This window comes from Micromonospora sp. NBS 11-29 (assembly GCF_002140155.1).
GTDB lineage: Bacteria > Actinomycetota > Actinomycetes > Mycobacteriales > Micromonosporaceae > Micromonospora.
In genome coordinates this window covers 260,161-303,836 of the sequence record NZ_NAPR01000012.1, presented here as the reverse complement: position 1 = coordinate 303,836, position 43,676 = coordinate 260,161, and the positions used below count along the sequence as shown (strand labels likewise).

Annotated in this window: 37 protein-coding genes and 2 pseudogenes; 31 read left to right on the top strand and 8 right to left on the bottom strand. The window is 71.5% G+C overall.

The window, feature by feature from the left end:
- The 4 genes and pseudogenes from B1205_RS15895 to B1205_RS29775 all read left to right on the top strand — a co-directional run.
- The coding region (locus B1205_RS15895; protein ID WP_140158078.1) for a CHAT domain-containing protein at nucleotides 1-535 on the top strand (535 nt) is incomplete at its 5' end.
- A 140-nt stretch (nucleotides 536-675) separates the two neighbouring features.
- Nucleotides 676-1,900 (top strand): annotated as a pseudogene (locus B1205_RS15890) (chitinase).
- A gap of 1,297 nt (nucleotides 1,901-3,197) precedes the next feature.
- The gene (locus B1205_RS15880) at nucleotides 3,198-4,832 is read left to right on the top strand and encodes an Ig-like domain-containing protein (protein WP_176308627.1); all 1,635 of its coding nucleotides are present in this window, start codon (nucleotides 3,198-3,200) and stop codon (nucleotides 4,830-4,832) included.
- 109 nt (nucleotides 4,833-4,941) lie between these two features.
- Nucleotides 4,942-5,100, top strand: coding sequence for a hypothetical protein (locus B1205_RS29775; protein ID WP_176308626.1), 159 nt, complete (start codon nucleotides 4,942-4,944; stop codon nucleotides 5,098-5,100).
- Between the two features lie 1,164 nt (nucleotides 5,101-6,264).
- On the opposite strand, the gene B1205_RS15875 is transcribed toward B1205_RS29775, so the two are convergent.
- The 3 genes from B1205_RS15875 to B1205_RS15865 all read right to left on the bottom strand — a co-directional run bounded on the left by B1205_RS15875 (nucleotide 6,265) and on the right by B1205_RS15865 (nucleotide 8,545).
- On the bottom strand, nucleotides 6,265-6,525 hold the full coding sequence (locus B1205_RS15875; protein WP_089156322.1) for a hypothetical protein: 261 nt from the start codon (nucleotides 6,523-6,525) through the stop codon (nucleotides 6,265-6,267).
- Between the two features lie 15 nt (nucleotides 6,526-6,540).
- Nucleotides 6,541-6,792 (bottom strand): hypothetical protein, encoded by a 252-nt coding sequence (locus B1205_RS15870; RefSeq protein ID WP_089156321.1) that lies wholly within the window; start codon nucleotides 6,790-6,792, stop codon nucleotides 6,541-6,543.
- Nucleotides 6,793-7,363: 571 nt separating this feature from the next.
- Entirely contained in the window at nucleotides 7,364-8,545 is a 1,182-nt protein-coding gene (locus B1205_RS15865) for a tetratricopeptide repeat protein (protein WP_254909999.1), read from the bottom strand.
- 845 nt (nucleotides 8,546-9,390) lie between these two features.
- Here B1205_RS15865 and B1205_RS30340 point away from each other — a divergent pair.
- Both B1205_RS30340 and B1205_RS15860 read left to right on the top strand, forming a co-directional pair.
- Nucleotides 9,391-9,600 carry a hypothetical protein gene (locus B1205_RS30340; RefSeq protein ID WP_217809827.1) on the top strand — a complete coding sequence of 70 codons (210 nt, stop codon included), beginning with the start codon at nucleotides 9,391-9,393 and terminating at the stop codon, nucleotides 9,598-9,600.
- 487 nt (nucleotides 9,601-10,087) lie between these two features.
- A pseudogene (locus tag B1205_RS15860) lies at nucleotides 10,088-11,257 on the top strand (metallophosphoesterase); the annotation flags it as partial.
- Between the two features lie 33 nt (nucleotides 11,258-11,290).
- Here B1205_RS15860 and B1205_RS15855 read toward each other — a convergent pair.
- A complete protein-coding gene (locus B1205_RS15855) occupies nucleotides 11,291-13,426 on the bottom strand; it encodes a discoidin domain-containing protein (RefSeq protein WP_089156320.1) in 2,136 nt (711 codons plus the stop codon).
- A gap of 184 nt (nucleotides 13,427-13,610) precedes the next feature.
- Here B1205_RS15855 and B1205_RS15850 point away from each other — a divergent pair, with 184 nt between their 5' ends.
- Complete coding sequence (locus B1205_RS15850) at nucleotides 13,611-14,927, top strand: family 43 glycosylhydrolase (protein ID WP_089156319.1); 1,317 nt, start codon at nucleotides 13,611-13,613, stop codon at nucleotides 14,925-14,927.
- Between the two features lie 29 nt (nucleotides 14,928-14,956).
- Here the strand turns inward: B1205_RS15850 and B1205_RS15845 are convergent, their stop codons facing one another.
- Nucleotides 14,957-15,961 carry an LLM class flavin-dependent oxidoreductase gene (locus B1205_RS15845; protein ID WP_089156318.1) on the bottom strand — a complete coding sequence of 335 codons (1,005 nt, stop codon included), beginning with the start codon at nucleotides 15,959-15,961 and terminating at the stop codon, nucleotides 14,957-14,959.
- A gap of 479 nt (nucleotides 15,962-16,440) precedes the next feature.
- On the opposite strand from B1205_RS15845, the gene B1205_RS15840 reads away from it, so the two are divergent.
- The 17 genes from B1205_RS15840 (at nucleotide 16,441) to B1205_RS15765 (ending at nucleotide 33,369) form a co-directional block, all read left to right on the top strand.
- On the top strand, nucleotides 16,441-17,259 hold the full coding sequence (locus B1205_RS15840) for a DUF1684 domain-containing protein (RefSeq protein WP_089156317.1): 819 nt from the start codon (nucleotides 16,441-16,443) through the stop codon (nucleotides 17,257-17,259).
- 33 nt (nucleotides 17,260-17,292) lie between these two features.
- The gene (locus tag B1205_RS15835; RefSeq protein WP_089156316.1) at nucleotides 17,293-17,835 is read left to right on the top strand and encodes a flavin reductase family protein; all 543 of its coding nucleotides are present in this window, start codon (nucleotides 17,293-17,295) and stop codon (nucleotides 17,833-17,835) included.
- 184 nt (nucleotides 17,836-18,019) lie between these two features.
- Nucleotides 18,020-19,663, top strand: coding sequence for an ABC transporter substrate-binding protein (locus B1205_RS15830; protein ID WP_089156315.1), 1,644 nt, complete (start codon nucleotides 18,020-18,022; stop codon nucleotides 19,661-19,663).
- 338 nt (nucleotides 19,664-20,001) lie between these two features.
- Nucleotides 20,002-20,595: an ABC transporter permease gene (locus B1205_RS31640; protein WP_254909981.1), complete on the top strand. Its 594-nt coding sequence runs from the start codon at nucleotides 20,002-20,004 to the stop codon at nucleotides 20,593-20,595.
- Between the two features lie 2 nt (nucleotides 20,596-20,597).
- The gene (locus tag B1205_RS15820; RefSeq protein ID WP_089156314.1) at nucleotides 20,598-21,479 is read left to right on the top strand and encodes an ABC transporter permease; all 882 of its coding nucleotides are present in this window, start codon (nucleotides 20,598-20,600) and stop codon (nucleotides 21,477-21,479) included.
- Complete coding sequence (locus B1205_RS15815) at nucleotides 21,476-23,116, top strand: dipeptide ABC transporter ATP-binding protein (protein ID WP_089156313.1); 1,641 nt, start codon at nucleotides 21,476-21,478, stop codon at nucleotides 23,114-23,116. The genes B1205_RS15820 and B1205_RS15815 overlap by 4 nt, the downstream gene beginning before the upstream one ends.
- Nucleotides 23,117-23,624: 508 nt before the next feature.
- Nucleotides 23,625-24,305 carry an LLM class flavin-dependent oxidoreductase gene (locus tag B1205_RS31635; RefSeq protein ID WP_254909980.1) on the top strand — a complete coding sequence of 227 codons (681 nt, stop codon included), beginning with the start codon at nucleotides 23,625-23,627 and terminating at the stop codon, nucleotides 24,303-24,305.
- A 14-nt stretch (nucleotides 24,306-24,319) separates the two neighbouring features.
- On the top strand, nucleotides 24,320-25,471 hold the full coding sequence (locus B1205_RS15805) for an NtaA/DmoA family FMN-dependent monooxygenase (RefSeq protein ID WP_254909979.1): 1,152 nt from the start codon (nucleotides 24,320-24,322) through the stop codon (nucleotides 25,469-25,471).
- Nucleotides 25,459-25,623 (top strand): hypothetical protein, encoded by a 165-nt coding sequence (locus B1205_RS33005; protein WP_254909978.1) that lies wholly within the window; start codon nucleotides 25,459-25,461, stop codon nucleotides 25,621-25,623. The genes B1205_RS15805 and B1205_RS33005 overlap by 13 nt, the downstream gene beginning before the upstream one ends.
- On the top strand, nucleotides 25,620-26,162 hold the full coding sequence (locus tag B1205_RS15800) for a GNAT family N-acetyltransferase (protein ID WP_089156312.1): 543 nt from the start codon (nucleotides 25,620-25,622) through the stop codon (nucleotides 26,160-26,162). Before B1205_RS33005 ends, B1205_RS15800 begins: the two co-directional genes overlap by 4 nt.
- The gene (locus B1205_RS15795; protein ID WP_089156311.1) at nucleotides 26,159-27,223 is read left to right on the top strand and encodes an LLM class flavin-dependent oxidoreductase; all 1,065 of its coding nucleotides are present in this window, start codon (nucleotides 26,159-26,161) and stop codon (nucleotides 27,221-27,223) included. Before B1205_RS15800 ends, B1205_RS15795 begins: the two co-directional genes overlap by 4 nt.
- Nucleotides 27,224-27,241: 18 nt before the next feature.
- Nucleotides 27,242-28,369 (top strand): LLM class flavin-dependent oxidoreductase, encoded by a 1,128-nt coding sequence (locus B1205_RS15790; protein ID WP_089156310.1) that lies wholly within the window; start codon nucleotides 27,242-27,244, stop codon nucleotides 28,367-28,369.
- A gap of 361 nt (nucleotides 28,370-28,730) precedes the next feature.
- A complete protein-coding gene (locus B1205_RS15785) occupies nucleotides 28,731-29,444 on the top strand; it encodes a cysteine hydrolase family protein (protein WP_089156309.1) in 714 nt (237 codons plus the stop codon).
- A gap of 88 nt (nucleotides 29,445-29,532) precedes the next feature.
- Nucleotides 29,533-30,057 (top strand): type 1 glutamine amidotransferase domain-containing protein, encoded by a 525-nt coding sequence (locus tag B1205_RS15780; protein WP_089156308.1) that lies wholly within the window; start codon nucleotides 29,533-29,535, stop codon nucleotides 30,055-30,057.
- A 686-nt stretch (nucleotides 30,058-30,743) separates the two neighbouring features.
- Nucleotides 30,744-31,712 carry a GMC oxidoreductase gene (locus B1205_RS30335; protein WP_254909998.1) on the top strand — a complete coding sequence of 323 codons (969 nt, stop codon included), beginning with the start codon at nucleotides 30,744-30,746 and terminating at the stop codon, nucleotides 31,710-31,712.
- 29 nt (nucleotides 31,713-31,741) lie between these two features.
- Complete coding sequence (locus tag B1205_RS15770) at nucleotides 31,742-32,461, top strand: gluconate 2-dehydrogenase subunit 3 family protein (protein WP_089156307.1); 720 nt, start codon at nucleotides 31,742-31,744, stop codon at nucleotides 32,459-32,461.
- A 182-nt stretch (nucleotides 32,462-32,643) separates the two neighbouring features.
- The gene (locus B1205_RS15765) at nucleotides 32,644-33,369 is read left to right on the top strand and encodes a FadR/GntR family transcriptional regulator (RefSeq protein WP_217809810.1); all 726 of its coding nucleotides are present in this window, start codon (nucleotides 32,644-32,646) and stop codon (nucleotides 33,367-33,369) included.
- 46 nt (nucleotides 33,370-33,415) lie between these two features.
- On the opposite strand, the gene B1205_RS15760 is transcribed toward B1205_RS15765, so the two are convergent.
- From B1205_RS15760 to B1205_RS15750, 3 genes are all read right to left on the bottom strand, one after another.
- A complete protein-coding gene (locus tag B1205_RS15760) occupies nucleotides 33,416-34,243 on the bottom strand; it encodes an N-acyl homoserine lactonase family protein (protein ID WP_089156305.1) in 828 nt (275 codons plus the stop codon).
- Nucleotides 34,240-34,776 (bottom strand): dihydroxyacetone kinase subunit DhaL, encoded by a 537-nt coding sequence (gene dhaL / locus B1205_RS15755; protein WP_254909997.1) that lies wholly within the window; start codon nucleotides 34,774-34,776, stop codon nucleotides 34,240-34,242. Before dhaL ends, B1205_RS15760 begins: the two co-directional genes overlap by 4 nt.
- A 51-nt stretch (nucleotides 34,777-34,827) precedes the next feature.
- Nucleotides 34,828-35,826, bottom strand: coding sequence for a dihydroxyacetone kinase subunit DhaK (locus B1205_RS15750; RefSeq protein ID WP_089156303.1), 999 nt, complete (start codon nucleotides 35,824-35,826; stop codon nucleotides 34,828-34,830).
- Between the two features lie 122 nt (nucleotides 35,827-35,948).
- Here B1205_RS15750 and B1205_RS15745 point away from each other — a divergent pair, with 122 nt between their 5' ends.
- From B1205_RS15745 to B1205_RS15715, 7 genes are all read left to right on the top strand, one after another.
- Nucleotides 35,949-37,550, top strand: coding sequence for a sugar ABC transporter ATP-binding protein (locus B1205_RS15745; RefSeq protein WP_089156302.1), 1,602 nt, complete (start codon nucleotides 35,949-35,951; stop codon nucleotides 37,548-37,550).
- Nucleotides 37,547-38,575 (top strand): ABC transporter permease, encoded by a 1,029-nt coding sequence (locus B1205_RS15740; RefSeq protein ID WP_089156301.1) that lies wholly within the window; start codon nucleotides 37,547-37,549, stop codon nucleotides 38,573-38,575. The genes B1205_RS15745 and B1205_RS15740 overlap by 4 nt, the downstream gene beginning before the upstream one ends.
- Nucleotides 38,572-39,600, top strand: coding sequence for an ABC transporter permease (locus B1205_RS15735; protein WP_089156300.1), 1,029 nt, complete (start codon nucleotides 38,572-38,574; stop codon nucleotides 39,598-39,600). The genes B1205_RS15740 and B1205_RS15735 overlap by 4 nt, the downstream gene beginning before the upstream one ends.
- Nucleotides 39,601-39,641: 41 nt before the next feature.
- Nucleotides 39,642-40,778, top strand: coding sequence for a sugar ABC transporter substrate-binding protein (locus B1205_RS15730; protein ID WP_089156299.1), 1,137 nt, complete (start codon nucleotides 39,642-39,644; stop codon nucleotides 40,776-40,778).
- A 50-nt stretch (nucleotides 40,779-40,828) separates the two neighbouring features.
- Entirely contained in the window at nucleotides 40,829-41,959 is a 1,131-nt protein-coding gene (locus tag B1205_RS15725; RefSeq protein ID WP_089156298.1) for a mandelate racemase/muconate lactonizing enzyme family protein, read from the top strand.
- 2 nt (nucleotides 41,960-41,961) lie between these two features.
- Complete coding sequence (gene eda, locus B1205_RS15720) at nucleotides 41,962-42,585, top strand: bifunctional 4-hydroxy-2-oxoglutarate aldolase/2-dehydro-3-deoxy-phosphogluconate aldolase (RefSeq protein ID WP_254909977.1); 624 nt, start codon at nucleotides 41,962-41,964, stop codon at nucleotides 42,583-42,585.
- A partial coding sequence (locus B1205_RS15715; RefSeq protein WP_140158077.1) for a sugar kinase occupies nucleotides 42,582-43,676 on the top strand: 1,095 nt, incomplete at its 3' end. The genes eda and B1205_RS15715, both read left to right, overlap by 4 nt.

Here is a 43,676-nt window from a genome sequence, read left to right as displayed (position 1 = left end):
CCCGCGCCTGCCGGCCGGGCGCACCGAGGTGTGCCGGCTCGCCCAGGTCCTACCCGGGGCGCGGCGGCTCACCGGGCCCGACGCCACCGCCGCGGCGTTGACCGCCGCCCTGGACGGGGCGGGGCTGGTGCACATCGCCGCCCACGGCACGTTCCGCGCGGACAACCCGCAGTTCTCCAGCCTGGAACTGGCCGACGGGCCGCTGTTCGCCCACGAGTGGGAGGCGGTCGCCCGGCCGCCCGGCTGCGTGGTGCTCTCCGCCTGCGACTCCGGCCTGACCGGGCTACGCCCCGGCGACGAGGTCATGGGGTTCACCGCGGTGCTCCTGGCGCTCGGCACCCGGTGCCTGATCGCGACCGTGTTGCCCGTGCCGGCCGAGCCCACCACGGCACTGATGCTGGACCTGCACCAGCGGATGCGGGCGGGCGCCGGCCCGGCGCGAGCCCTCGCCGACGCGCAGCGGGCGTTCGGCGCGGCGGGCGACGGTCCCGCCCGGGCCACCGCGGCGGCCTTCGTCTGCTTCGGCGCCGGCTGACGGTGGCGTCCCAGAGCCCGTCAACGAGACAGCCGCCGTGCGGGGTGCGAAAAATTCAGATCGGTCTACCTCTAGAACTTTACTGTTAACAGTCCTAATAATAGGGCCCCGGTCCCGATCCGATCCGGAAGGCCCACCCCATGCGCCGCCCTGCCATCCTTGCCCTGGCCGCCGTACTGGCCGCCGGTGCTACCACCGTCTACCTGGCGTCGTCCGCCTCCGCGGCCGCCGCCTGCTACCCCACCTGGTCGTCCGCTGCGGTGTACGTCGGCGGCGGGCAGGCGTCCNNAGAACGAGAACCCGGCCACGCACAGCGGCCAGTGGGACGTCTGGGCCAACCAGGGCGCCTGCGGCGGCACCACCCCGCCGAGCACGCCACCCCCGACCACGACGTCGCCGACCACCGCGCCACCCCCGACCACCCCGCCGCCCACGACCACCCCGCCCCCGCCGACCGGCAACGGTCCGCTGCCCAAGCACTTCCTCACCGGGTACTGGCACAACTTCGACAATCCCGCCCAGGAGATCCGGCTCCGCGACGTACCGGCCGCCTACGACCTGGTCGCGGTCGCGTTCGCCGATGCGACGAGCACACCCGGCGCGGTCTCCTTCGGCATCGATGCGGGCCTGAGCGCCTCGCTCGGCGGCTACACCAACGCCGACTTCAAGAACGACATCGCCACCCTGCACTCGCGTGGCAAGAAGGTCGTCATCTCGGTCGGCGGCGAACGCGGCACCGTCTCGGTCGCCAGTTCCGGCGCCGCCACGAACTTCGCCAACTCGATCGTCGGCCTCATCGGTACCTACGGATTCGACGGCGTCGACATCGACCTGGAGAACGGTGTCAACGCGACGTACATGAGTCAGGCGCTGCGCGACATCCGCAGGCGGACGAACCCTAACCTGATCATCACGATGGCGCCGCAGACCATCGACATGCAGAGCACCGGCGGCCAGTACTTCCAATTGGCGCTGAGCATCAAGGACATCCTGACCGTCGTCCACACGCAGTTCTACAACTCCGGTGCGATGCTCGGCTGCGACAACAGAGCCGCGTACGGCCAAGGTTCGGTCAACTTCCTCGTGGCCCTCGCCTGCATCCAACTCGAGAACGGCCTCCGACCGGATCAGGTGTCCCTCGGACTGCCGGCCGCGCCGAGCGCCGCAGGCGGCGGCTACGTCAACCCCTCGGTGGTGAACCAGGCTCTCGACTGCCTCGCCAAGGGCACGAACTGCGGCTCCTTCAAGCCGCCGCGCACCTACCCCGGAATCCGAGGCGCCATGACGTGGTCCGTCAACTGGGACGTGACCAACGGGAACGGTTTTGCCAACACCGTCCGTCCCCACCTCAACACCCTTCCCTGACCCCCCTCGCAGGAGAGTGTCATGAAACTCAGGCAGAAGTTCCTGGCCCTGGCCGCCGTCGCGGTTACCGCCACCGCGATCGCGATCGTCCCGATGTCCACGTCGAGCGCGGCCGCGTCCTGCTACCCGGCCTGGTCCGCGTCCCAGGCATACGTCGGTGGCGGCCAGGCTTCGNAGAACGAGAACCCGGCCACGCACAGCGGCCAGTGGGACGTCTGGGCCAACCAGGGTGCCTGTGGCGGCACCACCCCGACCACCCCGCCGCCCACCGGCCCGACCAACCCGCCGCCGGCCGGCAAGATGGCGGCGGCGCCGTACGTCTATCCCGGCTGGGGCAACCCGCCGGCGCCCTCGACGATCACCGGCCAGGGCGTGCGGGCGTTCACCGTCGCGTTCGTGCTGGCGAACGGCTGCAACCCGGTCTGGGACGGCGAGGGCGGCCTGACCGGCGGCGTCCACGAGGCATGGATCAACCAGGCCAAGGCGGCCGGCGCGACCATCGTCCCGTCGATCGGCGGCTGGCAGGGCAACAAGCTCGGCCCGAACTGCTCCACCCCGGAGGCCCTCGCCGGGGCGTACCAGAAGGTCATCAACACGTTCAACCTCAAGGCCATCGACATCGACATCGAGAACTACGACGAGTTCGAGAACTACACCGTCGCCGATCGCATCGTCAGAGCGCTGGGCATCATCAAGCGCAACAACCCGGGCGTCACCACGATCCTGACCTTCGGTACGACCACGAGCGGCCCCAACGCGCACGGCGTCCGGCTGATCAACCAGGCCCGGGCCTTGAACGCCAATGTGGATGTCTTCACCATCATGCCGTTCGACTTCGGCGGCGGCAGTGACATGTACACCAGCACCCGCAACGCCGCGGAGGGACTGAAGAACCAACTGAAGTCGACGTTCGGCTGGAACGACCAGACGGCGTACGCCCACATGGGCATCTCCGGTATGAACGGCCTGTCCGACCAGCAGGAGGTCACCACGCCAGCTACCTGGACGCGGATCCGTGACTACGCCAAGAGCAACGGGCTGGCCCGGTTCACCTTCTGGGCGGTGAACCGGGATCGCGGCTGTGCCGGCGGCGGGGTGGTCTCCAACTGCAGCGGCATCGCCCAGAGCGACTGGGAATTCAGCCGGATCTCCGCCGGCTTCTAGGGTCCGCGCCGGGCCGGCGGTAGGCCGGCCCGGCGCACCCGTTCCACGTCGTCGCGAGGCGCCGCGGTATTGACAGACCGCGCCGCGGCCGCCGAGGCTGTATGGAGCGATGTGTATCGATAGATGCGGGGGCATGATGCGACGCGGGATCTTCGCGCTGGCGACGGCCGCCGCGGTCGTCGTCGGCGGGGGCACGACGATGGTGCTGCGGCCGGCCTACGCCGCGGCGACGTGCACGGTGGACTACGAAATCACCCGGGAGTGGTCCAGCGGCTACTGGGCCGAGCTCACCGTCACCAACCTGGGCGCTCCCGTCACCGACTGGTGGCTGCGGTTCCGGCAGGTCAACGGTCAGACGATCACCATGGGCCACGACCGGCTGCCGGACGGATACGGGCTCGGCAGCGGCGAGTTGTACCCGATCACCACGCTCCGCCCACCGGCGGGGTCCACGCTGCCGACCGGCGCCTCGGTGACGGTGCGGTTCGGCGGCAACTACCGGGACACGGAGCCCGAGCCGACCGACTGGGTGTTGAGCGGCCAGCCGTGCAACGGCGACGGCGGCAGCCCGACCGGCTCGTCGCAGCCGACGGCCTCGGCGAGCCCGCAGCCCAGCCCGCAGCCGGGCCGGCCGTCGGTGGCGCTCACCTCACCCCTGCCCAACGACTTCTTCGCCGCGCCGGGCATCATCCCGATCCGTGCGCAGGCCACGGCGGCGGCCGGCCGGCGGATCGAGCGGGTCGAGTTCCGGGCGCGCGGCACGCTGCTCGCCGTGGACACCACCGCGCCGTACGCGTTCGACTGGCGCGGCGTCCCGCCGAACAGCGGCACCCGCGTCACCGCCACCGCCTACGACAGCGGCGGCGCCCAGGCCACCGCCGAGGTCCGCGGCATCCGGGTGCTCCCACCGCCGGCACCCGGCGCCGCACCCGCGCTGAAGGCGTTCGGCAACCGCATCCGCACGGTCACCACCGACCCGAGGCCGTACCGGCCGCACGGAATCATCCGGTCGGCCGTGTCCGACGAGTGCGTGTGGGGGCCGATCCGCTGGGACGGCCCGGTCGACGACGCGTCCGTGGGCGCGCTGCGGGCCCGCGGTGTCGACGCGGTGCGGGTCGTGCTGAGTGACGCCTGCTACGCGTACACCGGCAGCCCCACCGACCGGCAGAACCGCGTCGGCTACCTCGACGAGGCGGCCCGGTACGTCGACCGGCTCGTCCGCGCCGGCATCACACCCATCGTGTCGCTGCGCCAGAGCGACGATCTCGCCGCCCGCACCTTCTGGAGCGCGGTGGCGGAGGTGTTCGGCGACGACGACGCGGTGGTCCTCGACATCTCGCCCGACAACTTCCCGGCGGCCGGCGGCGCCGATCCCGCGGTGGTCTGGACCTGCTGGCGCGACGGCGGTCCCGCATGCCTGGGCACCGGCCTGCCGACCTTCGGCGTGCAGGAGCAGACCCGCCTGCTTCGCATCCAGGGCTCGTTCAACCTGGTCCTCGCCGCCGGGATCGACGGCGGCAACGACCTGAGCCGGTGGCGGGAATACCGCCCGGCCGACCCGGACGGCCGCAGCGTGGCCGCCGCCTGGCGGGTGAACGACCGGGCGGCCTGCGCCACGCCGGCCTGCTGGCGGTCCACCCTGCTCCCGGTCGCCGCCCAGGTGCCGCTGGTCGCCACCGACGTCAGCGCCGGCCCGACGGCGCCGACGTTCGTGCCGCGGACGGTCGCCTGGCTCGACCAGCACGGCATCGGTCACCTGCGCCGGTGACCGGGGAGGGGCGCGGGACCTCCACCGTCCGGGCGGGTGCCGCCGTCCCGGGTCGGCCGGGACCGGTGCCCCTGGCGGGCCGGGACGGCGTGGCGGTTGACTGCGCCGCATGACCGACACCTCGCCGGACCACATTCCGGCCCACGTCAAGAACTCCTACCCGACCTGCAGCGAGTACACCCGGGTGCCCCGGCTCACCCCGCCGCCGCCCGCCGTCGGCACCGACGAGACCGTCCCGACGGCGGTGCGCCTGGTGGCCGTCCGGTGACCGTGGCCGCCGCGCCGGGCCTGCTTCCCGTGTGGCGGGCATGGCTCGCCGGGAACCTGGCGGTGGAAGCCGCCACCGAGCAGGCCCGCGCGGCGGCAGGTATGGGTTTGTATGGGGTTCCCCCGCCTGCCCTGACGTCGCGCGACGCTCATCAGCCAGGCCCGTCCTGAGGGCGGGCGCCCGGTGATTCCACCTACGGTGGGAGGGAACGATGATGAGGTTGCTACCGCGAGACCGCCGAACACCATCCAGGCTGGTGGGCATCGCGATCGCGGCGATCCTGGTGGGGATGGGGGCACACGCCGGCGCGGACGAGAAGTCACCGGCCGACCGAGGGGACCTGCCGACCTGGCACGCGAGGATGGTGAAGGTGCCGCGGCCGTCGGCGCAGGGGTGCTTCACCGCGGCCTACCCGGAACTGAAGTGGCAGGAGACCAGGTGCGTGGCCCCGCCGTCGGCCCCGATGGCCCCGAACCTCGCGCAGGCTCCGCGGCGGGACGTGGGTGGCGGGATCGGGATCGTCGCGGGAAGGCCGACGGGGGCCGGTCCCATCACTCGCGCGTACGGCAGCTTCGAGAAGGTGAACCAGCAGAACCTGTTGAGCGTGACCAGCGTCCCGCCCGCTGCTCCGCCAGGGGAGCCCAGCGCGCCGACGATGCCGGGCAGCTACACGTTCCAGCTCAACACCAACCACCTTCGGGTCCAGGAATGCAACGGTTCGCCGACCGCTGGGCTGTGCCGGGGCTGGAAGCAGTTCGTGTTCGCCAACGACGGCACCAAGGGTGGCAATCCCAATCCTGATCCCAGTCCCAGCAGCCTGTACGTCGAGTACTGGCTGCTGCACTACAACCCGGACCCGACCCAGGGTCAGTCATGCCCGTCAGGGTGGACGGAGGTCCAGGACGACGCGGAGATCCACTGCTCGCGCAAGACCGATGCGATCGAACTTCCCTACCTGCCGATCCAGAGCATCGCGAGGCCGGCCCTGCGACTGGACGGCGCGATCACGAAGACGGCCGACGGGCAGGAGGCCGACACCGCTACCTTCAACGACGGGTTGGGACGGATCTACTCGTCCACGGGGGTGGGCGTCCTCCACGTTCTTCCGCCGGACCCCCAGGAGCCCGGGTCGGAGTGGACGCAGGTCGAGTTCAACGTGTTCGGCTATGGTCGCGGCTCGACGGCCAGATTCAATCCCGAGGCGAGCTTCAACGTCCGCACGACGGTCGAGGACGGCAGCCCGGCCAAGCCCAGTTGCCAGAACTTCGGCTTCAGCGGCGAGCGGAACAACCTCAACTTCGGGCCTGCTGGCCCGGTCGCGTCGACCCCGGCGCCAGCCGTCGTCATCAACGAGTCGGTCCAGGGTCCGGCGTCGGCGTCGGCCTGCCGTATCGCCGCGGTCGTCGGCGACACCCACCAGTACACGTTCGGTGGTCTGTTCTACGACTTCCAGGCCACCGGAGACTTCGTCGAGGCACAGGCCGGTTCCGCGTTCGAGGTGCAGACACGCAAGGTGTCCGGTGCCCCGAACTGGCCCAACACCTCGGTCAATCGGTCGGTCGCGCTGAGGATGGGCACCTCGAGGTTGGCGCTGTGCGACGGAACGCGTCTGGTGGTGAACGGCACCACCACCAGCCTGCCGGCCGGCCAGTCACTGCTGCTGCCCAACGGGGTGGCGATCGACCGGGTCAACAACGTTTACACCTTCAAGGACGCGGCGGGCAACAGCGTCCGCGCCACCGTCAACACCGGCTACCTCGACCTGGGTGTCGGCGTCGGACCTGGGGCAACGACGGTGCGTGGCCTACTGGGCAACCCCAACGACGATCCCCGCTATCTCGAAACCAGGGACGGCACCGTCCTGCGCGTTCCGCTCTCCCACGCCGACCTCTACGACAGGTTCGGGAGCAGTTGGCGGGTCAGCCCGTCCGCCACCCTGCTGCAACCCTGCGCCACCGTTTCCGTGGGCAACCCGACGGCGCCGTTCTACGCCGGCAACCTCAATGTGAACACCCGTCTGTGGGCGCAGGACACCTGCCGCGCCAGGCAGGTCACCACCCAGTGGCTCGACACGTGCGCCCTGGACGTCGCCGTGCTGGGCGCGTCCGNCCGCCGGCCTGCGTACCGGGAAACACCCATCCGACCTGTCCGACGCCGACGTGTTCCCCAGCGGGATGTCGCAGGGCCGGCGGGTAACCCCAGCCGGCAGGCAACGTGTGGTCTCCGGGGATGTGTCCACGACCGGGCATCCCCGGAGATTCGGTCAGGTGCGGGTGTCCGCGGTGTCGAGGGTGGCGAGCCAGGTGCGGATCTCGTCGGCCTCCGGCGTGCCGAGATCGGTGTAGATGGCCAGGGCGTGCTGGTAGTGCTCACGGGTCTGATCGCGGTGGTCGAGGGCGCGATGGGCGTTGGCAAGCCCGGCGTGGGCGCGGGCCCGCTGGTCCCGGGCGCCGATCTCGACGGCGATGGTGTGGGCGGCGGTGTGATGGGTGAGCGCGCCGGTGGCGTCGCCGGCGGCGAGCGTGGCCTCGCCGAGCCCGTTGAGCGCCCATGCCGCGCTGTGCCTGTCGCCGGTCATCTCCAGGATCGTCAGGGCCTGCTGGTGATACCGGACGGCCTCGGCGGGTTGTCCGAGGTGGCGGTGGAGGATGCCCAGCCCGTCCAGGGCCCAGGCTTCGCCGTTGCGATGACCGGCCTGACGGAACAGGGCGAGCGCCTGGGCGAGGTTCTCGGCAGCCGTCCCGTACCGGCCGGATCGCGTGTCGACCTCCGCGAGGTTGGCCAGCGACACCGCCTCGCCGGCCTGGTCCCCGCTCTGCCGGTAGAGGGTGAGCGCCTGTCGGAGGTGCCCGGCGGCCTTGCGGTAGTGGCCCAGCCGCTGTTCGACGTCGCCCAGGTTGCTCAAGGCGCGGGCTTGGCCGATCCGGTCCCCGCTGCGCAGGTGCGCGGTCCGGGCCTGCGCGAAGTGGGCGGCAGCCGCGCGGTAGTGGCCCAGCCGCTGTTCGGCGACGCCGAGGTTGGTCTGGGTCCGGGCCTGCCCGAATCCGTGCCCGGTCTGGTTGAACAGGCGCAGGGCCGCGGTGAGGTGTTCGACCGCGGATTCGTACCGGGCGACCCAGAGGTGGGCCACGCCGAGGTCGGTCAGGGCGTGAGCCTGCTCGGTGACGTCGCCGGTGTGCCGGGCTGCCTGGAGGGCATGACTGTGGACGGCGACGGCGTCGCTGCCGTGACCTCCGGCGAAGTAGCGGTACAGGAGGCGGGAGAGGCGGATCGTGTGGGTTGGCCAGCCGTGGTTGGCGGCGTGGGCCGCGACGGTGACCAGGGTGGGCCGCTCGATGTCGAGCCAGGCGAGTGCGCTGTCCGGGTCGGTCAGATCGGGGGCGGGTGTGCCGGCCGGCGGAATGTCGGGACGAAGGTGCGCCTGTGCGGGGTGGAGGGCGTTCATGGCGGCGGCGGCCGTGGCGAGATAGTGGTCGAACAGGCGGGTCAGCGCTGCCCGGCGGTCGGCGGGACGGACTTCGTCGTGGGCGCGGGTGACAGCGAAGGCGCGGACGAGGTCGTGCAACGTGTACCGGCCCGAGGCGGCCTGCTGGAGGAGGTGGTCGCGGCACAGGTGGTCCAGGTGGGCGTGGGTGGTGTCCAGGTCGGCATCGGTCAGGGCGGCGGCAGCGTAGGCGTCGCTGTCCTGTCCCGGGTGCAGCGCCAGCAGCCGCAGCAGCCGGCGCTGGTCGACGGGCAGATGATGGTAGGAGAGATCGAGGGCGAGTTCGACGCCGGTTTCCAGGCGTCGCTGGCGGTGGCGTTCGTCGAGCCGGTCGGCGTGGTCGGTGAGGGTCCAGCCGGGTGTGGCCCGTATGTGTCCGGTGGTCAGGTCGAGGGCCAGCGGGAGATGGCCACAGCGCCGTGCGATGCGCGCCGCCGCGGCGGGATCGTCGCCCGCGGGGATGTGGCTGACGACCCGGGCGAGATAGTCGACGGCCTCGTGCACGGCGAACNGATCAGGGTGAGACAGCCGGGAACCGCGGGGAGGAGCGGCCGGACCTGGTCGACATCCGCGGCGTTGTCCAACACGATCAGGGTACGGGTGCCGGTGAGCTGCCTGCGGTAGGCCGCCGTGCGGGCGGGAAGATCATGGGGGATCCGGTGGGCCGGTACGCCGAGCAGGCGTAGGAAGCCGTCCAGAACGGCGGCCGGGTCCGCGGGAGGCCGGGCGGGGTCGGGGAAGAATCCGCGTAGATTGACGAAGAGTGTCCGGTCGAAGCGGGATTCCCGGGTCAGGACGTGTCCGGCGTGGATGGCGAGCTGCGTCTTGCCGACCCCGGCCATCCCCTCGATCACCGCGACCGCCGTCGTTCCGTCGGGGTGCCGGTCGTGGCCGAGGGCGTGACGGAGCTGGCTGAGTTCGGTGGCACGGCCGATGAACCCGGTCAGGTCGGGCGGCAGCCGGTCCTGGACCCGTACCACGGCGGCAGCCTGGGCCTCCCCGCTTGTCACCCGTAACGCCTGGCGCCACTGGTGCACGTAGCCCTCGTCCGGGTGCAGGGCCTGCACGATCGCGGTGACGAGGTCGGTGTTCAGCCGTCGCCGACCGGGCTTGAAACAGTCCACGACCGTGGGTCGTCTGGTCAACTCGCTGGCCGGGCGACCGGCGGCCCGCCACGCGTTGTTGACCTGGTTGGTGATCCGTTCGTAGGACGGGTTCCCGGCCCAGACCTTCAGGCACCTCAACGCCGCGGTGAGCTCGTCGAGCGTGCGAACCCGACCCGGGTCCGGCAGCGAGGCGGACGCGTCGTCCGCTCGGGCAGCGATCATTGATCAATCTCAGACATCAATCGACGCAGGCGGATGTAGCTCATCGTATCCGAAGGAGCCCGCCCCACGGGTCGCGGACCGATCGTCCACGGGCGGCATCCGTACCCAGTTTCGGGGCGTGGTCGATCCGGCCCGGACCGTGTCATGCTGCACGGACCCCGACGTGAGGACGACGATGGCTACTGGCGATGCCGTGCAGGTGAGGTCGGGGCGGCGGTCGCTGCGACCGCTGGCGTCCGGGGCGACGCTGGTCGCGGTCCTGGCGTTGCTGTTCGGGCTGCCGTGGTGGACGTTGATGGTGGCGGCGCGGTGGCCGGTGCCGGTGGTGGCCGCCGGCACGGCGGTGTTCGTCGTCGCGTTTGTCGCGTTCCCGGCCCTGATGTATGTGGGACACGGCCGCCGGCGGCTGGACGCGGCGGCCCGTGCCGGCGACACGCTCCTCGGCCTGGTCTGGATCCTGTTCGTCTGGGCGTTGCTCGGCAACGTGGCCCGGCTCGTGCTGGGCGCGGCGGGCGTCGCGGACCCGATCCGGTCCCGGGCCGTGGCCGTGGGTGTGGTGGTCGTCTCGGTCGTCCTGGCGGTCTGGGGGTACGCCGAGGCGATGCGCGTGCCCCGGGTCCGGCGGGTGGACGTCACCGTCGACCGGCTCGGCGCGGGTCTCGACGGGGTCCGGGTGGTGCTGTTGACGGACACGCACTACGGGCCGATCGACCGGGCCCGCTGGTCGTCGCGCACCATCGAGGTGGTCAACGGCCTGGCCGCCGACATCGTCTGCCACACCGGCGACATCGCCGACGGCACGGTCGAACAGCGCCGGGCGCAGGCCGCGCCGCTGGGCGCCGTCCGGGCCGGGCTGGCCCGTGTGTACGTGACGGGTAACCACGAGTACTACGGCGAGGCGCAGGGGTGGGTCGAGCACATGCGGACCCTCGGTTGGGAGCCCCTGCACAACCGGCATCTCGTGGTGGAGCGGGACGGCGCCCGGCTCGTCGTCGCCGGGGTGGACGACGTGACGGCAGCCTCGTCCGGCGTGGCCGGTCACCGGGCGGACCACGCCGCGGCGCTCGCGGGCGCCGATCCGCAGGTGCCGGTGCTGCTGCTGGCGCACCAGCCGAAGCAGATCGGCGACGCGGTGGCGGCCGGCGTCGACCTGCAGTTGTCCGGGCACACCCACGGTGGCCAGATGTGGCCGTTCCACTATCTGGTCCGGCTGGACCAGCCGGTCGTGCAGGGCCTGAGCCGGCACGGCCGCACCCAGCTCTACACGAGCCGGGGCACCGGTTTCTGGGGCCCGCCGTTCCGCATCTTCGCGCCGAGCGAGATCACCCTGCTCACCCTGCGGGCGGGNGGGCGGTCGGGCCGCCCCGCGCCCCGCGGGTCACTTGTAGACGCGCACGTAGTCGACGAGCATCCGCGCCGGGAACGGCGTCGTCGCGTCCGGCGGGCCGGGCCAGTCACCGCCCACGGCCAGGTTGAGGATCAGGTAGAAGGGGTGGTCGAACACCCACGGGCCGCGGGTCGTCTCCACCGTCTCCTTGCTGGCGTAGAACACCTGCGTGCCGTCGACGAGGAAGCGCATGCCCCGGCTGTCCCACTCGACCGCGTAGACGTGGAAGTCGGCGGAGAGGTCGACGGTCCAGACGCGCTCCTGGCCGTAGCCGCCCCCGCCGTTGTAGGCGGGCGCGTGCAGGGTGGTGTAACTGCGGTAGGTGTCACGGCCGAGGATCTCCATGATGTCGATCTCGCCGTTGTACGGCCACGGCCGGCCGGTGAGGAAGTCGCCGCCCATCATCCAGAACGCCGGCCAGAGGCCGTTGCCCTTGGGCACCTTGATCCGCGCCTCGATCCGGCCGTACTGGACCTGGAACTTCGTGCCGGTGTTCATCCGGTGCGAGGTGTAGGCACGCCCGCCGGCGTTCTCCCGCCGGGCCTCCATGACGAGCTGGCCGGCGCCGTTCATCGCCGCGTTGGCGTTGTCGGTGTAGTACTGCGACTCGTTGTTCTGCCCGGTGCCCGGGTCGACGGTCCACTTCGTGGCGTCCGGACGGGTGCCGGACGGCCCGTCGAACTCGTCGGCGAAGACGAGGGTGGTGGCCGGGAACGTCGGGTCGGCGGGGCGGGCCGGGGGAGCGGTCGGGGCGCCTCCGGTGCCGTACACCTGGAACTCCCACAGCGAGTACCCGTAGCCGTTGCTGCGCGCGGTGCCGTACATCCGCACGTAGCGGCCGGTGCCGCTGACGGTGAGGTCCTGCCGGAAGCCCGGGTTGGTCGTGGTGCGGTAGATCGTGGTCCAGGTGGTCGCGTCCGTCGAGGTCTGGATCTGGTACGCGGTGGCGTAGGCCGGGTCCCACTGCAGGACCACCCGGTGCACGGTCGCGGTGGCCCCGAGGTCGACGTAGATCCAACCCGGGTCGACCCAGCCCGTGGTCGGGCTCGTCGCCCAGCGTGAGGCCGGGTCCAGGTCGAACGCCCGCGCCGGCGAGCACTGCCAGCAGGCGCCGTCGTCCTGGTAGGACGACGCGACCGCCGGCTTGCTGTAGGAGAGCAGCACGTCACCCCCGGACGGGGGCGGCGTCGTCGGCGGCGTCGTGCCGGCGGTGCGGACCGCGAGTTCCCAGAGCGAGTAGCCGTACGCCGTCGCCCGCGCGGTGCCGAGGACCCGCAGGTAGCGGCCGGTGCCGGTCACGGTGAGCTGTTGGCTGCCGCCGGCGCCGGTGGTGGTGGCGTGGACGGTGGTCCAGGTGGCGCCGTCGGCGGAGAGCTGGATCTGGTACGCCGTCGCGTAGGCCGCCTCCCAGGTGAGGTCGACCCGGCAGACGGCGCGCTCGACGCCGAGGTCGACGCGCAGCCACTGCGGGTCGGCGGCGGCGCTGGACCAGCGGGTGCCCGGGTTGCCGTCCACCGCCGCCGAGGCGGGCAGCGCGGCGTTCTCGGTCGACGAGGCGGTGGCCGGGCGGTTCAACGCGGCGTTGCCGGTGGTGTCGCATCCGGTGGCGGTGCTCGTGCCGTACACCTGGAACTCCCAGAGCGACACCCCGTACGCGGTGCCCCGGGCGGTGGTGGCGACCCGCACGTACCGTCCGGTGCCGGCGACCGCGAGCGTGTCGACGCCGCCGTCGCCGCCGGTGACGGCGCGCAGCGTCGTCCAGGTCGCGCCGTCGGCGGAGACCTGCACCTGGTAGGCGGTGGCGTAGGCGGCCTCCCAGGTGAGCACCACCTGGCTGACGGTGGCGGCGGCGCCCAGGTCGACGCTGAGCCACTGCGGGTCGGCGGCGGCGCTGGACCAGCGGGTGCCGGGGTCGCCGTCCACCGCCGCCGAGGCGGGGAAGGCGGCGCTCTGCGTGGACGAGGCGGTGACCGGGCGGCCCTGGGAGAGCAGCGGGTCGGCGCCCTGGGCCGGACCGGCGGCGAGGCCGGTCAGGGTGGCGACGAGCGTCGCCGCGAGGGTGGCGGCGACGAGACGGCGACGGGTACGCGACGGAGGGTCGAGGGTGCGGACCAGATGGCGGTTCATGGGCGTCTCCAGGAGCGGGCGGTGGCCGGAGAATGGGCTCGCCGGTCGGCCGTGACCAGCGATGGAGAGCGCTCCCTGGTGACCAGGTTCGGTGCGGGACAGGCGGCTGTCAAGGAAATCCGGCGGTTCCGGAACCACGCCGCCACCGCACCCGGGCATCGACATGTGTGGTTGCATGGGAGGCATGCGTCGTACTCTCGCCCATGTCCTGGCCGCGTTCGTCGCCGCGTCGTGCGTGCTCGTCGCCACGCCGGCGAGCGCGGCGACCACCGCGCCGTCCCTGGTGCTCGGCACCGACTTCCCGGACCCCGACATCCTCAAGGTCGGCGGCACCTATCACGCCTACTCGACGAACAACGGCAACGGCAACGTGCCGGTGGCCACCGCCTCGTCGCTGACCGGCCCGTGGACCCGCCGCGCCGACGCGCTGCCGACGCTCGGCGCCTGGGCCTCCGGCGGGCTCACCTGGGCGCCGGACGTGTCGCGCCGGGCCGACGGCACCTACCTGCTCTACTACACCGCCCGCAGCCGGGCCGCCGGCCGCCAGTGCATCGGCGCGGCCACCTCGACCTCGCCGCTCGGCCCGTTCGCCCCGGTCGGGTCCGGCCCGCTGGTCTGCGACGCCGCCGAGGGCGGTGACATCGACCCGTCGAGTTTCGTCGACACCGACGGCCGGCGCTACCTGCTCTACAAGGACGACGGCAACGCCATCGGGCAGCCGACGAGCCTGTGGGCGCAGGCGGTCGCCGCCGACGGCGTGACGCTCCAGGGCGGCCGGGTCGAGTTGCTGCGCAGCGGCCGCGCCGAGGAGGCGGGCGTCATCGAGGCGCCCGTGCTGACCCGGGTGGGTTCGCACTACGTGCTCTTCTACTCCCTCGGCGGATACGGCGGCGACGGCTACCAGACCAGCTACGCCACCGCCACGTCGCTGGCCGGCCCGTACACCAAGGCGTACCGGTCGCTGCTGACCACCGCCAGTCTCGACGGGGCCGTGCGCGGGCCGGGCGGCGCGGACGTGGTGCGCGAGTCCGGCGGGGACCGGCTGGTCTTCCACGGCTGGGTGAACAACTACTCCGCGCGCGGCATGTACGTCGCCGACCTCGGCTGGGCCGGGGACTACCCGGTGGTGCGGGGCAGCCGGGTGCGCTACGAGGCCGAGCGGGGCACGCTCAACCACTGCGCCGTCCGCAGCACCACGACCGCCTCCCAGGGGCAGGTGGCGGCCTACCTCGACTACGCCGACAGCTGGGTCGAGGTCAGCGTCTTCGCGCCCCGCGCCGGCGGCTACACCGCGTACGTCGGCTACTCCGCCGGCTACGGCGACGCCGAGCACACGCTGACCGTCAACGGCGGCGGCGCGCAGGTGGTCGCGTACCCGGACACCGGGTGGGAGACCTGGCGGCAGGCCCGCGCGGACGTGGTGCTGAACGCCGGGTGGAACACGCTGCGCCTGACCCAGCGCAGCCGCTGGGCGGAACTCGACTACCTGGAGCTCGCCTGACCGTCCAACCTTCTGCGGAGCGTTGCCGGTCAGTCGGCGGGGTGCCAGCCGAGCAGGGGACCCAGCCGGGTCGAGATGTCGGTGAGCAGTTGCACGTAGTCGGCGTGGCCGAAGGTGAACGGTAGGGCGAAGGCCACCTCGTCGACCTCCCGGAATGCCGCGAGCGCGGTCAGCTCCTCGGCGATGCGCTCCGACGGGCCGATCAGGTCGCGGGCGAACAGCATCCGGCCGGGTCCCTGGGGCGCGGTGGTGCGAGGGGTGCGTTGCCTGACGTACTCCTCGTATCGGCCGCGCTGCTCGGGCGTCGCGCTGTCGGTGGGGATCACGACCAGCCCCTGGGAGACGCGGGCCTCGGGCCCGTCCGGGTGGTGGGCCCGGTACGCGCGGATGTGGGAGTGCTGGATCTCGTCGAAGTCGCTGCCCTCCTCCGCCTTGACCACGCTGCTGGTGAGCAGGTTCATGCCCTGCTCTCCGGCCCACCGGGCGGAGCGCAGGCTACCCGCGCCGTACCACATCCGGCTGATCAGGCCGGGGGAGTGCGGCTGCACCCGGCGGGAGAAGGTCTCGAATCCCTCGGTGCCGTCGCCGTCGCCGGCCGGCTCCCCGCGGATGAGGTCGAGCAACCGGCGGACCCGGGTGAAGCCGAAGTCCTCGACGTCGCCGGTGTCCGGGTAGAGGGCATGTCGCACCCGGTCGTAGCGCATCGGCGGGCCGACGCTCACTCCGGGGTTGAGCCGTCCGCCGGCGAGGATGTCGACCGTGGCCAGGTCCTCCGCCAACCGCAGCGGGTTCTCCCAGCCCAACGGGGTGACGGCCGTGCCCAGCTCGATACGGCGGGTGCGTTGGGAGGCTGCGGCGAGCACGGCGACCGGTGAGGAGATGCCGTACTGGAGGTGGCGATGCCGGACCCACGCGCTGTCGAAGCCGAGCTGCTCGCCGAGCTCGATGAGGGACAGTGTCGTCTCGTGGCCCGTACGAGGGTCAGTCTCGTCGAAGAGGCCGATCGTGAGGAAGCCGAGTCTGCGCAGGGGCACCGGGCGTCTCCGTCGCTGCTGTGGGAGATCACAGAATAACCCTCTTACTCTATGGGAAATATATGTGACCCGGATCACAACAGTACTGACCGATCGATGGGCGGGCCGTTACTGTCGCCACATGGACCGAAGCACGCCTCTCATTCGGCGCCGCTTCGTCGACTTCCTTCTGGTGTGCAGCTGCGCCTGTTGAGGCCGACGGCGCCGTTCGACACCGCGCCCCCACCACCGACGACCGCCGGCCATGACCAGGCCCGGTGCTCTCGACCGTACGCGCTCCCCGGCGAGGTCGACCGTCGCGGCCAGGTCACCCTCTGACGCCGACGCGCCCGCCCGACCGGTGTCGCGTCGACCGACGCCGTGCCCGGCGTCGGCACCCCGGCACCGTCCCGGTCACCGACGGCACCCACACCGAGGTGGCCCTCATCGATCCCGTCTGCCCCTCCGGTGTATCCGCCATCCGATCCAGGGAGGTCCCCATGACCACCGACACCGACGCGTTCGTCCGCGAGTGGCAGGACTGGCACCACCACCACGAGGTGGCGCTGGCCGACCCGCACGGCTTCCTCGCCGTGACCGGGCTGCACTGGCTCGGTCCCACCCCACAGCGGATCGCCGGTGTGCCCGGCGCCTGGCACACCGGCGACGACGGGGTGGTCGTCACGCTCGATCCGGGGGAGGAGATCACTCTCGACGGTCAGCGGGTGACCGACCGGCACGCCTTCGGGCCGATTCCGGAACGCGCCTCCGTCCTCGTCGGCGTCGACGGCGGTGTCGTGGAGGTCGCCCGCCGGGGAGGGCACGACATCGTGCGGCCCCGCCGCCCCGACCACCCGCTGCGCACCGCCTACCGTGGCACCCCGACCTATCCGCCGACTCCGCGGTGGGTCCTCACCGGCCGGTACGTGCCGTACGACACGCCGCGCGCGACCACGGTCAGCGCCGCCGTGGAGGGCCTCGAACACGTCTACGACGCACCCGGCCGCATCGAGTTCGAGGTCGACGGGCTGCCCCTGAGTCTCACCGCCTTCGGCGGCGCGACGCCGGGTGCCCTGTCGGTCCTGTTCACCGACACCACGGCGGGAGTGACCACCTACCCGGCGGTCCGCTCACTCGCCGTCGAGCCGCCCGACGGACGGGGTGGGGTGACCCTCGACTTCAACCGGGCCAGCAACCTGCCCTGCGCCTACACCGACTTCGCGACCTGCCCGCTACCACCCGCCGAGAACCGGCTGCCGGTGGCCGTCGAGGCCGGCGAGAAGATCCCGTACGAGCGGACCGCGCCCGCCAGACCGTAGCCCTGCGCTCAGCCACCCTCGGGGAGGAACGCCATGACCAAGCCTGCCCACCGCCTCTCGCCGGTCGACGCCGACGCCGACGCCGACGCCCTGCGAACTCTGCTGCGCCACCAGGCCAGCACCGTCGTCGTGGTCACCGCGCCCGGCACTCCGGCGGTCGGCTTCACCGCCACGTCGTTCACCTCGGTGTCGCTGGCGCCACCGATCATCTCGTTCTGCCTGAACCTCGGCTCCTCCAGTTGGCCCGCCGTGTCCCGCAGCCGGTACGTGGGAGTGCACCTGCTCAGCCGCCAGCAGCAGGAACTGGCTCGGACCTTCGCGACCAGCGGAATCGACCGGTTCGCCGCGCCGACCCGCTGGCGGCTGGGTCCCGAGGGCGTGCCGATGCTCGAGGACACCCTCGCCTGGCTGCTGTGCCGGGTGATCGACCGGGTGACCGTCGGAGACCACGCCATCGTCCTGGCCGAGCCGGAACAGTTGTGGCACGCGGACGTCGGCTCGCCGTTGCTCTACCACCGGGGCCGCTACGCGAATCTCGCCGACCACGTCGAGCCGACCGCCCGACGCGTCGCCTGACCGGCTGACGAGAAGTGGGCGACGCTGACCGGTAACCCGCGCTGCGTCGCACCGACCCGCCGAGGTGGGGCTCACCGTCGAGCCGACCGCCATCCCCAGAGCGACTCCCTCGACCGATCCGCGCCGCCGGCCGGGTCGGGGCCTCGCCGTACCCGCTCGCGCCCGCCCCAACAGGAGATCTCCCATGCTCGCGCACCGCCTGCGCATCCTGACCGCCGTCGCCCTCACCACCCTGCTCACCGCTACTTCCGGCTGCGCCACGAGCGGGCCCCCGGCCGCCGGGGCGGCCGGTCAACCCCGCGCCGGCGGCACCCTCACCTGGGCAGTCGAGACCGAGCCGATCACCCTGAACCCGCACCAGTACGCCCAGGCGAAGGCCCGCCTGCTGGTCTGGAACACGTTCGAGTCGTTGCTCACCTACGACCCGCAGGGAAAACTCGTGCCCTGGCTGGCCACCGGCTGGCAGGCCGCACCCGACGGCCGCTCCTACACCCTCACCCTGCGGGACAAGGTCACCTTCTCCGACGGCACACCCTTCGACGCCACGGCCGTCAAGGCCAATTTCGACAAGCTCCGCGAGCCCGGGTACGCCCCGACGGTCGCCGCCGTGCAGCTACGCAACCTCGACACCGTGCGGGTGCTCGACCCGCGTACGGTTCAGCTCACCCTGACCCGCCCGGACGTGCTCATCCTCGACTTCCTGGCCTCCCCGCAGGGGGCGCAGGTCTCCCCGAAGTCGCTGCGCGGGGCGAAGAACCTCAAGGCCGGCGGCGTCGACGTCGCCGGCACCGGACCGTTCGTCCTGGACCGTTACGTGCCCGGCCAGGAGTTGCACTACAAGCGCAACCCCGCCTACGACTGGGCGCCGCCCACCGCCACCCACACCGGACCGGCCCACCTGGACGGCATCACCTACCGGTTCCTCAAGGAGTCCGCCGTCCGCGTCGGCGCCCTCACCTCCGGTCAGGTCCAGCTCGTCGAGGGCGTGCCGGCCACCGACCAGCCCCTGGTCACCGGTAACCCGAAGCTGCGGCTGAGTCGGCAGCTCAACTCCGGCTCGGCCTACTCCTACTACTTCAACACCTCCCATGCCCCCTTCGACGACCTGCGGGTACGCCAGGCGTTCCGGGAAGCCGTCGACGTCGACACCGTGCTGAAGTCCGTCTACCGCGACACCGCCACCCGGGCGTGGAGCGTGATCAGCCCGTCCAGCCCGCTCTACGACAAGCGCCTCGAGGGCGGCTACGGCGGCGACGTCGGCAAGGCCAACGCCCTGCTCGACCAGGCCGGCTGGTCGCAACGCGACCCCGACGGCTACCGGGTCAGGGACGGCAAGCGGCTCACCGTCCGGCTGGTGCAGGCCGCCCCGTACGTCCGGGACCGCCGCGACGTCCTCGCCCAGGCCGTGCAGGCCGCCGTCAAGCAGAGCGCCGGCATCGACCTCGCGATCTCCCTCGTCGACCAGGGCACCGCCCAGAAGGCCTTCGACACCAACCAGTACGAGGTCTTCGACAACTCCCGCGCCGACACCGACGCCGGCGCCGCCCTGAACCTGCTGCTGCACAGCACGGGCGGCATCAACCGGACCAGGGTCGACGACCCGGGCATCGACCGGCTGCTGGACACCGGTCAGGCCACCGCCGACCCGGCCAGACGCACCTCGATCTACGCCGACCTGCAACAGCGCGTCGTCGCCGACGAGGCCCTGCTGCTGCCCCTGTACGCCCCCGCCGACCAGATCGCCGCCAGCACCAGCGTCGGCGGAGTCCGGTTCGAACCCACCGCCGGCGTTCCCGCGAGCGCCTACGACCTCTGGATCGGCAACTGACATGAGCCGACCACGCCTACGCGCCGTGGCCCGCCGGCTCGGCACCGGACTCGTCGTCCTCTGGGCCGCCGCCACCGCCGCCTACCTCGCGCTGCTGGCCGCCCCCGGAAACACCGTCGACGCCATCGTCGGCGACGGCGCGGACACCCCGGGGATCCGTGCCGAGATCACCGCCGAATGGGGGCTGGACCGGCCCCCGCTCGTGCAGTACCTCGACTATCTGCGCCGCCTCGCCGTAGGCGACCTGGGCCGCTCCTACCTGCTACAGCGCCCCGTCACGGAGGTGATCGGCGAGCAACTCGCCCCCACCCTCACCCTCGCNGGCCGCCGGGCTCGGCGTGCTGCTGGCCCTCGCGCTCGCCACGGCGACCGCCGGTGACCGCCGGCCCTGGCTGCGCCGGGCCAGCTCCGGCACCGAACTGCTGCTGGTCTCCACCCCGACGTTCCTCATCGGCATCGTGCTGCTCACCGTCTTCTCGTTCCGGCTCGGCCTCTTCCCGGTCGCCGGCGACCAGGGACTCGCGGCCCTGGTGCTCCCCGCGGTGACCCTCGCCCTGCCCATCGCCGGACTGCTCGCCCAGGTCCTGCGCGACGCGCTCGACCGGGCCCTGGACGAACCGTTCGTGCTCACCGCCCGCTCCCGCGGGCTGCGCGAACGGGCCGTGCTGCTGCGGCACGCCCTGCGCCACGCGCTGCTGCCCGCGGTCACCCTCGCCGGCTGGCTCTTCGGGATCCTGCTCGGTGGGGCCGTCATCGTCGAGCAGGTCTTCGGCCGGCCCGGGCTCGGCCAGGTCACCCTCGCCGCCGTCACCGGCAGGGACATGCCGGTCGTGCTGGCCGTGGTGACGCTCTCCGCCGCCGTCTACGTGCTGGTCAACACCGCCGCCGACCTCGCCTACCTGTTCATCGACCCACGCCTGCGCAGGAGCTGACGATGACCGTGACCCTGACCGGCACGACCGTCCCCGTCGACGGTGAGGCCCGCAGTCCGATCGTCCGCCCCCGGGGGCGGCTCCGACCGGGCCCGCTGACCGCCGGGGCGTACCTGATCCTGCTGATCGTGGCCGTGGTCCGGCCCGGGCTGCTCGCCCCCGGCGACCCGCTCGCCGCGGACCCGCTCGCCGTGCTCTCCCCGCCCGGCGCGGCGCACTGGTTCGGCACCGACCACCTCGGCCGTGACGTGTGGACCCGGGTGGTGCACGGCGCCGGGCACTCGCTCACCATCGGCCTCGCCGCCACCGCCATCGCGGTCACCGCCGGGGTGCTGCTCGGCCTGCTCGCCGGCCTCGCCCACCGGATCGCCGACGAGGCGCTCAGCCGCTCGTTCGACGCACTGTCCGCATTTCCCATGTTGCTGCTGGCGCTGCTGTTCATCGCCGTCGCCGGCCCCGGCACCACCAGCCTGATCATCGCCATCGGCATCGCCACCCTGCCCCACCACGCCCGGGTGGTCCGCGCGCAGACCCTGCTCGTGCGCCGCGCCGAATTCGTCGAGCAGGCCGTCACCTTCGGCCTCTCCCGGACCCGGCTGGTGACGCGACATGTGCTGCCCAACGTGCTCGGCCCGATCCCGGTGCTCGCCGTGATCGGGCTCGGCGAGGCCGTCCTGGCCGCCTCCGGCCTCAGCTTCCTCGGCATGGGACCGCAACCGCCCTCACCCGAATGGGGCGCGATGCTCTCCGAGGGCCGCAACTACCTGCAGGTGGGCTGGTGGATCAGCATCCTGCCCGGTGCCGCGATCACCCTGACCGTGGTGGCGCTGACCGTCCTCGGCCGGCACTGGCAGGCCCGCTTCGACGGGCGGCAACCCCGATGACCCCACTGGTCGCCGTCGAGGACCTGCACGTCACCTTTCCCACGCCGACCGGCGAGATACGGGCCGTGCGGGGCATCGACCTCACCGTCGCACGCGGCGAGTGCGTCGCCGTCGTCGGCGAGTCCGGCTCCGGCAAGAGCGTCACCGCCCGTACCCTGGTCGGTCTTGCCGGCCCCGGCGCACACGTGCGTGCCGCCCGCCTCGATCTGGCCGGCCAGGACGTCCGCGGCCACCGGCCCCGCGACTGGCGACGCATCCGCGGCCGGCTCGCCGGCCTCGTGCTCCAGGACGCCCTGGTCTCCCTGGACCCGCTACGCACGGTGGGCGCCGAGATCGGCGAGGTCCTCACCACCCACGACATCGTCGGCCGTCGGGAACGCGCCGGCCGCACCGCTCACCTGCTCGACCAGGTCCACGTGCCGGAGCCGGAACGCCGCGCCCGGCAGTACCCCCACCAACTCTCCGGCGGGTTGCGGCAGCGGGCCCTGATCGCCTCCGCGATCGCCGCAGAGCCCCCGCTGCTGATCGCCGACGAACCCACCACCGCGCTGGACGTCACCGTGCAGGCGCAGATCCTCGAACTGCTGGCCGAACGCCGGGCCGCCGGACTGGGCCTGCTGCTGATCAGCCACGATCTGGCCGTCGTCGGGCAGATCGCCGACCGGATCCTCGTCATGCGCGACGGCGAGATCGTCGAGCAGGGGCCGGCCGAGCGGCTGCTGCGCGCACCGACCCACCCGTACACCCGGCAACTGCTCGACGCGGTGCCCTCGGCCTCCTCCCGCGGACGCCGGCTCAGCGCAGCCGCCCGGACCGGCCCCGGCGCCGCGCCGGCCCGCGTCGCGCTGCCGGTCCGCCCGCCCGTGCGCGCCGGCGACACCGTGCTCGCCGCCGCCGGCCTCACCAAACGGTACGGCGAGCACACCGTGGTACGGGACGTCTCGTTCACCGTCGCCCGCGGTGAGACGCTCGGGCTGGTGGGGGAGTCCGGCTCCGGCAAGAGCACCGTCGCCCGGATCGTCGCCGGCCTGCTCGAACCCGACGCCGGTGACGTCACCTTCGAGGGGACCCGCTGGTCCGCGGTGGCGGAGCGGCACCGCCGACCACTGCGCCGCCGGCTCCAGGTGATCTCCCAGGACCCGGTGAGTTCCTTCGACCCCCGCTACACCGTCGGTGGGGTCATCGCCGAGAACCTGGACCCCGGGCTGACCCGCGGGGAGCGTGCCGAACACGTCGTGGAGCTGCTGCGCCGCGTCGGCCTCGGACCACAGCTCCGCGACCGGCATCCCCGGTCGCTCTCCGGCGGGCAGCGCCAGCGCGTCGCCATCGCCCGCGCCATCGCCCCCCGTCCCAGCCTCGTCGTCTGCGACGAACCGGTCTCCGCCCTCGACGTCTCCGTGCAGGCGCAGGTCCTCGACCTGCTGGCCGAGCTGCGCGCCGCCGACGGCACCGCGCTGCTGTTCATCTCCCACGACCTGGGCGTCGTGCACCACCTCGCCGACCGGGTGCTGGTGATGCGCGACGGCGCGGTCGTCGAACAGGGCCCGGTCGGCGACGTCTTCACCCTTCCGCGCCACGACTACACCCGGTCGCTGCTCGACGCCCTGCCCAGTCTCGTCACCGCCGGCCGACCGTAGGAGGAACACCGATGACCGACACCACCCTGCACCTGGCCGCCGCCCTGGACGGCCTGGGCTGGCACCCGGCCGCCTGGCGGGTCTCCCGCGCCGACCCCACCGCGCCGCTGTCGTCGCGCTGGTGGGCCGCCCTGGCCGGTGAGGCCGAACGCGCGGCCCTGGACCTGGTCACCCTGGAGGACAGCCTCGACCTCCAGTCCACCGCCCCCGACGGCCCGGACGGCCGCACGGACCAGGTCCGCGGCCGGCTGGACGCCCTGCTCGTCGCCGCCCGCATCGCCCCGCTGACCCGGCACATCGGACTGGTGCCCACGACCAGCGTCACGCACACCGAACCGTTCCACGTCTCCACCGCCGTGGCCANGGCTGGCGGCCCCGGGTCTCCGCCCGCCGGTCCGAGGCGCGGCACATCGGCCGCCGTGACCTGCCCACCCTGGACCCCACCCGCCTCGACGACCCGCAGACGGTACGCCTCGTCGGCGACCTGTTCACCGAGGCGGGCGACGCGGTGGAGGTGGTCCGGCGACTGTGGGACAGCTGGCAGGACGACGCCGAGATCCGCGACGTCGCCACCGGCCGGTTCGTCGACCGGGACCGGCTGCACTACATCGACTTCACCGGCCGGTGGTTCTCCGTCAAGGGACCGTCCATCGTGCCCCGGCCCCCGCAGGGCCAGCCGGTGGTGGTCGCCCTGGCCCACTCCTCGGTGGCGTACGCCTTCGCGGCCCGGCACGCCGACGTCGTCCTCGTCACCCCCACCGACGCCGGCCACGCCGCCACGATCGTCGCCGAGATCCGGGCCACCGAGGAGACCGTCGGCCGTGGCGGGCCACCGCTGCGCATCCTCGCCGACCTGCTCGTGCTGCTGGACGAGACACCGGCGCTGGCCCGTCGGCGCCGCGCCCACCTCGACGACCTGGCCGCCACCGAGGTCACCGCCGACGCCGCCGCGTTCACCGGCACCCCCGGACAGCTCGCCGACCTGATCGAGGAGTGGCACCGGGCCGGTGTGGACGGATTTCGGCTGCGTCCCGCCGTGCTCCCCGACGACCTCACCGCCGTCACCCGCGCCCTGGTGCCGGCGCTGCGCGAGCGCGGACTGTTCCGTGCCGGCTACCCCGGAGGAACGCTGCGCGACCTGCTCGGACTGCCCCGCCCGGCCAACCGGTACGCCGCCGCGACCGCCTGACCCTGGAGAACGCCGTGCCCAAGCAGATCATCCTCGCCGCGCACTTTCCCGGCGTGAACAACACGACCGTGTGGAGCGACCCCGCCTCCGGCAGCCAGATCGACTTCGCGTCCTTCGTCCACCTGGCCCGCACCGCCGAGCGGGGCCTGTTCGACTTCTTCTTCCTCGCCGAGGGGTTGCGCCTGCGCGAACAGCGTGGCCTCATCCACGACCTGGACGTCGTCGGCCGGCCGGACACGCTCACCGTGCTGGCCGCCCTCGCCGCCGTCACCACGCACCTCGGCCTGGCCGGCACCCTCAACGCGACCTTCCGCGAGCCGTACGAGCTGGCCCGGCAGCTCGCCACCCTGGACCACCTCTCCGGTGGACGGGCCGCCTGGAACGTGGTCACCACCTCCGACGCGTTCACCGGCGAGAACTTCCGGCGCGGCGGCTTCCTCGACCGGTCGCTGCGCTACGAGCGGGCCGCCGAGTTCGTCCGTACCGCACGCGAGTTGTGGGAGTCCTGGGCGGCCGACGCGGTGGTCGATGACCGCGACACCGGTCGGTACGTCACCACCGCCGACCCCGGGGCCTTCACCCACCGGGGCGAGCAGTTCGACATCGCCGGCCACTTCACCGTGCCGCGCGGCCCGCAGCTGCACCCGGTGATCCTGCAGGCCGGTGACTCACCCGACGGGCGGGACTTCGCCGCCGCCAGCGCGGACGCGATCTTCTCCCGCCACGGCACCCTGGAAGCCGGGCAGGAGTTCTACCGGGACGTCAAGGCGCGGCTGGCCCGCCACGGCCGCCACCCGGACGACCTGAAGGTCATCCCCGGGGTGACCGTCGTGCTCGGTGACACCGACGCGGAGGCCCAGGAGAAGGCCCACCACATCCGCCGCCAGCAGGTCAGCCCACAGACCGCCCTGCTGATGCTCGAACAGCTGTGGAACACCGACCTGTCCGGGTACGACCCGGAGGGGCCGCTGCCCGCCACCGATCCGGACGTCTCCGCCGAGGCGATCAGCCGTGGCCGGGCCGGCATGTACCCCGATCCGGTCGCCACCGCGCGCCAGTGGCGCGCCCTCGCCGAGGAGAAGGGCCTCGGCATCCGTGACCTGATCATCGAGGTCACCGGGCGGCAGTCCTTNCCGCCGACGGGTTCATCCTGGTGCCCCACCTGACCCCCGGCGGCCTCGACGAGTTCGTCGACCGGGTCGTCCCGCTGCTGCAGGAACGCGGCGTGTTCCGCACCCGCTACACCGGCGTCACCCTGCGCGAGCACCTCGGCCTCGGCGCCGCCCGTCCGGTCGCGGCCACGGTGGCTCCGCGATGAGCACTACCGTCCCGACGCGGGTCGCCCCGGTGGTGGTCTGCCAACGGCGCTGGCACGACCCCGACGCCGTACGGCTGCGCGCGGCCCTGAGCAGCGAGCTGCGCGACCGCTACGCCGACCGGCCCACCGACCCCATCCACCTTCCCCCGGACGAGGCGGTGGCCTCGACCTCCGTCGCCTGGACCGGCGTGGCCTACACGCCGGCCGCCACCCCGGTCGGGCACGCCGCGCTGCGTTGGCACGGCGACGACCTGGAACTCAAACGGATGTACGTCGTGCCGGCGTACCGGGGACACGGCGTGGCGCCAGCCCTGCTCACGGCCGCCGAGGACGCCGGGGCGCGACTCGGCGCCAGGCGCATCGTGCTGCAGACCGGGGACCGTCAACCCGATGCCGTCCGCCGTTACGAGCGGGCCGGCTACCACCGGGTCCCGGTCTTCCCGCCGTACGACGTGCTGCCCTGGTCGCTCTGCTTCGCCAGGACGCTCACCCCGCCACCGGCGGGCACGAACCGGCCAGGAAGGACGGACCCGGCATGAAGTTCCTGCTCATCACCCTCATCACCCACCTGCCCGACCCGGTCACCGGACGGCACAGGAGCACCACCGAACGCTTCCGCGAGGTCGTGGACAACGCGGTGCTCGCCGAGGAACTCGGCTTCGACGGGTACGGCGTGGGCGAACGCCACGAGCGGCCGTTCATCTCGTCCTCACCACCGGTGGTGCTCAGCCACATCGCCGCCCGTACCTCGACGATCCGCCTGTTCACCGCGGTGACCACGCTGAGCCTGCTGGATCCGGTGCGGGCCTACGAGGACTACGCGACCCTCGATCACCTTTCCGGTGGCCGGCTCGAACTGATCATCGGCAAGGGCAACGGCGCCGCCCAGGCGCAGCTCTTCCACGTCACCCCCGAGGACCAGTGGGAGCGCAACCGGGAAGGCTACGAGCTGTTCCGGCGGCTCTGGCGCGAGGAGAAGGTCACCTGGTCCGGCCGGTTCCGACCCCCGCTGGTCGACGCCGAGACCTGGCCCCGGCCGCTGCAACGGTCGATCCGGGTCTGGCACGGCAGCGCCACCAGCCGCGAGTCGGTGGACCTGGCCGCCCGCCACGGCGACCCCCTCTTCTCCGCCAACGTCACCAACCCGATCGAGCCGTACGCGGAGCTGATCCGCTACTACCGCGAACGGTGGGCGCACCACGGCCACGACCCGGCCGACGCCCTGGTCGGCGCCGGCACCGCGGGCTTCTACACGGCGCGTACCTCCCAGGAGGCGATCGAGACCTACCGGCCGATCTTCGAGGCGCGCGTCGCCGCGTTCCGGAAGGCCGGTGTCCAGCCGGTGTTCGAAACCATCGAGGACGCGGTCGTGCGCAGCTCCGCCCTGGTCGGCAGCCCGCAGCAGATCGTCGACAAGGTGCTGCGCTACCACGAGCGGTTCGGCCACGAGGTGATCCACCTGCAGGCCGACTCCGACGGCCTCACCGACAAGCAGCACCGGCAGGCCCTGGAGCTGTTCCAGAGCGAGATCGCCCCCGCGCTGCGGCGGGCGATCCCCAGCCGGCCCCTGCACCGAACGCCGTCCGCCGTCACCACCTGAGCTGAATCGGGGAACACCATGACATCGACCCCCCTGTCCGTGCTCGACCTGTCACCGGTGCCCGCGGGCCGCACCGTGGGGGAGGCCCTGCGCAACACCATCGACCTCGCCCGCCGTGCCGAGCAGTTCGGCTACCGGCGGTACTGGCTGGCCGAACACCACTTCGCTCCCGGCGTCGCCAGCGCCGTCCCGGCGGTGCTGATCGGGCAGGTCGCCGCCGCCACCAGCCACATCCGGGTCGGCTCCGGCGCCACTCAACTCGGGCACCAGACCGCGCTGGCCGTGGTGGAGCAGTTCGGCACCCTGGACGCCCTGTACCCGGGCCGGATCGACCTCGGCCTCGGCCGCTCCGGGCAACGGCGTGCCGAGGCGGCGCGCGAACTGGCCGGCGGTCCCTCGCCGGCCGCCACCGAGGCCAGGATCGTCGACGGCCTGTACATCCCGCCGCCGTTCTCGTTCGCGAAGCTCCTCACCTCGCCGCGGGCCGCGCTGCATGCCGCGTTGCTGCACCAGCCGGGCGCCCGACCGCCGGACTTCGCCGACCAGGTAGGTGACCTGCTCGCCCTGCTGCGCGGCGACTACCGCGACGCCGACGGGCTCGACGCGCACGCCGTACCCGGTGAGGGCGCCGACGTGCAGGTGTGGTTGCTGGGCAGCAGCGGGGGAGAGAGCGCCCGCCTCGCCGGCGCCCTCGGGCTGCCGTTCGCCGCCAACTACCACGTCAGCCCGGCCACCGTGCTCGACGCCGTCGCGGCGTACCGGGCGGCGTTCCGGCCCTCGGCGACGCTGGCCCAGCCGTACGTCGTCGTCTCCGCCGACGTGGTCGTGGCACCGGACGACGCCACCGCCCGCCGCCTCGCCGCCCCCTACGGCCTCTGGGTACGCAGCATCCGCAGCGGAGCCGGCGCGATCGAGTTCCCGAGCCCGGAACAGGCCGCCGCCCATCACTGGACGCAGGAGGACCGCGATCTGGTGGCGGACCGGGTCGACACCCAGTTCGTCGGCTCGCCCGAGACGGTGGCGGGCAAGCTGCGCACCCTCCGGGACGCGACGTCCGCCGACGAGCTGCTCGTCACCACCATCACCCACGCGCACGCCGACCGGGTCAGCTCCTATGAGCTGCTCGCCAAGGAATGGCACGGCTGAGCGGGACCACCCCGCTGCCGGCACCGGTGATCCTCCGGAGCTCATAGCCCTCNGGCCGGCCTGGTCACCAGGCCGGCCGCCGTCGTGTTCCTGCCGCATCCGCAGCCTGCCAAGCCGGAGAGTGTCCGTTCCCAGGGGCGCTTGACTCCGCTCGGTGATGGGCAGCGGGCGCTGCGTTCCGATGCCGGTGCGTGGCTTGTAACGGCATTGAAGTCAAGACGAAACACCTCTTGACTCTGCCGTCAGCTGGATTAGTGTTCAGACCACCTGCTCACCCGATCAGATCCTCGTCGATCGGCGTCGGGTGAGCGGCGCCAACGCACCGGGCTGCGTGCCCGACTCAGACGCAAGAGGAGGATCGATGTCTTCGCTCGACTACACCTACGAGAACATCGACAAGGTCATCGACCGGTCGACCTGGGTGGCCCCGACGATCGACCCCGAGAAGACGATGCTGCTGGTGCTGGACATGCAGAAGGCGTGTGCCGAGGTCGGCGGCGCCATGTACATCCCGAGCGTCGGCGGCGCTCCGGAGGGCAAGGACGTCGTCCAGCCGGTGGTCAACGTGCTCGAAGCCGCCCGTGCCAAGGGCATTCCGGTGGTCTGGTCGTTGTGGGGCCTGCGCGGTGACGGCAAGGACGCCGGCTTCGCCGACCGCAAGTGGGGCCTCGAGGGCCAGCTCGCCACCTTCCCCGGCGCCTGGGGCAACGGCGGCGACGAACTGGTCGACGAGCTCAAGCCGCTCGACGACGAGCCGGTCATCCGCAAGCACCGGTTCTCCTCGTTCTACGGCACGCCGCTGACCGAGTACATGCGCCGCGCGGGCTGCGACACCCTGGTCGTCGCCGGCCTGTCCACCGGCAACTGCCAGATCACCACCGCCATCGACGGCAACAACCAGGACTTCAAGATCATCGTCCTGGCCGACACCACCGCCGCCATCCCGGCGTCCATCCCCGGTGGCGCCGAGCAGCCCCTGGGCTACGGCCAGCACTGGGAGTCCCTGCGCAACATCCAGGCCAACCACGGCGACGTGCGCACCAGCGTCGAGTTCCTCCGCATGATCGGCGCCTGACCGCCACATCTCCCCACCGTCGAGCTCGTCGGCGGGCCGCTGGCTCCGATCTGTCGAACACCCGTAATCGCGAGAAGAAGGACAAGAGATGTCGCTTTCAGGCAAGCGTGTGGCCCTGCTGATCGAAGACGAGTACCAGATCCTCGAGGGCTGGTACCCCCTGCTGCGCCTGCAGGAGGCCGGCGCGGACGTCCGGGTCGTCGGCAGCGGCACCAAGGACTCGTACGACAGCAAGGAGCACTACCCGATGGCGGTGGACGCCGGTGCGCCGGACGTGTCCGCCGCCGAGTTCGACGCGGTCGTCATCCCCGGTGGGTTCGCCCCCGACAACATGCGGCTGCACCCCGAGATGATCGACCTGGTCCGCGAGGCCTACGAGTCGGGCAAGCTCGTCGCCGCGATCTGCCACGGCGGTTGGATGCTCGCCTCGGCCGGTGCGACCAAGGGCCGGAAGATCACCGGTTACCTGCCGATCAAGACCGACGTCGAGAACGCGGGCGGCACCTGGGTCGACGAGCCCGTGGTCGAGGACGGCAACGTCATCACCTCGCGTACGCCGGTCGACCTGCCCCAGTTCGGCAAGGCCATCGTCGAGTACCTCGGGCGCGCCTGACCGGCACTGCCACCGAGCGCCCTTTCGGGAGGAGAGAGAGTTATGGCTTATTCGTCCAAGCCGGAGCCGGTCGACGCCATCGTCGTCGGGCTCGGCGCGACCGGTGGCACCGCGGTCAAAGTGCTGGCCGAGGCCGGCCTGAAGGTCGTCGGTTTCGATCGGGGCCCGTGGCTGCGCGCCCACGAGCACTACTCCGGCGACGAGGTCAAGTACGTCAACCGGAACTACCTGTGGCCCGACCCGAAGCTGTTCCCCCGCACCCTGCGTCACGACGAGAACTCGGTCGCCGAGGTGTTCCCGTTCTCGCCGACCCCGCAGCTCGTCGGCGGCGGCACGAACCACTGGGCCGGCTGGGTGCCGCGCCCGCGCGAGTCGGACTTCATCCAGCGCTCGCTGCACGGCGACCTCGACGGTGCGAGCATCGCCGACTGGCCGATCCGGTACGAGCACCTTGAGCCGTACCTGACCAAGGTCGAGTGGGAGTTCGGCGTCTCCGGTGTGGCCGGCGCGGACAAGCACGAGCCGTACCGCAGCCGCCCGTACCCGAGTGAGCCGCTGCGCCCGACCCGCTTCGGCCGGCGGTTCTACGAGGCCGCCAAGAAGATGGGCTTCAACGCGTTCCCGATTCCGCACGCCATGGTCACCAACCGGCACAAGGGTCGCGACCCGTTCAACAAGACCAGCTTCTGGAACCAGTACGGCGACCCGANAACTTCGAGTTGCGCTCGGAGTGCTTCGTCCGCGAGATCAAGGTCGGCAAGGACGGCCGGGCCACCGGCGTCGTCTACATCGACCCTGAGGGCCGCGAGGTCGAGCAGGACGCCAAGGTGGTGGTGCTGGGGCTCGGCGCGATCGAGTCGGCCCGTCTGATGCTGATGTCGCGCTCCGCCCAGTACCCCGACGGCCTGGCCAACTCCAGCGGCCTGGTCGGCAAGAACGCGACCTTCCACGAGTACGTGTTCGCCGTCGGCCTCTTCGACAAGGAGATCGACGACCCGCTGTACGGATGGGCCGGCAACTACATCAGCGGCGGCACGTTCGAGTTCTACGAGACCGGGAAGGACCGTGGCCACATCGGCGGCTGTCTGATCTCCGCCTCGCAGACCGTGCACCCGGTCAACTGGGTCTTCCCCGGCCGGCCGAGCTGGGGCAGCGCGCTCAAGGACGCCGACCGCGACTACTTCAACTACGCGATGAAGATCGGCGCGATCCTGCACGACATGCCGCGCGAGTCCAACCGGGTCGACCTCGACCCGACCGTGAAGGACGCCTGGGGCCTGCCGGTCGCCCGGATCACCCACCAGCCGCACGAGAACGACGTGCGGATGAGCAGGTGGCAGGTTGATAAGAACACCGAGATCCTCGAGGTCGCCGGCGCCCGCAAGACGGTTCCGGTCTACCTCGACCGGATGACCGGTAACACCTGCCACCAGCACGGCACGGCGCGGATGGGCAACGATCCGGCGAAGTCGGTGCTGAACGAGTGGTGCCAGAGCCACGACATCGACAACCTGTTCGTCGTCGATGGCTCGGGCTTCCCGACGTCGACCGGCGTCAACCCTACGCTGACCATGATGGCCAACGCCTGGCGCGCGTGCGACTACATCGTCGACACCTTCGCCAAGGGCCGCGAAGAGCACATCAGGGTCGCCTAGCCAACGCTTCACGTAAGGACGGAGGACCTGTGACCCTCAAGGCTGACTGGGAGATCGTCGGCTCGCCGATCGACCCCGACTCGAACGAACGGCTGTTCTTCACCGCGCACGAGTGGGCGACGATCGAGGCCGCGACCGCCCGCATCATCCCGACCGACCACGACCCCGGCGCCCGCGAGGCTCGGGTGGTCGTCTTCATCGACCGTTACCTGTCCGGAATCGACCACGTCTTCGCCGCGGCCGACGGCAGCGGGTTCCTCAAGCTCACCGGCAAGTTCGCCGAGGCGTGGCGGTCCCGCATGTGGGACATGCAGCAGACCTACCGCCAGGGCATCCGCGACCTCGACGAGGTGGCCCGACAGAGCCACGACGCCGACTTCACGGACCTGACCGAGGAGCAGCAGGACGCGGTGCTGGAGACCTTCTCCGGGGCGCCGAAGCCGTCCAAGGTCACCCTGGGCACGACGGAGGCGGTGACCACGTTCCTGCAGGGCACGTTCGACGAGGGGATGAGCTTCTTCCCGGCGCTGTGCCTGCACACCAAGCAGGGCTTCTACTGCGACCCGGTGTACGGCGGGAACAAGGACCACATGGGTTGGAAGGTGATCGGCTTCGTCGGCCCGAAATCGTTGAAGGACACGATGGACGGCACGTACGATACGACGCCCTACTTCATGGAGGGCGACTACACCTGGGAGGACCTGGTCCCGCACCTGCGCGACCACCCGTTCCAGCCGGCCGGAGAGTAGCTGCGGGCCGCCGCTCGCCTTCGTGCCGAGAACGCCGTTTCGGATGCGGCCCGGGCGTGTCGCCCGGGCCGCGTCGAACAGCCGCTGTCGATGTCCCGGTGCCACGATGATAGGATACAGTGATCAGGCCACCTGACCAGTGGACTTAAACCGTGTTTCGCTCGATGAAGGGGGTCACCACGATGACCGGCATCGGTCTCGGTGATATCGAGCCCATCCGCCGGCTGAAGGTCGCCGATTCGGTCGCGGCCCAGCTGGAGCAGCTGATCACCCGTGGCGACATCAAGCTCGGGGAGAAGCTGCCGCCCGAGCGGGTTCTCGCCGAGCGGTTCGGCGTCGGACGCAGCTCGATGCGCGAGGCGATCCGCGTGGTCGAGGCCAACGGCCTGCTGCGCACCGAACACGGCCGCGGCGTCTTCGTCGTCAGCGACAAGAAGACGATGCCGAAGCTCTCCGATCTGCTGGTGTTCGACGACTTCACCGTGCCCGAGCTCTTCGAGGTGCGGAGGTCGCTCGAACCGGACGCGGCGAGCTTCGCCGCCCGGCGGATCACCGAGCAGGAGGCGGCCAACCTTCAGCGGATCCTGGCCGAGGCGGAGAATCCGCAGTTGAGCGACGACGCGTTCGTCAAACTCGACGCCGAGCTGCACCGCGCGATCGTCGAGGCCACGAAGAACACGTTGCTGCTGCGGCTGATGGAGTGCATCGAGCCGCTCTTCTTCAAATATTCCCACCGGGTCATCCAGTTGCCCGGCCGGCGCGCGCACGCGCACGCCGGGCACGTCGCGATGGTTCAGGCGATCATCGGGCACCGGGTGCGGGACGCGCGATCGGCCGCGCTGAGCCACATCCGCGACGTCGAGCGCGACATCGCCGAGCACCTGGAGCGGACGACCGAGCGTCCGTGACGTCGGACGACGAAAGGCGCCGCCGCCGGCGGCGCCTTTCGTCGTGTCACGAGAGATCCAGCGGCTGCTGACGGAGACCGGCCGGATTCCCGCCCGGGCGCCGCAACGGGTCCGGAGCCTTCGGCAGGGCCTCGAACTGTGCCATGTCGTGCCCGGTCACGACGAGCGCGTCCGTCGCGTGGGCCAGCGCGGTGAGCCGGTGCATCGAGTGCACCGCCGCCAGCGTGTCGGTCGCGATGCCGGGCGGCAGGTCGTCGTCGATGCACCCGACGGTGTTGATCGCGTCGCCGGCCAGGATCACGTTGCCCAGGTCGGGCACGTCCCACAGGACCACCGACTGGTGACCCGGCGTGTGGCCCGGCGTCATCATCAGGTGCACGCCGGGCAGCATGTGCCAGTCCCCGTCGGCGAGCGTCCAGTTCGTCGTACCGAAGTCGGCCCGTGCGTATCCCTTGCCGGCGTGCCCGTCCGGGTTGTGCGCCCACCGGTGCTCGGCGCGCTGTACCACGTGGACGGCGTCCGGGAAGACACGTCCGCCGCCGGCGTGGTCGTGGTGCAGGTGCGTGTAGACGACCGCCCGAACGTCCCGTGGCGTGAGACCCAGCAGCTCCAACTGCCGTGCCGGGTGCTGGTGCGGCGCGGTCCGCGGGCGGGAGGCCGCCGCCAGCTCCGGCCCCCACGCGGCGACCGGGTCGTCGATGACGCCGGGATCGTTGCCGGTGTCCACCAGGACGTACCCCGAGGTGGTGCCGACCAGGAACATCTGTACCGGTACGTCGATCCGGCGGCCGGCGGCGCCGGCCACGACGGAACCCGGGTCCACCTCCAGCACGCCGCCGTCGAGCAGGTGGACCGACGTCACCGACGACGTCATGCCGCTGCCTCGGCGCTGCGGTGCAGGCAGCGGAAGAGCAGCGCCATCGAGGTGGCGCCGGCGTCCACGTGACCGCGGCTGCGGTCGCCGAGGTAACTGCCCCGGCCCATCCGGGCCACCATGCCGGCGGTGGCGTTCCGGCCCTCCTCGGCCGCCGTGGCGGCGCGATCCAGGGCGGTCAGGAGGTCGGCGGACCGGGTGGGAGACTCCAGCTCGGCGACGGCCGGATGGAGCGCGTCGACGAGCGTCTTGTCGCCGGGGGAGGAGCCGCCGAGTTCACGGATGCCCGCCAGGGCGGAGCCGAGCCCCGTGGTGAGGGCGGCCAGATCGAGCGTGGACCGGCCCTCGCCGACCGCGCTCAGTCGCAGGAAGAACGTGCCGTACAGCGCCCCGCTGGCGCCGCCGACGGAGTTGACCAGGGCCATGGCGACCGCGTCGAGCTGCTCCCGGATGTCGGCGAACCGGTCGTCGCGCAACACCTTCCGCACGGCGGCGGCCCCCTGGCTNCCTCGGCGGCCTCGACCTCGGTGCAGAAGCGCTCCAGCCAGGTCGTCACGGCGTCCTGTGACAATGTCGTGGTCATCTCACGCTCCCCAGCGCAGTGTCGGAGTGTGCACGGGCCGGTCCCAGAGATCGAGCAGCTCGTCGTCGGCGTGCAGCACCGTGAGCAGGGCGCCGTGCGAGTCGAGCGACGTGATGTAGTCGCCGACCAGGCTCCGGACGGGCTCGGCGCCGTGCGTGACGAGGCGGTCCCGGACCGCGGCGAAGAGACCGTACAGCTCGATGGCGGGGGTTGAGCCGAGGCCGCTGAGCAGGACCAGGACACGGTTGCCCGGTTGCAGGCCCAGTTCGACGGTGACCCGTTCGAGCATGACGTCGGCGATCTCGCCGACCGATGGCAGTGGACGACGTTCGTGGCCGCGGTCGCCGCCGATGCCGACGCCCACCTCGTACTCGCCGTCGGGCAGGTCGAACGTGCGCAGTCCCGTCTTCGGATGGGTGCAGGGGCTCAGCGCGACGCCGAAGGTGCGGCTGCGCGCGACGACCCGGCGGGCCAGCGCGGCTACTTCGTCGAGCGGGCGGCCCTGCTCCGCGGCGGCGCCGGCGATCTTCTCGACCAGCACCGTGGCACCCAGCCCGCGGCGGCGGGCGGCGAGCTCCGGCGGGAACGACGCGTCGTCGTCGACGAGCACCTTCTCGATCCGAATTCCCCTGCGGCGCAGGATCTCCGCAGCCAGGCCGAAGTTCATCACCTCGCCGCCGAAGTTCTTGATGATGTAGAGAACGCCGCCGCCGTAGTCGGCGCGGACGGTCGCCGCCATGATGGCGTTCGGCACCGGGGAGGAGAACACCTCGCCGGGGCACGCGGCGTCGAGCATCCCGAGCCCGACATAGCCGGCGTGCAGCGGTTCGCAGCCCGAGCCGCCGCCGGAGACGAGCCCCACCTTGCCGGGAGCGACCGGTGCGCGGCGCACGAGGATGCGGTGCTCCGAGTCGTACTCGATGAGGTCGGGATGAGCGGCGGCCAGGCCGCGCAGGTAGTTCGGGACGACCGTCGACGCGTCGCCCATGATCTTCTGCATCCTGCCGGTTCCCTTTCCGCGGGGAAGAAACCCAGTCGGCCCCTTGACTTTGTGGTCCGGCTCTCAGGATATTGGTCCGACCACCCGATCACAAGACCAGTCAGTTGCGGAGAGGAGCAGGAATGAAGGCGCCATCCTCAGTGCCGGTCGAGGCGCAGCGGCCCGCGGAGGCTCCGCACCTGCGCATGACGGACATCCACAAACGCTTCCAGGGCGTCCAAGCCCTGAACGGGGTGAGCCTGCTGGTGCGCGGCGGCGAGATCCACGCCCTGCTCGGTGGCAACGGTGCGGGCAAGTCGACCCTGCTGAACGTGCTGTCCGGCCTCGTCACGCCGGACTCCGGCCGCATCGAGCTGGCCGGCCAGGAGGTGTCCATCGGGCATCCCCGCGAGGCGCAGGCCCTCGGCATCAGCACGATCCACCAGGAACTGTCCACCGTCCCCGACCTGACCGTGCTGGAGAACATCTTCCTCGGCCGGGAAGAGGCGCTCACCGGCAAGGGCTCGCTGTTCGTGAACCGCCGGCAGATCGCCCGGCGGATCCAGGATCTCGCCGGCGAGTTCGGCATCACGAAGTCCGAGCTGTGGCGGCCGGTCGGCGACTTCGGTGCCCTGAAGAAGCGGGTCATCGAGATCGTCAAGGCGCTCGCCGTGCCGCCGAAGGTGCTGATCCTCGACGAGCCGACGTCCGGGCTCGAAGAGCACGAGAAGACACTGCTCTTCGAGCACATGCGCAGCCTGCAGCGCCGCGGTGTGGCCCTGATCTGGGTCACGCACCACCTCGACGAGGTCTTCGGCCTGGCCGACGTGGTGACCGTGATGCGCGACGGGCGCACGATCGCGCGGACCGAGACCGCCGAGCTCACCCCGCGCGAGTTGGCCGTGCAGATGTTCGGCGGCGACGCGACCGAGCTGATGGAGGCCGCCGACGCCGTGCCCGCGCGGCGGCGGGTCGACGGCGACGACGCGCATCCGCGGCTGCGGGCGCTGAACCTGAGCCGGCACGGAGTGCTCCGGGACATCTCCTTCGACGTGGAGCGCGGCGAGATCCTGGGCATCGCCGGGCTGGCCGGCGCCGGGCGGACCGAGCTGGTGCGAGCCCTGATGGGCCTGGACAAACTCCACTCCGGCCGGATCGAGATCGACGGGAAGCCCCGCCGGATCGGGCACCCCAAGGTGGCGTACAAGGCCGGGCTGGCGATGGTTCCCGAGGACCGCAAGCAGCTCGGGATCCTGCCCGACCTGTCGGTCGCCGAGAACATCTCGGTCTCCGAACTCGGTTCGGTCACCGCGGGCGGTGTGCTGCGATCGCGGCGGGAGCGGGCCCTCGCCGACTCGTACATCAAAAGCCTGGGCATCAAGACACCCGGACCGGCGGAACCCATCCGCAATCTCAGCGGCGGCAACCAGCAGAAGGCGATCATCGCCCGCTGCCTGAACACCGAGCCGTCGATCCTCATCTTCGACGAGCCGACCCAGGGCATCGACATCCACGCCAAGGCCGAGGTCCACCGCCTGATCCGGGACGTCGCGGAGAAGGGCACCTCGGTCATCGTCATCGCGTCCGAGTTCGCCGAGCTGATCAGCCTGTGCGACCGGGTCGTCGTGATGAACCGCGGAGCGCTCGTCGGCGAGATCCGCGACATCCCCCACCGGGTGGCGACCGACGGATACGACGCCGTCAAGCACGCCATCATCGACAAGGCATCGAGAGCTGACCGATGAAAAACTTCCGCTCCGGCGCCGCTCGGTTCCTCGGGATCGAGGGCGTACCCATCCTCCTCGCGTTCACCGCGGTCGCCATCGGCTTCGCCCTGGCCGTGCCGTCGTTCGCCGACGGTGACTCGGTCAAGTACTACCTCAACGAAGAGGTGCCGATCTTCATCATCACCGCCGGACTGGCCCTGGTCATCATCGCCGGCGGAATCGACCTCTCGGTCGGCGCCGTCCTCGGCCTCAGCGCCGGAACCTCGCTGTGGGCGTCGATGCACGGGTTCAACCCGCTGGTGTCCGTCCTCGTCGGAGTCGGCACCGGCCTGGTCTTCGGTCTGATCAACGGTCTGGTGATCGTCAAGTTCCGGCTCAGCGACTTCATCGTCACGCTGGGCACGCTCAACGTCGCGGCCGGCCTGCTCGTGGTGCTCACCGACCACGTTCAGCTCGTCGGCACCCGCGACGAGACCTTCCTCGGCCTCGCCAGCTCGTCCGTCGGCGGCCTCACCAGCGCCATGGTCCTCACCGTCCTGGTCATCGTCGCGCTGCACCTGGTGCTGGTGAAGACCGGGATCGGCCGCCGGATCCGGGCGAGCGGCATGGGCAGCGCACCCGCACTGGTGGCCGGACTCGACGTCGGACGGTTGAAGATCTACGCGTACCTCGTCTCCGGCGGCCTGGCCGGCTTCGGTGGTGTCCTGCTCGCCGCCCGCCTCAACTCCGTCCAGGCCGGCATGGCCGGCGGCTACGAGCTGATCGCGGTCGCCGCGGCCGTGCTCGGCGGGGTGAGCCTGGCCGGCGGTCGCGGCGGCATCTGGCAGGCCGCGCTCGGCGCGCTGCTGCTGGTGACGCTCAAGCAGGGCTTCCGGCTGATGGGCGTCGACCCGCTCATCTTCTCGATCATCACCGGCGTCTGCATCCTCGTCGGCGTGATCGTGGACCGCGGTGCCCGCCGCTTCGCCCTGACCCTGCGCACCCCCCAACCCGTCCAGGCTCCGGCCGGTGAATTGCAGCCGGCGACAAGTAAGGGGCGATGATGATCACCCTCACCCCCGAGCGGGTGTCCCCCACCACCAACGAGCGGGTCTCCGCGCTCCGCGTCCGCATCCTCCGCGATCCCTCGTTCGGGATCCTCGCCCTCCTCGTCGTCGTGTGCGGCGTGATGGCGTTCACCGAGCCCACGTTCGCGACGGCCGGCAACCTCACCAACATCATCAACGCGATGATGACCGTGAGCTTCCTGGCGATCGGCATGACCGTGGTGCTCATCGCCGGCGGCCTCGACCTCTCGGTCGGGTCGGTGATGGCCCTCAGCGCCGGCGTGGTGGCCAGTTGCCTCAACAACGGGATGCCGCTGGCCGTCGCGTTCGTCGCCGCGCTGGGCGTCGGCGCCGGCATCGGCCTCGTCAACGGGCTGCTCATCACGAAGCTCGGCATCCCCGACTTCATCGCGACGCTGGCGATGCTCGGCCTGGCCGGCGGGTTCCTGCTCTACTGGACGGCCGGTGTGCCGATCCTGGGCTACATGACCGACGCGTACTACTACATCGGTGGGCTGCGTCAGATCGCCGGACCGGTCACCGTACCCATGTTGCTGGTTCTCGCCGTCGGCGTCGCGGTCTCGATCCTCCTGCGCCGCACCACCTACGGCGTGAAGTTCTACGCGGTGGGCAGCTCACCGACCGGCGCGAAGAACGCCGGTATCCGGGTCGACCGCATCAAGATCGCCGCGTACGTGATCAGCGGGCTGATGGCCGCGATCGCCGGCATCCACATCGCCGGCCGGACGACGACCGTGCCGCCGCTGATCGGCAACGGATACGAGATCAGCGCCATCGCGGCGGCCGTGATCGGCGGCGCCTCCCTCTTCGGCGGCAAGGGCCGGGTGATCGGCGCTCTCGTCGGCGCGCTGACCCTGACGCTGACCCGCAACATCATCAACCTGACCGGCGTCGAGTCGAGCTGGCAGGCGGTGGTCACCGGCCTGGTACTCATCCTCGCCGTCCTGGCGAACCAGGCGTGGAGCGGCATCGCCCGCTCGATCGGCGCATCCCGTAGCTGAAGTTCCACACCCCACCCCCACCCCCCTTGAAGGAGACAGTCATGCCCAACTTCGATGGAGTCTCGCGCCGGCGGATGCTGCGCACCGCCGGGCTGCTGGCCGGCGCCGGCGTCGGCGGATCGTTGATCGCCGCCTGTTCGCCCAACGGTGAGGCGACGAAGTCAGCCGGCGGCGGTTCGGCGTCCAGCGAGTCGTTCGACGACGCGATCAAGAAGATCGTCAACGGCAAGGAGATCAAGGTCGGCTTCACCCCGCCGGTCCTCTCCGAGAACTTCACCCAGATCGAGCACGCCGCCTGGCGTCGGATGAACGAGTACGAGCAGCGGTTCGGCTGCAAGTGGGTGTGGGAGAGGCAGGCGCCGGTCGGCGACTTCAACGCCGTCCAGGGCACCCTCGGCATCGTCCAGTCGTGGGTCTCCCGCAAGTTCGACGCCATCGCGGTGTGCACCGGCGCCAACTTCGCCACCGTGCAGAGCCTGTACCGCGACGCCACCAGCAAGGGCGTGAAGATCTACCAGTTCAACCAGCCGGCCGAGCTGTACCCCGAGGACCAGCTGCAGACCGTCACCAACGTCGGCTACGACAACCGGTGGCAGTCCGGCTACCTGGCCGGCAAGTACATCGCCGAGAAGCTGAAGGGCAAGGGCAACATCCTGCAGATCTGGGGCCCGTCCGGCTCGGACTGGACCCGCGGTCGCAAGATCGGCTTCGACCGGGCGCTCGCCGAGAACCCGGGCATCAAGGTGGTCGGTCAGGCCGACGGCGGTTACGTGCGGGACAAGGGCTTCGCCGCCGCGCAGGACCTGCTGACCAAGAACCGCGACGTGAACGCGATCTACGGCGAGAACGAGGAGATGGCCCTCGGCGCGTCCCAGGCCATCGACACCGCCGGCCTGAAGCACTGGGACGGCACCGGCGGCGTCCTGACGATCGGCGCGGACGGGCTGGTCTCCGGCTACAAGCAGATCAAGGCCGGCAAGCTCACCGCCACCGTCGACATCGGTGGCGTCGACCAGGGCCAGAACCTCATCGAGGCGATCTTCCTGACCGCGGTCCTCGGCCAGTCGGTCACCCAGATCATCAACAACCCGACCCAGGTCGTCGACAAGACCAATGTGGACTGGCACCAGAGCTACACCGAGTGGGCGCTCGCGGCACCGAAGAAGTACGGCGCCTGACGCGCGTCCCACCATCCGACAGCAGCTACGAGGCGAACGGTGAGTTGAGCATGAAGATCGCAGGCGTTCGGGCATATCCCGTCGGGCTGCCCCTGAAGGAGAAGCTGCGCTGGGGAGCGATGGCGGTGGGCACCAAGGGTGGCATCATCGTCGAGGTCGTCACCAGTGACGGGTCAGTGGGCATCGGCGAGGCCGGCTTCTCGGCCGAGTACTTCCCGACCGTCGGCCCGCTGATCAACGAACAGCTCGGTCCGATGATCATCGGCCGCGACCCGCGGGACATCGGCGCGCTGTGGCACAGCATGATGCGGGCGACCCACATGTGGGGCCGCCGCGGCGTCGAGACGTATGCGCTGAGCGGTATCGACATCGCCCTGTGGGACCTGATGGGCAAGACCGCCGGGCAGCCGGTCCACCGGCTGCTCGGCACGTCGCAGCACTCGGCGCGGGCGTACTACGCGCCCTCGCTGAAGCCGGCCGACCAGGCCGTCGTCGAGGCCAAGGAGGCGGTGGCCGCCGGCTACACGGCAATCAAGCTGCGTGTCGACGGCGACCTCCACCAGGCGGTCCACCTCGTGCAGTCGGTGCGCACGGCGGTCGGAACCGGGATCGAGCTGATGGTCGATGCCAACATGGCGTACGACCGCAGGGGCGCCCTGACCCTGGCCAAGGAGCTGTACGACCTCCAGGTGGCCTGGCTGGAGGAGCCGATCATGTCGCACAGCCTGTCGCAGTACGTCACCGGTCACTCGTGGTTGGCCGACCGGGTGGACATCCCGCTGGCCGGCGGCGAGTCGCTGCTGACCAGGTACGAGTACATCGACCTGATGTCGGAGCTGCCCTTCGACATCGTCCAGCCGGATGCCGCCAGCGTCGGCGGCATCTCCGAGCTCAAGCGGATCGCGGACATGGCCAGCGCCTGGAACCTCAAGTGCGTACCGCACATCGGCTGCTCCTCCGGCACCGGCATCGGCATCTACGCCGGGTTGCAGGTCATCCTCAGTTGCGACAACGCGCCGCTGATCGAGTTCGACGCGTACGGCGGGCTCGGCTGGGAGGGCTTCCTCGTCGACCCACCGGTGGTCAGGGACGGCCGGGTCTGGGGGAGCGAGGAACCGGGCATCGGGGTGCGCATCGCCGACGGCGCGGACGAGCGCTTCAGCGTCCGGACCGGGGCATGATCATGGCGAACTCTCTACCGATCGGTCGGGTGCTGCCGGTCCTCGTCATCGAGGACGCCGGTCACGCCGGCGCGCTGGGCGACGCCCTGGTCAAGGGCGGGCTCGCCGCCGCCGAGGTGACGCTGCGGACCGCGGCCGGGATCGACGCCATCCGGGCCCTCGCCGATCGCGGGGATCTCGTCGTCGGCGCCGGCACGGTGCTCACCGCCGAGCAGGCCGAGCGGTCGATCGCGGCCGGTGCCCGATTCGTCGTGACCCCGGGCTTCGCGCCCGCGGTCGTCCGCGTCTGCCAGGACGCCGGAGTGCCGGTCTTCCCGGGCGTCGCCACCGCGACCGAGATCCAGATGGCCGTCGACGCCGGGCTCGGCGTCGTCAAGTTCTTCCCCGCGCAGCACCTCGGCGGCGTCGCGATGATCAAGGCGCTCTCGGCGCCGTTCAGCGGGATGCGGTTCATCCCGACCGGCGGCGTCACCACCGCCCTGATTCCGGACTACCTCGCCGTTCCGGCCGTGCTCGCGGTCGGCTCGACCGCGGTCGCACCCGCCGACGTCATCGCGGCGGAGCGGTGGGACGAGATCACCGTCCGCTGCGAGCAGGCCGTCACGGCGGCGGGCGGTGCGGCATGAGCGCCGTCGATCCTCGGCTTAGGGCCGACTGCCGGTACGACCTCGTGTCGCTCGGCGAGATCATGCTGCGGCTCGACCCCGGCGAGGGCCGCGTCCGTACCGCCCGCACGTTCCGCGTCTGGGAGGGCGGCGGCGAGTACAACGTGGCGCGCGGTCTGCGGCGGTGCTTCGGGCTGCGGACCGCGATCGTCACCGCGTTCGCCGACAACGAGGTCGGCCGGCTCCTTGAGGACCTCGTTCTGCAGGGCGGCGTCGACACCAGCCTCATCACCTGGATTCCCTACGACGGGATCGGCCGGACGGTCCGTAACGGGCTCAACTTCACCGAGCGTGGCTTCGGCGTACGCGGGGCCGTCGGCACTTCGGACCGGGGCCACACCGCAGCCGGGCAGCTCAAGCCGGACGACGTCGACTGGGACCACCTCTTCGGCACGCTGGGCGTGCGGTGGCTGCACACCGGCGGCATCTACGCCGCGCTGTCGGAGACGGCCGCGCAGACCGTGGAAGCGGCGATGACGGCCGCCCGCCGGCACGGCACGATCGTGTCCTACGACCTGAACTACCGGCCCAGCCTGTGGAAGGCCGTCGGCGGCCAGGACCGTGCTCGCGAGGTCAACCGGCGCCTCGCTCCGCTCGTCGACGTGATGATCGGCAACGAGGAGGACTTCACCGCCTGCCTCGGCTTCGCCGTGCCGGACACCGACATCCACAGCGGCGCGCTGGACGCCGGCAAGTTCAGGACGATGATCGAGGCGGTGGCCGAGCAGTACCCCAACTTCAAGGTGGTCGCGACCACCTTGCGTGGCGTGCGCAGCGCGACCGTGAACGACTGGGGCGCCGTCGCCTGGGCGGCCGGTGAGTTCGCCGAGGCGACCCACCGACCCGCTCTGGAGATACTCGACCGGGTCGGCGGGGGCGACAGCTTCGCCTCCGGCCTGATCTACGGCCTGCTGGAGCGGGACGGCGACCTGGCCCTCGCCGTCGACTACGGCGCGGCCCACGGCGCCCTGGCGATGACCACCCCCGGCGACACGTCGATGGCCGGTGTCGCCGAGGTCGAGGCCCTGATGCGGGGCGCCGGCGCCCGCGTG

What these genes read in the sequence shown, in the direction of transcription:
- B1205_RS15855 (WP_089156320.1), bottom strand. Translation starts at nt 13,426, where the DNA reads ATGAACCGCCATCTGGTCCGCACCCTCGACCCTCCGTCGCGTACCCGT.
- B1205_RS15850 (WP_089156319.1), top strand. Translation starts at nt 13,611, where the DNA reads ATGCGTCGTACTCTCGCCCATGTCCTGGCCGCGTTCGTCGCCGCGTCG.
- B1205_RS15800 (WP_089156312.1), top strand. Translation starts at nt 25,620, where the DNA reads ATGAGCACTACCGTCCCGACGCGGGTCGCCCCGGTGGTGGTCTGCCAA.
- B1205_RS15880 (WP_176308627.1), top strand. Translation starts at nt 3,198, where the DNA reads ATGATGCGACGCGGGATCTTCGCGCTGGCGACGGCCGCCGCGGTCGTC.
- B1205_RS29775 (WP_176308626.1), top strand. Translation starts at nt 4,942, where the DNA reads ATGACCGACACCTCGCCGGACCACATTCCGGCCCACGTCAAGAACTCC.
- B1205_RS15735 (WP_089156300.1), top strand. Translation starts at nt 38,572, where the DNA reads ATGATGATCACCCTCACCCCCGAGCGGGTGTCCCCCACCACCAACGAG.
- B1205_RS15780 (WP_089156308.1), top strand. Translation starts at nt 29,533, where the DNA reads ATGTCGCTTTCAGGCAAGCGTGTGGCCCTGCTGATCGAAGACGAGTAC.
- B1205_RS15760 (WP_089156305.1), bottom strand. Translation starts at nt 34,243, where the DNA reads ATGACGTCGTCGGTGACGTCGGTCCACCTGCTCGACGGCGGCGTGCTG.
- B1205_RS15815 (WP_089156313.1), top strand. Translation starts at nt 21,476, where the DNA reads ATGACCCCACTGGTCGCCGTCGAGGACCTGCACGTCACCTTTCCCACG.
- eda (WP_254909977.1), top strand. Translation starts at nt 41,962, where the DNA reads ATGGCGAACTCTCTACCGATCGGTCGGGTGCTGCCGGTCCTCGTCATC.
- B1205_RS15835 (WP_089156316.1), top strand. Translation starts at nt 17,293, where the DNA reads ATGACCAAGCCTGCCCACCGCCTCTCGCCGGTCGACGCCGACGCCGAC.
- B1205_RS15840 (WP_089156317.1), top strand. Translation starts at nt 16,441, where the DNA reads ATGACCACCGACACCGACGCGTTCGTCCGCGAGTGGCAGGACTGGCAC.
- B1205_RS15830 (WP_089156315.1), top strand. Translation starts at nt 18,020, where the DNA reads ATGCTCGCGCACCGCCTGCGCATCCTGACCGCCGTCGCCCTCACCACC.
- B1205_RS15730 (WP_089156299.1), top strand. Translation starts at nt 39,642, where the DNA reads ATGCCCAACTTCGATGGAGTCTCGCGCCGGCGGATGCTGCGCACCGCC.
- B1205_RS15750 (WP_089156303.1), bottom strand. Translation starts at nt 35,826, where the DNA reads ATGCAGAAGATCATGGGCGACGCGTCGACGGTCGTCCCGAACTACCTG.
- B1205_RS15795 (WP_089156311.1), top strand. Translation starts at nt 26,159, where the DNA reads ATGAAGTTCCTGCTCATCACCCTCATCACCCACCTGCCCGACCCGGTC.
- B1205_RS15740 (WP_089156301.1), top strand. Translation starts at nt 37,547, where the DNA reads ATGAAAAACTTCCGCTCCGGCGCCGCTCGGTTCCTCGGGATCGAGGGC.
- B1205_RS15745 (WP_089156302.1), top strand. Translation starts at nt 35,949, where the DNA reads ATGAAGGCGCCATCCTCAGTGCCGGTCGAGGCGCAGCGGCCCGCGGAG.
- B1205_RS15790 (WP_089156310.1), top strand. Translation starts at nt 27,242, where the DNA reads ATGACATCGACCCCCCTGTCCGTGCTCGACCTGTCACCGGTGCCCGCG.
- B1205_RS15785 (WP_089156309.1), top strand. Translation starts at nt 28,731, where the DNA reads ATGTCTTCGCTCGACTACACCTACGAGAACATCGACAAGGTCATCGAC.
- B1205_RS15820 (WP_089156314.1), top strand. Translation starts at nt 20,598, where the DNA reads ATGACCGTGACCCTGACCGGCACGACCGTCCCCGTCGACGGTGAGGCC.
- B1205_RS15765 (WP_217809810.1), top strand. Translation starts at nt 32,644, where the DNA reads ATGACCGGCATCGGTCTCGGTGATATCGAGCCCATCCGCCGGCTGAAG.
- B1205_RS15865 (WP_254909999.1), bottom strand. Translation starts at nt 8,545, where the DNA reads ATGAACGCCCTCCACCCCGCACAGGCGCACCTTCGTCCCGACATTCCG.
- B1205_RS15725 (WP_089156298.1), top strand. Translation starts at nt 40,829, where the DNA reads ATGAAGATCGCAGGCGTTCGGGCATATCCCGTCGGGCTGCCCCTGAAG.